At 65.5% G+C, this 56,899-nt stretch carries 51 protein-coding genes and 1 pseudogene (1 of these 52 running past the window's edge); 19 read left to right on the top strand and 33 right to left on the bottom strand.

All coding sequences use genetic code 11. The annotated features are described in order from the left end of the window. The 7 genes from GGR45_RS01315 to ubiA all read right to left on the bottom strand — a co-directional run. Positions 1 to 710 carry the 5' portion of an alpha-D-glucose phosphate-specific phosphoglucomutase gene (locus GGR45_RS01315; protein ID WP_175313604.1) on the bottom strand. 916 nt of this gene lie to the left of the window's left edge, so the window shows 710 of its 1,626 coding nt (coding positions 1-710); the start codon lies at positions 708 to 710; the stop codon falls past the left edge of the window. Beyond that, on the bottom strand, positions 707 to 2,161 hold the full coding sequence (glgA, locus tag GGR45_RS01320; RefSeq protein WP_175313606.1) for a glycogen synthase GlgA: 1,455 nt from the start codon (positions 2,159 to 2,161) through the stop codon (positions 707 to 709). The genes GGR45_RS01315 and glgA overlap by 4 nt, the downstream gene beginning before the upstream one ends. Before the next feature lie 8 nt (positions 2,162 to 2,169). Next, the gene (gene glgC, locus GGR45_RS01325; protein WP_175313608.1) at positions 2,170 to 3,432 is read right to left on the bottom strand and encodes a glucose-1-phosphate adenylyltransferase; all 1,263 of its coding nucleotides are present in this window, start codon (positions 3,430 to 3,432) and stop codon (positions 2,170 to 2,172) included. 77 nt (positions 3,433 to 3,509) lie between these two features. Further along, entirely contained in the window at positions 3,510 to 5,663 is a 2,154-nt protein-coding gene (glgB, locus tag GGR45_RS01330; RefSeq protein ID WP_175313610.1) for a 1,4-alpha-glucan branching protein GlgB, read from the bottom strand. After that, entirely contained in the window at positions 5,660 to 8,092 is a 2,433-nt protein-coding gene (locus GGR45_RS01335; protein WP_175313612.1) for a glycogen/starch/alpha-glucan phosphorylase, read from the bottom strand. The genes glgB and GGR45_RS01335 overlap by 4 nt, the downstream gene beginning before the upstream one ends. A gap of 91 nt (positions 8,093 to 8,183) precedes the next feature. Beyond that, the gene (locus GGR45_RS01340; RefSeq protein ID WP_175313614.1) at positions 8,184 to 9,494 is read right to left on the bottom strand and encodes an Nramp family divalent metal transporter; all 1,311 of its coding nucleotides are present in this window, start codon (positions 9,492 to 9,494) and stop codon (positions 8,184 to 8,186) included. 104 nt (positions 9,495 to 9,598) lie between these two features. Next, positions 9,599 to 10,507 (bottom strand): 4-hydroxybenzoate octaprenyltransferase, encoded by a 909-nt coding sequence (gene ubiA, locus GGR45_RS01345; RefSeq protein WP_175313615.1) that lies wholly within the window; start codon positions 10,505 to 10,507, stop codon positions 9,599 to 9,601. Between the two features lie 87 nt (positions 10,508 to 10,594). Here ubiA and GGR45_RS01350 point away from each other — a divergent pair, with 87 nt between their 5' ends. Then, entirely contained in the window at positions 10,595 to 10,741 is a 147-nt protein-coding gene (locus GGR45_RS01350) for a hypothetical protein (RefSeq protein ID WP_175313622.1), read from the top strand. A gap of 215 nt (positions 10,742 to 10,956) precedes the next feature. On the opposite strand, the gene ppk2 is transcribed toward GGR45_RS01350, so the two are convergent. Further along, positions 10,957 to 11,712 carry a polyphosphate kinase 2 gene (gene ppk2 / locus GGR45_RS01355; protein ID WP_175313624.1) on the bottom strand — a complete coding sequence of 252 codons (756 nt, stop codon included), beginning with the start codon at positions 11,710 to 11,712 and terminating at the stop codon, positions 10,957 to 10,959. A gap of 75 nt (positions 11,713 to 11,787) precedes the next feature. Here ppk2 and GGR45_RS01360 point away from each other — a divergent pair, with 75 nt between their 5' ends. Further along, positions 11,788 to 12,531 carry a 16S rRNA (uracil(1498)-N(3))-methyltransferase gene (locus tag GGR45_RS01360; protein ID WP_175313626.1) on the top strand — a complete coding sequence of 248 codons (744 nt, stop codon included), beginning with the start codon at positions 11,788 to 11,790 and terminating at the stop codon, positions 12,529 to 12,531. Between the two features lie 45 nt (positions 12,532 to 12,576). Continuing rightward, on the top strand, positions 12,577 to 13,950 hold the full coding sequence (locus tag GGR45_RS01365; protein ID WP_175313628.1) for a glutamate--cysteine ligase: 1,374 nt from the start codon (positions 12,577 to 12,579) through the stop codon (positions 13,948 to 13,950). Between the two features lie 56 nt (positions 13,951 to 14,006). Here GGR45_RS01365 and GGR45_RS01370 read toward each other — a convergent pair whose 3' ends face one another. Together GGR45_RS01370 and GGR45_RS01375 are read right to left on the bottom strand one after the other, a co-directional pair. Continuing rightward, positions 14,007 to 15,278: a methyltransferase family protein gene (locus tag GGR45_RS01370; protein ID WP_175313630.1), complete on the bottom strand. Its 1,272-nt coding sequence runs from the start codon at positions 15,276 to 15,278 to the stop codon at positions 14,007 to 14,009. An 82-nt stretch (positions 15,279 to 15,360) separates the two neighbouring features. Beyond that, on the bottom strand, positions 15,361 to 15,813 hold the full coding sequence (locus GGR45_RS01375) for a hypothetical protein (RefSeq protein ID WP_175313631.1): 453 nt from the start codon (positions 15,811 to 15,813) through the stop codon (positions 15,361 to 15,363). 144 nt (positions 15,814 to 15,957) lie between these two features. Between GGR45_RS01375 and GGR45_RS01380 the strand changes: the two genes are divergently transcribed. Further along, complete coding sequence (locus GGR45_RS01380; RefSeq protein ID WP_175313633.1) at positions 15,958 to 16,170, top strand: hypothetical protein; 213 nt, start codon at positions 15,958 to 15,960, stop codon at positions 16,168 to 16,170. A 295-nt stretch (positions 16,171 to 16,465) separates the two neighbouring features. Beyond that, positions 16,466 to 16,867 carry a GNAT family N-acetyltransferase gene (locus GGR45_RS01385; RefSeq protein ID WP_175313635.1) on the top strand — a complete coding sequence of 134 codons (402 nt, stop codon included), beginning with the start codon at positions 16,466 to 16,468 and terminating at the stop codon, positions 16,865 to 16,867. A gap of 62 nt (positions 16,868 to 16,929) precedes the next feature. Here GGR45_RS01385 and GGR45_RS01390 read toward each other — a convergent pair whose 3' ends face one another. Then, a complete protein-coding gene (locus GGR45_RS01390) occupies positions 16,930 to 17,148 on the bottom strand; it encodes a hypothetical protein (protein WP_175313637.1) in 219 nt (72 codons plus the stop codon). A 244-nt stretch (positions 17,149 to 17,392) separates the two neighbouring features. On the opposite strand from GGR45_RS01390, the gene GGR45_RS01395 reads away from it, so the two are divergent. The 4 genes from GGR45_RS01395 (at position 17,393) to GGR45_RS01410 (ending at position 20,399) form a co-directional block, all read left to right on the top strand. Continuing rightward, positions 17,393 to 18,475, top strand: coding sequence for an extracellular catalytic domain type 1 short-chain-length polyhydroxyalkanoate depolymerase (locus GGR45_RS01395; protein ID WP_175313639.1), 1,083 nt, complete (start codon positions 17,393 to 17,395; stop codon positions 18,473 to 18,475). 353 nt (positions 18,476 to 18,828) lie between these two features. Beyond that, complete coding sequence (locus tag GGR45_RS19965) at positions 18,829 to 19,296, top strand: phosphatase PAP2 family protein (protein ID WP_367890212.1); 468 nt, start codon at positions 18,829 to 18,831, stop codon at positions 19,294 to 19,296. Between the two features lie 84 nt (positions 19,297 to 19,380). Continuing rightward, positions 19,381 to 19,917 (top strand): hypothetical protein, encoded by a 537-nt coding sequence (locus GGR45_RS01405; RefSeq protein WP_175313642.1) that lies wholly within the window; start codon positions 19,381 to 19,383, stop codon positions 19,915 to 19,917. After that, entirely contained in the window at positions 19,917 to 20,399 is a 483-nt protein-coding gene (locus GGR45_RS01410; RefSeq protein WP_175313644.1) for a DUF421 domain-containing protein, read from the top strand. The genes GGR45_RS01405 and GGR45_RS01410 overlap by 1 nt, the downstream gene beginning before the upstream one ends. Positions 20,400 to 20,997: 598 nt before the next feature. Here GGR45_RS01410 and GGR45_RS01415 read toward each other — a convergent pair. Then, positions 20,998 to 21,237: pseudogene (locus tag GGR45_RS01415) on the bottom strand (transposase); the annotation flags it as partial. A gap of 138 nt (positions 21,238 to 21,375) precedes the next feature. Further along, positions 21,376 to 22,056, bottom strand: a complete 681-nt coding sequence (gene trmB, locus GGR45_RS01420) for a tRNA (guanosine(46)-N7)-methyltransferase TrmB (protein ID WP_175313646.1) — start codon at positions 22,054 to 22,056, stop codon at positions 21,376 to 21,378. Positions 22,057 to 22,120: 64 nt separating this feature from the next. Here trmB and GGR45_RS01425 point away from each other — a divergent pair, with 64 nt between their 5' ends. Then, the gene (locus GGR45_RS01425; protein WP_175313648.1) at positions 22,121 to 22,939 is read left to right on the top strand and encodes a formate/nitrite transporter family protein; all 819 of its coding nucleotides are present in this window, start codon (positions 22,121 to 22,123) and stop codon (positions 22,937 to 22,939) included. A gap of 49 nt (positions 22,940 to 22,988) precedes the next feature. Here GGR45_RS01425 and metK read toward each other — a convergent pair whose 3' ends face one another. Both metK and lnt read right to left on the bottom strand, forming a co-directional pair. Continuing rightward, a complete protein-coding gene (gene metK / locus GGR45_RS01430; protein WP_175313650.1) occupies positions 22,989 to 24,188 on the bottom strand; it encodes a methionine adenosyltransferase in 1,200 nt (399 codons plus the stop codon). A 41-nt stretch (positions 24,189 to 24,229) separates the two neighbouring features. Then, positions 24,230 to 25,768, bottom strand: a complete 1,539-nt coding sequence (gene lnt / locus GGR45_RS01435) for an apolipoprotein N-acyltransferase (protein ID WP_175313651.1) — start codon at positions 25,766 to 25,768, stop codon at positions 24,230 to 24,232. Positions 25,769 to 25,884: 116 nt separating this feature from the next. Here lnt and GGR45_RS01440 point away from each other — a divergent pair, with 116 nt between their 5' ends. The 3 genes from GGR45_RS01440 to GGR45_RS01450 are packed head-to-tail and all read left to right on the top strand — an operon-like array spanning position 25,885 to position 27,154. Then, positions 25,885 to 26,316, top strand: a complete 432-nt coding sequence (locus tag GGR45_RS01440) for a VOC family protein (RefSeq protein WP_175313653.1) — start codon at positions 25,885 to 25,887, stop codon at positions 26,314 to 26,316. Beyond that, positions 26,313 to 26,615 carry a polyhydroxyalkanoic acid system family protein gene (locus GGR45_RS01445; RefSeq protein ID WP_175313655.1) on the top strand — a complete coding sequence of 101 codons (303 nt, stop codon included), beginning with the start codon at positions 26,313 to 26,315 and terminating at the stop codon, positions 26,613 to 26,615. The genes GGR45_RS01440 and GGR45_RS01445 overlap by 4 nt, the downstream gene beginning before the upstream one ends. A gap of 2 nt (positions 26,616 to 26,617) precedes the next feature. Next, complete coding sequence (locus GGR45_RS01450) at positions 26,618 to 27,154, top strand: GNAT family N-acetyltransferase (RefSeq protein ID WP_285138712.1); 537 nt, start codon at positions 26,618 to 26,620, stop codon at positions 27,152 to 27,154. 43 nt (positions 27,155 to 27,197) lie between these two features. On the opposite strand, the gene GGR45_RS01455 is transcribed toward GGR45_RS01450, so the two are convergent. The 17 genes from GGR45_RS01455 to GGR45_RS01535 all read right to left on the bottom strand — a co-directional run bounded on the left by GGR45_RS01455 (position 27,198) and on the right by GGR45_RS01535 (position 40,600). Further along, positions 27,198 to 27,581, bottom strand: coding sequence for a hypothetical protein (locus GGR45_RS01455; RefSeq protein WP_175313657.1), 384 nt, complete (start codon positions 27,579 to 27,581; stop codon positions 27,198 to 27,200). Between the two features lie 28 nt (positions 27,582 to 27,609). Beyond that, complete coding sequence (locus GGR45_RS01460; protein WP_175313659.1) at positions 27,610 to 28,935, bottom strand: PQQ-dependent sugar dehydrogenase; 1,326 nt, start codon at positions 28,933 to 28,935, stop codon at positions 27,610 to 27,612. 123 nt (positions 28,936 to 29,058) lie between these two features. Beyond that, a complete protein-coding gene (locus GGR45_RS01465; RefSeq protein WP_175313661.1) occupies positions 29,059 to 30,615 on the bottom strand; it encodes a catalase in 1,557 nt (518 codons plus the stop codon). A 229-nt stretch (positions 30,616 to 30,844) separates the two neighbouring features. Further along, positions 30,845 to 31,750 carry a hemolysin family protein gene (locus tag GGR45_RS01470; protein ID WP_175313663.1) on the bottom strand — a complete coding sequence of 302 codons (906 nt, stop codon included), beginning with the start codon at positions 31,748 to 31,750 and terminating at the stop codon, positions 30,845 to 30,847. A 9-nt stretch (positions 31,751 to 31,759) separates the two neighbouring features. Next, positions 31,760 to 32,275: an rRNA maturation RNase YbeY gene (gene ybeY, locus GGR45_RS01475; RefSeq protein WP_175313671.1), complete on the bottom strand. Its 516-nt coding sequence runs from the start codon at positions 32,273 to 32,275 to the stop codon at positions 31,760 to 31,762. Beyond that, positions 32,272 to 32,685 carry a type II toxin-antitoxin system VapC family toxin gene (locus GGR45_RS01480; RefSeq protein ID WP_285138714.1) on the bottom strand — a complete coding sequence of 138 codons (414 nt, stop codon included), beginning with the start codon at positions 32,683 to 32,685 and terminating at the stop codon, positions 32,272 to 32,274. Before GGR45_RS01480 ends, ybeY begins: the two co-directional genes overlap by 4 nt. Further along, positions 32,685 to 32,951: a ribbon-helix-helix protein, CopG family gene (locus tag GGR45_RS01485; protein ID WP_175313672.1), complete on the bottom strand. Its 267-nt coding sequence runs from the start codon at positions 32,949 to 32,951 to the stop codon at positions 32,685 to 32,687. The genes GGR45_RS01480 and GGR45_RS01485 overlap by 1 nt, the downstream gene beginning before the upstream one ends. Positions 32,952 to 32,965: 14 nt before the next feature. Then, positions 32,966 to 33,964, bottom strand: a complete 999-nt coding sequence (locus GGR45_RS01490; protein ID WP_175313674.1) for a PhoH family protein — start codon at positions 33,962 to 33,964, stop codon at positions 32,966 to 32,968. A gap of 440 nt (positions 33,965 to 34,404) precedes the next feature. Beyond that, positions 34,405 to 35,727: a tRNA (N6-isopentenyl adenosine(37)-C2)-methylthiotransferase MiaB gene (miaB, locus tag GGR45_RS01495; protein ID WP_175313676.1), complete on the bottom strand. Its 1,323-nt coding sequence runs from the start codon at positions 35,725 to 35,727 to the stop codon at positions 34,405 to 34,407. A gap of 76 nt (positions 35,728 to 35,803) precedes the next feature. Further along, positions 35,804 to 36,196: a hypothetical protein gene (locus GGR45_RS01500; RefSeq protein WP_175313678.1), complete on the bottom strand. Its 393-nt coding sequence runs from the start codon at positions 36,194 to 36,196 to the stop codon at positions 35,804 to 35,806. 63 nt (positions 36,197 to 36,259) lie between these two features. Next, entirely contained in the window at positions 36,260 to 37,009 is a 750-nt protein-coding gene (locus GGR45_RS01505; protein ID WP_175313680.1) for a lysophospholipid acyltransferase family protein, read from the bottom strand. Beyond that, positions 37,006 to 37,428, bottom strand: coding sequence for a Fur family transcriptional regulator (locus tag GGR45_RS01510; RefSeq protein ID WP_007406973.1), 423 nt, complete (start codon positions 37,426 to 37,428; stop codon positions 37,006 to 37,008). Before GGR45_RS01510 ends, GGR45_RS01505 begins: the two co-directional genes overlap by 4 nt. A 98-nt stretch (positions 37,429 to 37,526) precedes the next feature. Further along, positions 37,527 to 37,997: a GNAT family N-acetyltransferase gene (locus GGR45_RS01515; protein ID WP_175313682.1), complete on the bottom strand. Its 471-nt coding sequence runs from the start codon at positions 37,995 to 37,997 to the stop codon at positions 37,527 to 37,529. Further along, positions 37,997 to 38,635 carry a tRNA (adenosine(37)-N6)-threonylcarbamoyltransferase complex dimerization subunit type 1 TsaB gene (gene tsaB / locus GGR45_RS01520; protein ID WP_246357986.1) on the bottom strand — a complete coding sequence of 213 codons (639 nt, stop codon included), beginning with the start codon at positions 38,633 to 38,635 and terminating at the stop codon, positions 37,997 to 37,999. Before tsaB ends, GGR45_RS01515 begins: the two co-directional genes overlap by 1 nt. A 7-nt stretch (positions 38,636 to 38,642) precedes the next feature. Beyond that, complete coding sequence (locus tag GGR45_RS01525; RefSeq protein WP_175313686.1) at positions 38,643 to 39,233, bottom strand: malonic semialdehyde reductase; 591 nt, start codon at positions 39,231 to 39,233, stop codon at positions 38,643 to 38,645. Beyond that, positions 39,233 to 39,805, bottom strand: a complete 573-nt coding sequence (locus tag GGR45_RS01530; protein WP_175313688.1) for a NifU family protein — start codon at positions 39,803 to 39,805, stop codon at positions 39,233 to 39,235. Before GGR45_RS01530 ends, GGR45_RS01525 begins: the two co-directional genes overlap by 1 nt. Positions 39,806 to 39,880: 75 nt before the next feature. Further along, positions 39,881 to 40,600, bottom strand: coding sequence for an aspartyl/asparaginyl beta-hydroxylase domain-containing protein (locus GGR45_RS01535; RefSeq protein ID WP_175313690.1), 720 nt, complete (start codon positions 40,598 to 40,600; stop codon positions 39,881 to 39,883). 189 nt (positions 40,601 to 40,789) lie between these two features. On the opposite strand from GGR45_RS01535, the gene GGR45_RS01540 reads away from it, so the two are divergent. Together GGR45_RS01540 and typA are read left to right on the top strand one after the other, a co-directional pair. Continuing rightward, entirely contained in the window at positions 40,790 to 43,744 is a 2,955-nt protein-coding gene (locus GGR45_RS01540) for a M16 family metallopeptidase (protein WP_246357987.1), read from the top strand. Positions 43,745 to 44,003: 259 nt separating this feature from the next. Then, positions 44,004 to 45,845 carry a translational GTPase TypA gene (gene typA, locus GGR45_RS01545; RefSeq protein ID WP_175313692.1) on the top strand — a complete coding sequence of 614 codons (1,842 nt, stop codon included), beginning with the start codon at positions 44,004 to 44,006 and terminating at the stop codon, positions 45,843 to 45,845. A gap of 133 nt (positions 45,846 to 45,978) precedes the next feature. Here typA and GGR45_RS01550 read toward each other — a convergent pair whose 3' ends face one another. Then, positions 45,979 to 47,202 carry a hypothetical protein gene (locus GGR45_RS01550; RefSeq protein WP_175313694.1) on the bottom strand — a complete coding sequence of 408 codons (1,224 nt, stop codon included), beginning with the start codon at positions 47,200 to 47,202 and terminating at the stop codon, positions 45,979 to 45,981. Between the two features lie 399 nt (positions 47,203 to 47,601). On the opposite strand from GGR45_RS01550, the gene rpoB reads away from it, so the two are divergent. The 4 genes from rpoB to GGR45_RS01570 all read left to right on the top strand — a co-directional run bounded on the left by rpoB (position 47,602) and on the right by GGR45_RS01570 (position 56,883). Beyond that, positions 47,602 to 51,780, top strand: a complete 4,179-nt coding sequence (gene rpoB / locus GGR45_RS01555; RefSeq protein ID WP_175313696.1) for a DNA-directed RNA polymerase subunit beta — start codon at positions 47,602 to 47,604, stop codon at positions 51,778 to 51,780. Between the two features lie 21 nt (positions 51,781 to 51,801). Further along, positions 51,802 to 52,116: a hypothetical protein gene (locus GGR45_RS01560; protein WP_175313698.1), complete on the top strand. Its 315-nt coding sequence runs from the start codon at positions 51,802 to 51,804 to the stop codon at positions 52,114 to 52,116. A 31-nt stretch (positions 52,117 to 52,147) separates the two neighbouring features. Then, a complete protein-coding gene (gene rpoC, locus GGR45_RS01565; protein ID WP_175313699.1) occupies positions 52,148 to 56,434 on the top strand; it encodes a DNA-directed RNA polymerase subunit beta' in 4,287 nt (1,428 codons plus the stop codon). A 269-nt stretch (positions 56,435 to 56,703) separates the two neighbouring features. Then, positions 56,704 to 56,883: a hypothetical protein gene (locus GGR45_RS01570; RefSeq protein ID WP_175313706.1), complete on the top strand. Its 180-nt coding sequence runs from the start codon at positions 56,704 to 56,706 to the stop codon at positions 56,881 to 56,883. Positions 56,884 to 56,899: the final 16 nt, after the last annotated feature.

The following is a 56,899-nucleotide window of genomic DNA, read 5'->3' on the forward strand; positions in this document are numbered from 1 at the left end:
TTCACGGTGCCGGGCGCGAAGCCGAGGCGCTTTTCCAGGATTTCGGTGGCATAAGGGCCGGTGACGGCGCTCATCGCGTCGAACGACATGGTGAAGCCGCCCTCGACCGCGCGCTTGATCGCGGCGAAGTCGAACAGGCTCTCCATCAGCGCGGCATAGTCGGCGACCGAATCGATGACCTCGACCGTCATGCCGCCCACCGTCACCTCGCCCAGCGTATCGAGGTTGATGTCATCGGCCTCGACGGTCAGCCAGCGGCTGATCGACTTGGTGTTGGCGTGGATCGCATCGGTCACCTTTTCCGGCGCGGGGCCGCCGTTCGAGATGTTGTACTTGATGCCGAAGTCTTCGTCCGGGCCGCCCGGGTTGTGACTGGCCGACAGGACCAGGCCGCCCAGCGCCCCCCGCTGGCGGATCACGTTGCTGGCCGCCGGGGTGGACAGGATGCCGCCCTGACCGACCACCACACGGGCAAAGCCGTTCGCCGCCGCCATGCGGATCGCGACCTGGATCACCTCACGGTTCAGGAAGCGACCGTCCCCCCCGATCACCAGCGTCTGGCCGGTCTTTTCGTCACCCAGCGCATCGAACACCGACTGGACGAAGTTCTCGGCATAATGGGGCTGCTGAAAGACGCGGACCTTCTTGCGAAGGCCCGAGGTGCCGGGCTTCTGGTCGAGATAGGGCTCGGTCGCGACGGTCTTGATCATGGGTTCCCCAGCACGGATCGATAGAGTTCGGCATAGTGGCGGCCGCTATGGTGCCAGCTATAATCGGCGTTCATGCCATTGACCTGCATGGTCCGCCATTGGTCTTGGTCGGCATAGAGTCTCATTGTGCGACGCAACACCGCGACGATATTGTTGGTGGTGACATTGTCGAACTGAAGGCCCGTGGGCACGCCCATGGCCAGCGCGGCCTCGTTGGCGTCGATGATCGTATCGGCCAGCCCCCCGGTGCGTGCGACCACGGGCACGCAACCATAGGCCAGCGCATAGAGCTGGGTCAGCCCGCACGGCTCGAACCGCGAGGGGATTACGATCGCGTCACAGCCGCCCTGAAGCAGATGCGAGACCGGCTCGTCATAACCGATCCGTACCGCGACCCGCCCCGGATGGCGCAGCGCGGCGGTGGCGAAGGCGATTTCCAGCGCCGGGTCGCCGGTGCCCAGCACGACCAGCTGTCCGCCCAGCGCGACCAGATCGTCGATCACCTCGACCAGCACGTCCATGCCCTTTTGCCAGGTCAGGCGGCTGATGACGGTAAAGATCGGGCTGTCATCCTGCTCCAGCCCGAACGCCTGTTCGACCGCGCGCTTGTTGGCGATGCGATCGTCCAGCGTGTCGACGGTGAAGGGTGCGGGAAGGGCGGCGTCGGCCGTGGGGCTCCAGATGGCGGGGTCGATGCCGTTGACGATGCCGCTGACACATTCGGCACGCGCGGCGATCAGCCCTTCCAGCCCCATGCCGTACTGCGCGCGGTGGATTTCCTCGGCATAGGTCGGGCTGACCGTGGTGATCGCGTCGGCGGTGCGCAGGCCCGCCTTGAGATAGCCGATCTGGCCATAATATTCGACGCCCTCGACGCTCCACGCCTCGGGCGGCAGGCCCAGATCGGGGAAGTGATGCGCCGCGAACGAGCCCTGAAAGGCGATGTTGTGGATGGTGACGATGCTCTTCGCCACAGGCCCAGGGCCGGGCGCATAGTGGAGAAAGGCCGGCGCCAGCGCCGCCTGCCAGTCATGCGCGTGGAGCAGGTCGAAATCATAACCCGGCACCGCGCCCGAGGCGAGGTCGGCGCCCGCCCGCGCCAGCACCGCGAACCGCCGCCAATTGTCGTGCCAGTCGTTGCCGGCGGTATCGACGTAAGGCAGCCCCTCGCGCTCCCAAAGCTGCGGCGCCTCGATCACCAGCAGCCGGTGGGTGCCGATCATCGCCTCGCGCAACCAGGCTTCGGTGCCGATGATATGGGTCCAGTGATGGACGCGCGGCGCGTCCTCCCCGATCGCGCGCATCACCTTGGGGAAACCGGGGATCAGCGTGGTGACGGCGATGTCATGGGGCGCAAGCGCCTCGGGCAGCGCGCCCACGACATCGGCGAGACCGCCGGTCTTGATGAGCGGGAACGCCTCCGAGGCGACCGACAGGACGGAGAGGGTCATGGGGACTTTCAGTTGGCCAGACGATCGATCATCGGCTGGGTGATGAGGCATATGCCCTTGTCGGTGCGGCGGAAACGCTGTCCGTCGAGCACGGGGTCGTCGCCGACCACCAGCCCGTCGGGAATCTTGACGCCGCGGTCGAGGATCACGCGCCGCAACCGTGCGCCGCGCCCGATATGGCAGAAGGGCAGGACCACCGCTTCGTCGAGCATCGCGAAGCTGTGGGTGCGCACGCCCGTGGACAGCAGCGAACGATGGATCGACGAGCCCGACACGATGCAGTCGCCCGCGACCAGGCTGGCCACCGCCGATCCACGCCGTCCATCGATGTCATGGACGAATTTGGCGGGGGGCGTGATCTCGGCATAGGTCCAGAGCGGCCAGCTCCGGTCGTACAGGTCCAACTGCGGCACCACATCGGTCAGGTCGAGACTGGCCTCCCAATAGGCATCCACCGTGCCGACATCGCGCCAATAGGCGCCGGGCTCATCATGCGAGCGGACGCAGGAAGCGGAGAAGCGGTGCGCCTGGGCTTTGCCGTGCTGGACCAGATAGGGGATGATGTCCTTGCCGAAATCGCGCGAGGAACCCGGCGTGGCGGCATCGCGGCGGAGCTGCTCGAACAGGAAGGCGGTGCGAAAGACATAGATGCCCAGCGACGCCAGCGCGATATCAGGATTGCCAGGGATGGAGGGCGGATCAGCGGGCTTTTCGACGAAATCGACGATGCGGTCGGTCTCGTCGACATGCATCACGCCGAACGCGCTGGCTTCCGGGCGGGACACTTCCAGACAGGCGACGGTGACGTCGGCGCCACTGTCGCAATGCTGCTGGAGCATCAGTTCATAATCCATCTTGTAGACATGATCGCCCGCCAGGATGACCATGAATTCGGGCGCATAGCTCTCGATGATGTCGATATTCTGAAACACCGCGTCGGCGGTGCCTTCATACCATTGGAATTCGCTGATCCGCTGGCTGGCGGGGAGGATGTCGAAGCTTTCGTTGCGTTCGTCGCGCAGGAAGTTCCAGCCGCGCTGGAGGTGGCGGATCAGCGAGTGCGCCTTGTACTGGGTCGCCACGCCGATGCGACGGATGCCCGAGTTGATCGCGTTGGACAGGGCGAAGTCGATGATCCGGGCTTTGCCGCCGAAATAGACGGCGGGCTTGGCGCGGGTGTCGGTCATCTCCATCAGGCGGCTGCCACGGCCGCCCGCCAGCACATAGGCCATGGCATCGCGCGCCAGCGGTTGTCCGCGCCTCAGGTCCATCGTCCGTCTCCTGTCCGTGTGTTAGTGTCGCAACGCTTGATCTGCGCGTTGGTATTCCAGGCAAAATCGGTTGCGCGTCAGCCGTCGAAGCGCAGGATGACGGTCGCGAGTGGCGGCAAGGTGACCCAGGCCGCGCCGTCACTCGCATCCACGCCGCCCATATTGCCGAGGCCGGAACCCCAATATTGCGTCGCGTCGGAGTTCAGCACCTCGGTCCAGCGGCCGTCATGCGGCAGCGGCAGGCGATAGGGCGCGCGGGCGACCGGCGTCATGTTGGCGATCACCGCGACCGGTTTCTCGCCCGGCGCCTTGCGCAGCCAGGCGAAGACCGAATGCGCGCTGTCATCGGCCACCAGCCACTCGAACCCCTCGCGCTCGCAGTCGCGGGCGTGGAGCGCGGGCGTGTCGCGGTAGAGATGGTTCAGATCGCGGACCAGCGAGCGGACGCCTTCGTGCGAATGGCTGCACCGCAAATGCCAGTCGAGCGGGCGGCTCTCCGACCATTCCTCGCGCTGGGCGAATTCCTGCCCCATGAACAGCAGCTTCTTGCCCGGATAGGCCCACATGAAGGCGTAATAGGCGCGTAAGTTGGCGAATTTCTGCCAGTCGTCGCCCGCCATCTTGGTCAGCAGGCTGCCCTTGCCATGCACCACCTCGTCATGGCTGAGCGGCAGGACGAAATTCTCATCGAAGGCGTAATGGAGGCCGAACAGGATCTCGCCATGATGGTGGCGGCGATGCACCGGCTCACGCCCCATATATTCGAGCGTGTCGTGCATGAAGCCCATGTTCCACTTGAACCCGAAGCCCAGGCCGCCGTCATGCGCGGGGGCGGAGACGCCCGGCCAGGCGGTGGACTCTTCGGCGACGGTGAAGACGCCGGGATGCTGGCCGTACACCTGCCGGTTGACCTGGCGGAGGAACTCAACCGCCTCCCAATTCTCGCGGCCGCCCTGTTCGTTGGGCACCCACTCGCCGTCCTTGCGGCTGTAATCGCGGTACAGCATCGAGGCGACGGCATCCACGCGAAGCCCGTCGATATGATAACGCTCGGGCCAGAACAACGCGTTGTTGACCAGGAAGCTCGCCACCTCGCGCCGCCCGAAATTATAGATGGCGGTGTTCCAGTCGGGGTGGAAACCCTGGCGCGGGTCCTCATGCTCGTAGAGCGCGGTGCCGTCGAAATGCGACAGGCCATGCGCGTCGGTGGGGAAGTGCGCGGGCACCCAGTCGAGGATCACGCCCACCCCGGCGCGGTGGGCGCCGTCGACGAAGCGTGAGAAGCCCTCGACATCGCCGAACCGTGCCGACGGGGCATAGAGTCCCGTCGTCTGATAGCCCCAGCTGGGGTCATAGGGGTGTTCGGAGATGGGCAGGAATTCGATATGGGTGAACCCCATCTCGACCACATAGGGGATCAGCCGGTCCGCCAGCGCATCCCAGCTGAGGTACCAGCCATTCTCGTCGCGGTCCCACGACCCGGCATGAACCTCGTAAATGCTGATCGGCACGCGGCGCGGGTCGATCTTTGACCAATGTTCCCGATGGGCCACGTCCTGCCAGACATGGGCGGGCGGGGCGGTCGTGACCGAAGCGGTCTTGGGGCGAAGCTCGGCGGCGAAGGCGAAGGGGTCCGCCTTCATCGGCTGGTCCGCGCCGTGCGGGCCGGTGATGGCGAACTTGTACGCGCGGCCCTCGCCGATATCGGGAATGAAGATTTCCCACACGCCGACATCCAGGCGGCGGCGCATGACATGGCGACCGGGATTCCAGTCGTTGAAGTCGCCGACCACCGCCACCCGTTCGGCATTGGGAGCCCAGACGGCGAAGTGCACGCCCGCCACGCCCTGATGCTCGATCAGGTGCGCGCCCATCTTGTCATAGAGGCGGAAGTGATTGCCCTCGCCCATCAGGAAATCGTCGAGCGGACCGAGCACCGGGCCGAAGCTGTAGGGATCGGTGATCCACCATTCCGCGCCATGCCCTTTCGCGCAATATTTGACCGGCTGCGGCTCGCCCGACACCGCGCCTTCGAACAGGCCGCGCCCGTCGACCTGTTTCAATTCACCCAGCGTGACGCCCGACAGGTCGAAGACGGTGACCGCCTCCGCTCCGGGCACCAAGGCGCGCAGGAACGTGCCGCCCGGCCCCTGATGAGGTCCCAGCAACGCGAAGGGATCGGCGTTGCGGCCCTCGATCAGGGCTTCCAGAGCGGCACGGGGTGGCTTCACATCACGTTCCAGATTTCCTCGGCATATTGCCGAATGGTGCGATCGGAGGAGAACCATCCGACTTTCGCGACATTGTGGATGGCCGATGTCGCCCAGCCCGCCTGGTCCTGCCATCGGGCGTCGACGCTGCGCTGTGCGGCGGCATAGGCATCGAAATCGGCGGCGACCATGAACCAGTCGCCATCATACAGCCCGCCCATCAGCCCGGCATAACGGCCGGGATCATCGGGGGAGAACACACCGGAGGCGATGGCGGAGACCGCCTGGCGCAGCTCCGGGCTGCCCTCGATTACCGCACGCGGATTGTACCCGTCGCGGCGCTGGGCGGCGACCTCGTCGGCGGTCAGGCCGAAGATGACGATATGATCGTCGCCGACATGCTCCTTGATCTCGACATTGGCGCCGTCGAGCGTGCCGATGGTCAGCGCACCGTTCAGAGCGAACTTCATATTGCCGGTGCCCGACGCCTCCATCCCTGCGGTCGAGATCTGTTCGGACAGATCGGCGGCGGGGATGATCTTCTCGGCCAGGCTGACATTATAATTGGGGATGAACCCGACCTTCAGCAAATGGCCGACACTTGGGTCCGAATTGACCCGGCGGGCGACGTCATTGGCGAGTTTGATGACGAGCTTGGCGTTATGATAGCTCGATGCCGCTTTGCCCGCGAACAGTTTGACGCGCGGCGTCCAGTCGCGCTCGGGATGGCTGCGGATCTGGTCGTACAGCGCCACCGTCTCGATGATATTCAACAGCTGGCGCTTATATTCGTGGATGCGTTTGATCTGCACGTCGAACAGCGCATCGGGGTCCACGCGCAACCCGGTCGACTCTCTAAGATAATTTGCCAGCCCCACCTTGTTGGAACGTTTGATCGTCAGAAAGCGTTCCCGGAAATTCGCATCATTTGCGTAATCCGTGAGCGCTATCAGCTTTTCCGCATCATCCTGAAAACCGGTCCCGATCGCTTCGCGGATCAGGGAGGTGAGCTGCGGATTGCATTGCTGCAACCAGCGGCGCGGGGTGATGCCGTTGGTCTTGTTGTTGATCCGCGTCGGATAGAGGCGGTGCAAATCGGCAAAGACGGTCTGCTTCATCAGTTCGGTGTGGAGCGCGGCGACACCGTTGACGCTGTGGCTGCCTGCAAAGGCCAGGTTCGCCATGCGGACCCGCCGCTCGCCGCCCTCGTCGATCAGGCTGATCGCGGCGATGGCCCGGTCGTCCATGCCCTCCACGGCCCGCGCCTCGCGCAGCAGCTTGGCGTTGATCGCATAGATCAGCTGCATGTGGCGCGGCAGCAGCCGCTCGAACAGATGCAGCGGCCAGCTTTCCAAAGCCTCGGGCAATAGCGTGTGGTTGGTATAGCCGAAGGTGCGACGGGTGATGTCCCACGCCTCGTCAAAGCCCAGATCGTGATGATCGACCAGCAGGCGCATCAGCTCGGCGACCGACACCGCCGGATGGGTGTCGTTCAGCTGGATCGCCGCCTTGTCGGGGAGGGTGCGGATGTCATGGAAATACTGGATATGCCGCCGGACGATGTCCTGGAGCGAAGCGGACGAGAAGAAATATTCCTGCCGCAGCCGCAATTCCTGCCCGGCCGGCGAGCTGTCGGAAGGATAGAGGACGCGCACCAGCGTCTCCGCCGCCATTTGCCCGGCGAGCGCGCCGGTATAGTCGCCCGCGTTGAAGCGATCGAGCCGGATGGGATCGATCGCCTGCGCGGTCCACAGCCGCAGCGTGTTGACCCGTTTCCCGCGCCAGCCGACGACCGGGGTGTCGACCGCGATCGCCTCGATCGCCTCCGCTGGTTTCCAATGGACCGCGCCGGTTTCGGTCCCGATCACCTCCCCGCCGAAACCGACGAAATAGGCGCTCTCGCGCCGTTCGAACTCCCAGGGGTTGCCGTGGCTCAACCAGGTTTCGGGCAGTTCCACCTGCCAGCCATCGTCGATCCGCTGGCGGAACATGCCGTTCACATAGCGGATGCCATAGCCATAGGCGGGCAGGTCGAGGCTCGCGAGGCTTTCCATGAAACATGCCGCCAGCCGCCCCAGGCCGCCATTGCCGAGTGCGGCGTCGGGCTCGATCTCTTCCAACTCGGCCAGGTCGACGCCCAGCGATTGCAGCGCGCCCGCCACCTGCGCCATCACGCCGAGATTGGACAGCGCATCGCGCAGCAGCCGTCCGATCAGGAATTCCAGGCTGAGATAATAGACCCGTTTGGCGCCTGCGGCGTGCGCTTCGCGCGTGGAGGCCATCCAGCGTTCGATGATGTCGTTGCGAACGGTCAGGATCGTCGCGGCCAGCCAGTCATGCGGGCGGGCATTGGCGGCATCCTTGCCGATCCGGTGCACCAGTGTGTCGACAATGGCGTCGGCCAGTGGGCCGGTATCGTCGACATGCAGGGTGGTGATGGTGGTCGTCATTGATTCGGGCGTCCCTATGGGTCCAGTCCCGAACAGCTTAACCGCGCGAGGGGTGAAGTCACGCGGCATTCCTGGGCATGTGCGAAGCGGATCAGCCCGTTGCCAGCCCCCAAAGCAGGGTCAGGTTCAGGCCGATGATGATGGCCGCGATGATCCATGCCAGGATGCGCAGCCAGACCGGGCTGGCAAAGGGACCCATCATGCCCTTGTTCGCGGTGAAGCGGACCAGCGGCACCACCGCAAAGGGGAGTTGCAGGCTGAGGATGACCTGACTCAGCACCAGCAGCTTCGTCGCCCCCGCCTGTCCGCTCGCCCCGACGACCAGCACGGCGGGAATGATGGCCAGCCCACGCGTGATGAGCCGCCGAAGCCAGGGGGCGAGCCGCAGGTCGAGGAACCCCTCCATCACGATCTGCCCGGCGAGTGTCCCGGTGACGGTCGAATTCTGCCCTGAGGCGAGCAGTGCGATGCCGAACACCATGCTCGCCGCGCCCACGCCCAGCATCGGGGCGAGCAGGCGGTAAGCCTGATCGATCTCCGCCACGTCGGTGCGGCCTGCGACATGGAAGGTCGCCGCCGCGACGATCAGGATGGCGGCGTTGATGAAAAAGGCGAAGAACAGCGCCACCGTGCTGTCGATCGTCGCCATCTTGATCGCGTCGCGCTTGTCCTCGGTCGACAGGCCATAGGCCCGGGTCTGCACCACCGAGGAATGGAGATACAGATTATGCGGCATCACCGTCGCGCCGAGGATACCGATCGCGATGTAGAGCATGGCAGGGTCGGTGACGATCCGCGTCGTCGGCACGAAGCCCGCCAGCACCGCGCCGGGATCGGGGCGCGAGGCGATCAGTTCATAGAGGAAACAGCCGCCGATGATGAGGAGGAGCGCGATGATGAACGCCTCGACCTTGCGGAACCCGTAACGCTGCAGCGCGAGGATCACGAACACGTCCAGTCCGGTGATGATGACACCCCAGACAAGCGGCAGGTCGAACAGCAGTTGCAGCGCGATGGCGGTACCCAGCACCTCCGCCAGATCGCAGGCGATGATCGCGATCTCGCAGAGCACCCACAGGATGCGCGAGACGGGTTTGGAATAGGCCGCCCGGCACGCCTGCGCCAGGTCCATCCCCGCCGCGATGCCCAGCCGCGCCGACAAGGCTTGCAGGATCATCGCCATGATGTTGGACAGGAGGATGACCGACAGCAGCGCATAGCCATAGGCGGAGCCGCCCGCGATATCGGTCGCCCAGTTGCCCGGGTCCATATAGCCGACCGCGACCAGATAGCCCGGCCCCGCAAAGGCGAATAACCGCCGCAGGAAGGACGCGCCCTCCGGAATGGCGATCGAGCGATGGCTTTCGGCAAGCGAGCGGGTGGCGGGCGTAGCTACGGTCATCGACCTTGAGATGTGACGGAAATGCGCCAACGCGACAACCCGCCAAAGCGTTGCGGCAGGTCAGTTGTGGGAGGGTTTTCAATTCCTCCCTCCGAGGGGAGGAATTATAGGGACGACCCCACAACCGCACAGGCCAGCGCCATCAGCAAACCGGCGAAACGGTTCGACCGGAACCGGTACAGCGCGCCTGCGCCGTCATCGGGCTTCAGCGTTGCCACCTGCCAACCCAGATGCAGCGCCACCGGCACCAGCGCCGCGACCGCCAGCATATCCGGCCGCACCAGCCAGATCGCCCCCGCCCAGCACAGCACGGCCCCGAGATAGAAGGCACCCACCCCCGGCCTCACATACGCGCCCATGCGCAGCGCCGAGGATCGCACCCCGATCAGCGCATCGTCCTCCCGGTCCTGCAGCGCATAGATGGTGTCGTACCCAATCACCCAGGCGATCGACCCCGCGTAAAGCAGCCAGAGCGGCGCGGAGAGTTCGCCCGCCACCTCGGCCCAGCCCACCAGCGCGGCCCAGCTGAACACCATGCCCAGCCATGCCTGCGGCCACCAGGTAATCCGCTTCATGAAGGGGTAGGCGGCGACCGGGGCCAGGCTGGCCACCGCGACGATCGCGGCGAGCGGGCGAAGCTGCACCAGGACGATCAGACCGATCAGGGACAGCGCGCCCAGCCAGATCGCGGCCAGCTTCACGGACACCAACCCCGAGGGGATGGGCCGCGCCCGCGTCCGGGCCACCTGGGCGTCCAGATCCCGGTCGACGATGTCGTTGAACACGCACCCTGCGCCGCGCATCGCGATCGAGCCGAGCAGGAACCACAGAATCAACGGCCAGCGGGCCGGCAATCCGCCCGCCAGCGCGATGGCCCAGGCGCCTGGCCAGAACAGCAGCCACCAGCCTATCGGCCGGTCGAACCGCGCCAGCAGCGCCAGTCCGCGTGCACGGGGGGGCAGGCGTCCGGCCAGGCCCTTGTGTTCGCTATCGGGTACGATCTCGATCGTCATGCCGCTTCGGGTATGGGCGCGAGCGGTGGCGCGCAAGCCCGTTCGCGGTTATCGTCTCCTCGTGACTTCCCCAGCATATCCTGTTCGATGATCGGCCTGTCGGTCGCGGTCGGCCGTTTCGTCGAGGCATTGTTCTGGGCCATTTTGCGCGTGGCGGGGATGGTCGGGGGCGTGGTGCTGCTCGTTGGCCTCGTGCTCGGCGTGACGTGGTGGGTGATCCGGCGCCGACGATAAGGGGGCAACGGTGATGATCGTGCGAGTGCGATCGGTGCCGATGCACAGGGCAAGGCGCTGTGGGCGATCGAGGCGCGCCCGCTCGCGCATGGCCTGCACGCTCTGGGCCTGATGGAGGTCAGCGAGGGCCTGGGGCCGTCGGCATCCGACAATCGGCAGGTCTATGTCGCGATCTGGAAGCGCCCACCGCCGGGCTGACCCCCGTCGCCGCATCGCTATCTTTGCAGTCGCCCATCCTCCAGCGCCGCCATCTCGAACGGAAACAGGATGTCGGAGTCTGGCGCCTTCACGCCGTCCGCGATGTCGGCAGGGGCGATGTCGTGAAGGATGTGGCGGATGATCGCGATCCGCGCATCCCGCTTGTCGTCGGCACGCACGATATGCCACGGCGCGAAGGGGGTGTGGGTGCGGGTGAGCATCGTGTCGCGCGCCGCCGAATAATCGGTCCATTTGGCCTGCGCGACCTTGTCCATGTCGGAGACTTTCAGCGCCTTCAGCGGATCGGTGCGTCGCGCCTCCAGTCGTTTTTCCTGTTCCGCCATCGAGATGTCGAGCCAGATCTTGACCAGCCGGATGCCGCTTTCGACCAGCATCCGTTCAAAATCGGGGGCGTCGCGCAGGAACGCCTCCTGCTCGGCGGCGGTGGAGAAGCCCATGACGACTTCCACCCCCGCGCGGTTATACCAGCTGCGGTTGAAGATCACGATCTCGCCCGCGGCGGGCAGATGGGCGACGTAGCGCTGGAAATACCATTGCGTGCGTTCGCGGTCAGATGGCTTGGGCAGCGCCACGACACGGGTAGCGCGGACCGAGAGATGTTCGGTGATTCGCTTGATCGTCCCGTCCTTGCCCGCCCCGTCGCGGCCCTCCAGCACGATGACGACCCGCTCGTCGGAGCCCGCCATCGCCATCTGGGTGCGGACCAGCGCCAGCTGCAGCGCCTCCAACTCCTCATGATAATGTTTCGCCATTGTCACCTCCTGCGCCCGAAAACGCACGGCTCGGCAAAAGTGGCATGGGCGACCCTAGCCGTGTAAGCGAAGGCCATGCCCGCTACCCCCGCCTGGCCGCCACAATCCACGCCCCGCCTGTTCGTCGACCGGATGCTGGGCGAAGGACCGATCCGCATCGACGGCCCGGCCGCGCATTATCTGGTGTCGGTGATGCGCACCAGGATCGGCGATCCGGTCAAGTTGTTCGACGACCGCAGCGGGGAGTGGCTCGCCGTCGCCGCGTCTGTGGGCAAGCGCGACCTGACCCTCGACGTGACGGAACGGCTGCGTGAGCGTGAGGCGGTGCCGGACCTGTGGCTTTGCGCCGCGCCGCTGAAGAAGGGCCGGGTCGACTGGCTGGCGGAGAAGGCGTGCGAGCTGGGCGTCGCGCGGCTGGTGCCGGTCGTCACCCGCCGCACCGTCGTCGACAAGCCCAATACCGAGCGATTGCGCGCGCACATGATCGAGGCGGCCGAGCAATGCGGCCGCACCGCGCTTCCGCAAGTCGCCGAGCCGGTGAAGCTGACCGCGCTGCTCCGCGACTGGTCGCCCGAGCGCGCGCTGTTCTTCGCTGACGAGACGGGCGGTGCGCCCGCGCTAACGGCGATGGCCGCGCATCGCGGCCCGGCGGCGATCCTGATCGGGCCGGAGGGCGGCTTCGATGCAGAGGAGCGCGAGGCGATCCGCGCGCACCCCGCCGCCATCGGCATCGGGCTCGGCCCCCGTATCCTGCGTGCCGACACGGCGGCGGCGGCGGCGGTCTCGCTGTGGATGGCGGCGGCGGGCGACTGGGGTTGATTCACCCTATGGCGTACAGCCTCGCGCCCGCGTAAGGCGCGGTTCATGAGCACCAAGACCGCGAGCACCGCCAAGGGCGCCATCATCGAGTCCCGCGACCAGTTGATCGCCAGCTTCGCGCGCGGCGAAAAATCCAGCGATCACTGGCGGATAGGCACCGAGCACGAGAAATTCGTCTATGCGCTGGGCGACCATCACGCGCCCTCCTACGACGAAGCCTCGGGCATTCGCGCGCTGCTGGGCGAGTTGACCCAATATGGCTGGGAACCGGTCATGGAGAGCGGCAATGTCATCGCGCTGACCGGCGCGGATGGTTCGATCAGCCTGGAGCCCGCCGGACAGTTCGAGCTGTCGGGCGCGCCGCTCGACAATCTGCACCAGACCTGCGCCGAGACGGGACGCCATCTGCAACAGGTGAAGGCGGCGGGCGACAAGCTGGGCGTCGGCTTCCTGGGTCTGGGCATGTGGCCCGACAAGACCCGCGCCGAGCTGCCGATCATGCCCAAGGGGCGCTATGCGATCATGCTGCGCCACATGCCGCGCGTCGGAACGCTTGGCCTCGACATGATGCTGCGGACATCGACGATCCAGGTGAATCTGGATTATGCCTCCGAAGCCGACATGGTGAAGAAATTCCGGGTCGGCCTGGCGCTGCAACCGCTGGCGACCGCTTTGTTCGCCAACTCGCCCTTCACCGAGGGCAAGCCCAACGGCATGTTGTCCTTCCGCAGCCATATCTGGTCGGACACCGATCCCGCGCGCACCGGCATGTTGCCCTTCGTGTTCGAGGACGGGTTCGGATATGAACGCTATGCCGACTATGCGCTCGATGTGCCGATGTATTTCGTCTACCGCGACGGCAAATATATCGACGCGGCGGGGCTGTCGTTCCGCGACTTCCTGAAGGGCGAGCTGTCGGTCCTGCCGGGCGAGCTGCCGACGATCGACGATTGGAACGATCACCTGTCGACTGCCTTCCCCGAGGTGCGGCTCAAGACCTTCCTAGAAATGCGCGGTGCCGATGGCGGGCCGTGGAGCCGCATCTGTGCGCTGCCTGCGCTCTGGGTCGGGTTGCTGTACGACAATGGCGCGCTCGATGCGGCGTGGGATCTGGTCAAGGGCTGGTCGCTGACCGAGCGACAGGCACTGCGCGACTCGGTGCCGGAGCTGGCGCTGGATGCGCCGTTGCCCGGCGGCGGGCGGCTGCGCGACATTGCGGGCGAGGTGCTCGACATCGCCCATGCGGGACTTGCGGCGCGGGCGCGGCTGAACGGGGCGGGGGATAACGAAACCGGCTTTCTCGACCCGCTGCGCGAGATCGTGCGGTCGGGCAAGGTGCCCGCGCAGGTGCTGCTCGACCGCTATCATGGCGAATGGGGTGGCGACATCTCACGGGTGTATGGCGAGGCGAGTTTCTGAGCGTGGGGCGTAAGCTTCGACGATGCTCGGCCTGAGCGACGTCGAAGGCCAGGGGCTCACCTTCGCCCCATCACCCACCGAAAGAACCGCGGCACCAACCCGTGCCGCGTCATCCAGTCGGAATAGTCCCGATACGCCGGATCGGCCGACAGATGCCGCTCCTCCGTCTTCGCCCGCCAGTAATAGATTCCGCTGACCACCCCCAGCAGCAACGTGCTCCGCGCCGCGTCCACCCAGGTCCCCGTCGACAGGAGCGGGATCGTCGCGATCCACCAGAAGATGTTCTTCGACAGATAGGCCGGGTGCCGCGACACCGCATAAGGCCCGTGGGTCAGGATGCCTCGGTGGGTCAGGTTGGAAAAGCGGATGCCGAACGCCACGGTCGACCAGGCATAGATGGCGGTCAGCCCGACCAGGACCGCCCCGATCCCGGCCAGCACCACCGGATGCCCGGCAAACCAATAGCTCCACTCGGCGGTCCCCGGCCGATAGTTGAGCGGGCCATTATCGCCCATCAGGATGGTCGGCGGGTAACAGATCAGCGCCGCCGCCCAGGCTGCCGCATAGGGATTGGCCGAACGGATATGCGCATCCAGCGGCCGCATGGTCAGCATGTAACCGATCGTCGCAAAGGCGACGTCGATCAGGAACATCAGCGTAATCAGCCAGTTGGCCAGCGCCACCGGATCGTGCAGCGCGGCGTTCAGGTCGGTCCGCACGAACATCCCGAACCCGCCCGGCACCACGCCCAGCATGAAGGGCAGGAAGAACGCCTTGACCGCCCAAGATCGCAGATGCGCGTAGATCGCCTCCCGATCGACCCCCGGCTGTCCGGTCAGCCATGCGCCCAGCATCCAGGCCCCGTCCTTCGGCTCGACCAGCCGCCGGTCGAGCCAGATCACATAAGGAATGGACAGCAGGAACAGTAACGGCGCGATCCAGCCCAGGCACCACATGGCAAAGGCGAAAATCCCCTGCCAGTAAAAGCGCCCCGTCGCGAAGATCAGCGCGATCCCGCCGAACGTCGCCCATAGCCCGGCGAGCTTGGTCAGGCTGATGTCCAGCGTCTCGCGTGCGGGGCGCGGGTTGGCCCAGTCGATCCCGGTCGAGGCATGGCGATGCACCTTGTCGACCAGCACCGACCAGAGCAGCATCGGCACCCCGGCGCAGACCAGATGCAGCAGCGCCGCATAAGGCCCGTCGAGATGATGCCACCGCGCATAGCCGATCCAGCTCAGCGAACCCGCAAGCCCGGCCAGCCCGACGCCCTGGCTGACGGCGGAGCGAGGACGCGGCGGGCGCGGGACGTGCGGGGCGGAATCGGCCATCAGGTGCGGGCTTTAGCGCAATTCGGTAAGCAAGGCGTTAGGGCGGAGGCATTCAACGATCCCCCTCCGTTTCGGGGAGGGGCTATTCGCTCTTCACCGCCAGAATCAGCTCGACCTCCTCGGCGGTGATGCCGAACGCTGCGGCCAGTCCGGAGAGCGACGCGCCCCGCTTGGACAATTCGCGAATCCGCCCTTCATCGACCACCGTGGCATAACCGCGCGTGTCGCGCTGTTCGCGAACCACATCCTTGCGGCCAGAGCTACGGTGCCGTTTGGCGGCGGCGGCATGGGGGTCCCTGGCGGCGGCGGCCTCCTCGGCCTCGCGACGGGCATTGCGCTCGGCTTCGCGGGCGGTCGTCTCGCGCTCGCGCAGTGCGGCACGCGCCTCCATCCGCCCGGCCATCAACGTGGCCCGCTCGCCCGCCCGCGCCTCGCGCGCCTTGGCCCGCGCGGCGGCACGTTCCTCCAAACTGTCATTCGTCCGGACGCGCAGTCCGCCGCGCGGCGGCGTCACGCCCCAGCTGTCATCGACCATGTCTTGCCCCAAATTCGGAGGCCGCCGTCTATAACGCGTCGCCGGCCGCCGCCAGGGGGCGGGGGCTCTTTCGAAACCGACGGCGATTGGCAACCAGCGGGCGATCTGCTTGTTATTGATCCAGAATAGAAAGGGAGGATAGCGATGAACCCGATGCTCGACCCCGAACTCATGGAGTTCATGGATGACGAGTCGCTCTTACTGGCCTTCGCGATGGCGAGCGCCGAACCCGACGGCGGTGACGCCGAAGTGATCCGGGCCGAGATGACCCAGCGCGGCCTGCGGCCGATCGCGGCCATGCCGGGGCTGCTCGACGCGGCGCGCGGGGATGGGCGGAACGCCTCGCTGCGCCTTTAACCCGAAGCCACATGACTAGACAGCCATCGCCACGGAGGCCGAATCATAGGCAAATTACAGCGTTATCAGAAGGTTGATCTGACGAAATTGAACGCGGAAACGCTTTGGGCCTTGAGCCTCCTATGTTTCGTCACAACCCAGCGTTCACGCTTGATGCGCTGACGAGCAAGGTCAACGAAGTGATGGCAACGAACGTCTAAAACTTCACCGCCATCGCATCAATTAATCGATTGCCACGCTTGCAACGCTTCAATCGTTATGCCGTAATTAGCCCGGCAATTTGAGGGGCTTGCACATGGTCGCTATCCGGCGCGGGGAGCCGCACGACCTGCCGCGATTGATGGAATTCGACTGTTTTTCTGGCGACCGCATCAATGAGATTGTCGAAGGGCGGATGCTGGTGGCGGAGGTGGGCGCTACCGTCGTCGGCTACCTTGCCTGGCAACATGGTGGATGTATCGGCAAGGACTATGTCAACAAACTGGTTGTTGACGGTCGTTATAGGCGAAGGGGGATCGCCCAGGCGTTGACCCAGGCCCTCAGCACGACGCTAAGCGGGCGAGTCTATATATCTGCAGGGGCCGCCAACACGGCGGCGCTGTCACTCATCCATGGGACCGGCTGGACCCCCGCCGGGCGGATTGACGGGCTACTGCCACGGGATGAGCCGGAGCTGTTTTTCCGTCGAGACCTTTAGCCTAGCGCCATCGCCTAGGAGCGACGGCGCTGCTTGTATCGATCGGAGGCCAAGATCAGCATCTAGCGTGCCCAGCTGCGCAGTGGTGTGCGCCGCACGGCACCCTTCAGCAGCTTGCGACCAAAGGCCGCCCGCATCGTCTCCGTGGCAATCATGTTCATCAAAACGACGCGTGTTCCGCCGGATGCCAAAGTCTCGATGGCGCTGACCGTGGCACCGTGACGGGCGCACAGCTTGACGACTTCGGCTTCGGTTGCGTTGACATTGATCGCGCGGGACATGGCAGCTCCTCGTTAAAGCGGGAGCGCAAAGCCGTCTCTCAGCCGGGCCGATGCTCAGTGTGGCAGCCCGATACTGTCAAAATGGGGATGAGGTCACATTCCCGCAAGTGGCATGGCGGGAGTCCGCATGACCGTCTTGCGCGGCGAACTACGACACACCAACTATGCTGCAATGCACAATAGGATGTGTGCGGCAGGCATACCCTATCCGTTGTCCCGCCTCTGCCGAAAAAGGGGCACCCCTATGCGCTCGATTTCCGACACGATCGCCCATCTTCGCGGCCTTGCAGGCTCCGTAGACCGGACGGCTCAGCAAGCCGCCCCTCTCACGCCGATAGATGATTTTGGCGATAACCCCGGCGCTTTGCGGGGGTATTTGCATATTCCGCACGATCTGCCCGCCCATGCCCCGCTCGTCGTTGTGCTGCACGGGTGTACGCAGACCGCAGCCTCCTATGATCATGGCGCGGGTTGGTCGACCCTGGCGGACAGGTTCGGTTTCGCGCTCCTGTTCCCTGAACAGCAGCGTGCCAATAACCCCAATCTTTGTTTCAACTGGTTTTTGTCCGAGGATACGCGGCGGGGCGGCGGCGAGGTCGAATCGATCCGCGAGATGATTGTCGCTGTGGTCGAGCGCCATGAACTCGATCCGGCGCGGGTGTTCGTTACCGGCCTGTCGGCGGGTGGCGCGATGACATCCGCAATGTTGGCCTGTCATCCCGAGCTTTTCGCCGGGGGCGCTATCATAGCGGGGCTGCCGTTCGGCACCGCTCACAGCGTGCCGGAAGCGCTGGAGCGAATGCGCGGTCACGGCCACGATCGCGCCAGCCTGAGCGATCGGGTGCGAGCAGCGGCCGTGCATGGTGGGCCTTGGCCAACGGTCTCGATCTGGCATGGCACAGCAGATACCACGGTGAACCCGGTCAATGCCGGGCTGATCGTCGACCAGTGGCGCGGACTCCACCGCCTAGGCGAGCCGGACATAACGGAACGGATCGATGGTCACACCCGTCGCGCCTGGCGTGACCGGGCCGGACGCGCGGTGATCGAGGAGTATATGATCACGGGCATGGGACATGGGACGCCACTGGCTACCGATGGCGATGAAGCCTGCGGCGTGCCAGGGCCTCATATGCTCGGTGCCGGTATCTCCTCCACATATCGGATTGCCGCCGCATGGGGGATCGCACCTGCAGTGGCGCCGTCCCGACCCGTCGACACCGCTGCAACCGTACCGCAGCGACCCGCGCCGGCGCGGTCGTTGCGCTTCGATCCGACGACGACGATCAATGACGCACTGAGGGCGGCCGGGCTCATGAAGCCATGACGCGGTGCCTCCGGTAAAGCACACGTCGATCGCTATATCAGGGTGGTTCGCTTTCGTGACCGTCGCCTGCTGGTGGAGCAGGCAGATGAAACCTGCTTCCACGACTGGCGGAGCCAAAGGATTGATCCATCTGTTGAACGGCGATGGATGGGGAACGAAAAACCACTGCCGTCGAACGGGCTGACCATAAAATAAGCTCCGAGGTGAATAACGAGCGCGACAGCTGGCCAGTGCGGCTGATTGGCGCGGCCAGCGAGATCGGTGATCAGCCACAGATGCGGACGATTTGCGGCGCTACGGTCGTGGTCGGTATCGCCCGACGGGATATGCATCTCGCTGGCGCGGGCTTGAGGATGCTGGCCGCTCACACCCTGGCGACATGGGCCAAGAGCGGGATCAAAGCCGTGATCAACCGCAGGCGCCCGAAAGACGGTGATGATCCGCGGGTGCGCCAAGGTGATAGCGACCGGCACGAGGATAATTCGTTCCCATCCGGCCACAGCGCCGGTGCGGTCGCGGTCGGAGAAGCGATTGCGCGGGCATATCCAGATCATGCGGTCGCTGCTCGTAGTGTGGCGCTGTCGGTCTCCGCCGTACAGGTGCCGCGCGGAACGCATTATGCTGGCGATGTCCTAGCCGGGATAGCCATAGGCCTGATTGCAGAACGTGTCAGCGACGCGGCGATCGATTTGGCGGTACGATGGGCTAGGCGTGGGCTCGCAGCTCCGCAGCGTATCACTGGTGGTAACGAGGCGACGCCGGCCATCCGTCATACATCGGCACCTTCTTCACCTGTGTTTATTGCATCAACGCATCCATGAGGCCTTTATGTCTCATGGTGGCATGGACCCAAGGATCGAGCCATATGACGTCGTGCCTGCACGTCTGCGAGACAAAATGGCTCGATGACGCTGATGGCTAACACCGACCTGCCTGATGGCATCGACGAACGCCATGTCGCACCCATTCGAGGGATTCGGGCACATGCCAGCCCACTCGCGTTCATCGTGCTAGGCGCGACGCTGGCTATTGCGGCGACTGGTCTTCTTGGCGGCGCGCCTGCGCCCGTAACGTCTGTCTCTGCTCCTGCCGCTTCGTTGGAGCTGAAGGTCGCCCGGCCGCTACGCAGCGGCTTATTCTTCGAGACCCACATCCGGGTCACCGCCCGACAAGCCATTGCCAAGCCCGTCATCGGCGTGGACGCATCTCTGTGGCGCGATCTGACGATCAACAGTCAGGTACCAGCCCCCGCAAACGAGAGGTTCAAGGACGGCCAGTATCGCTTCGAGTATGGCCCCTTGAAGGCGGGGGAGACGTTGGAAGTCAAAATCGACGGCCAGACAAATCCGCCGTTGATCGGGCGTGTATCGGGAAGCGTCACGCTTCTGGATGACGACACCCCCCTGACTGAGGCTCATGTGACTATTCCGGTCCTACCATAATGGACATCGTCCTACGGGCCTCCGTCACATTCGCGGCGCTCTACCTTTTGCTGCGGCTGCTGGGGAAGCGCGAGATCGGCCAGCTGACGCCATTCGAATTGGTGGTCATCGTGGTGATGGGCGACCTGGTCCAGCAGGGCGTCACGCATAACGACTTCAGCCTCACTGGGTCGATCCTGGCCATCGCCACGTTCGCCTTCTGGGCGCTGGTGATGAGCTGGGCGACCTATCTTTCACCCAGGCTCGAGACGCTGCTGGACGGCCGACCACAGGTTATCATCCGGGATGGCGAACTGATCGAGGCGAATCTCCGCCGCGATCGCATCACGCGTGCAGAGGTCGAAGCCGAGATGCGGTTGGCGGGTATCGCCCACATGGATCAGGTCGCCTGGGCTATCCTGGAGACGCAGGGCAAGATCAGCTTCATCCGAAAAGACGGTGGCGAGGTGCAGCCCGACAACGATGACGCTGGTACTGCGTAACGTCATGCACTCCGTCACGATGGCGGCAACCCCGTCTCGGATAAATCGTTCGGTGGGGGTGTAGGAGAAGACCGATCGCCCATGCCAGCAACGTCGTCTATTGCGACGGACCGAACAGCCCCCACGCTTTCGACATCATCCCGCTTCAGCCGCGAAACGGGACCCTGGATGCGAAATGCCCGATCTGTCGGGGATACGGGCAATGGAACACCGAGATCGATCTCGTCAGCTTCCGGTGCAAGCGAGCAATCTGCGATTATTGCCATGGAGCGGGCTGGATCGAAACGGGCAATGACCCGGTCGGGCATGCCGACATCGCCATGTCGCCGGAAGGCTATCCGCAATGGGTAATTGCGTATGAGCCGCATCAGGATCCAGATCGGCCTATCTCGGATCCGGCCGCCCCGCTGTCGCCCAACCAGATCGATCGCTAGCCGTCTTTCTATCGCTCTGGTTCAAGGCCTCAGCAAATTCCGCTTGAGCCGGAGATAGCACCGGTAGACAGGGGCGCAGGGACCGCATTCGCTACCAGGCTTAGCGAATGGGACGCGTTGATCGCCGCCAGAAGATGACAGTGACAGCTGGGGCGACGGCGGAGAAGACCTTTCATCATTCGCGTGAACACACCGGTCTCATCCCAACGCTTCCACCGATGGTACAGCGTCTTGCGCGGGCCGTACTCGCTGGGTGCATCTCGCCAGCGCAGCCCATTGCGGTTGACGAATACGATGCCATTCAGGACCCGCCGGTCGTCCACCCTCGGCTGGCCGTGGCTCTTGGCAAAGAATGGCCGCAGCCGCTCGATCTGCTCATCCGACAGCCAGAACAAGTCGCTCATCGTCCCTTTATTGACCGTTCCAGCCGGCATTTCGTCCCCCGCCAGCAATCACCTTCGCGGGAATTGGGGGAACATCAAGGAAACGCCGGGATGAGCGTACCAGAGGGAAGGGGGTGAACGAAGCTGGAACAGGAGGGCCTAGCGGCGGATATACCGGAAATACCATACCTCATGTCCCTGGCGGCGTGCCTTGCGTTCATAACGCGTCTCGGGCCAGTCGGCGGGGCGGGTGAGGAAGTCGGCGGGCGTGCGGGCTTGCCATTCGAAATCGTCCCGCGCGTTCATGATCATCATCGACCAGTGGCAATAGGTCGGGTCATCGGTCCCTAAGCGAAATTCGCCGCCGGACTTCAACTTGCGCGCGATGGTGTCGAGCGGGCCGTGGTTCATCATCCGCCGCTTGGCATGGCGCGCCTTGGGCCAAGGATCGGGATGGAGCAGATAGACGCGGTCCAGGCTGGCATCGGGCAGCCGCTCGATCACCTCCAGCGCGTCGCCCATGTGCAGGCGGACATTGGAAAGGTCGCGGTCGCGGATATGGCCGAGCGCGCCGACCACGCCGTTGAGGAACGGCTCGCATCCGATGAAGCCGGTACCCGGTGTCGCCTCGGCCTGTCCGGCCAGATGCTCGCCCGCGCCGAAGCCGATCTCGACCTGGAGCGGCCGATCCTCGCCGAACAGGCGCACGGCGTCGAGCGGCCCTTCCTCGGGCACGCTCAGCGTCGGCAGCATCTCCTCGACCAAAGCCGCCTGGCCCTGGCGCAGCTTATGGCCCTGACGCCGACCATAAAGGCGGCGGATCGTCGTCGGATCGTTCATCGCCGGGCCTTTAGCGCGGGTCGCACAGGGAGCCAAGGGTGGGGCCGCTCGTTGCCCATGCACCATGGATGACCACGCTTCCAAACCCGATGGCCCCCAAGAACAGGGGAAGGCGCAGAAAGCGGCCGATGCCAAGGACCTTCACCGTGCGGTGCGCGAGGCGGGGGAGAGCGAACTCGATCGGCCCGCAGGCGCGCTGTTCTGGTCAGGGCTGGCGGCGGGCATCGCGATCCACAGTTCGCTGATCGCCGAGGGAGCGCTCCATGCGGGGCTTCCCGAGGCGCCCTGGCGCGGGCTGGTCGCCTCGTTCGGCTATCCGGTGGGGTTTCTGGTCGTCATTCTCGGCCGGATGCAACTGTTCACCGAAAGCACCATCACCGCGATGTTGCCGCTGGTGACGAAGCCGTCGGGCTGGGCGCTCCGGCGGACGCTGCGGCTCTGGGCCATCGTGCTGGCCGCCAATCTGATCGGCACCGCGCTCGCCGCCGGAATGGTCGCGGCCGGAGCGCTGGGCAGTGCCGAAATCCGCGACGCGATGGTTGCGGTCTCGGCGCGCATCCTGGAGCTGGACGGGTGGCGGACCTTCGTCAACGCCATCCCAGCCGGGTTCCTGATCGCGGTGGTCGCCTGGATATTGCCCAATGGTCGGACCCAGGCCTTCTGGATCATCCTGGCGATCACCTATGTCATAGCCATTGCCGGGTTCAGCCACTCGATCGTTGGCGCGGACGAGGCGTTCCTGTTGTTGTTCACCGGCCATGTCAGTGTGGGCAAGACCGTGTTCGGCCTGCTGATGCCGGCGATCCTCGGCAATCTGGTCGGCGGGGCGGGGCTGTTCACGCTGCTGGCGCATGGTCAGGTGCAGGGCGAGACGCGGGAATAAAAAAAGGGGAGCCGAAGCCCCCCTTTTTCTTTTGCCGATCGCGACAGGATCAGGCGACGGCGGCCTTGATCTGGTCGACCAGATCGGTCTTTTCCCAGGTGAACAGCGCGCCTTCGGCTTCACGGCCGAAGTGACCGTACGCGGCGGTCTTGGAATAGATCGGCGCGTTCAGCTTCAGATGCTCACGAATGCCCTTGGGCGTCAGGCGAACGAGCTTGGGCAGCGCGGTTTCCAGCTTGGCTTCGTCGACGGTGCCGGTGCCGTGCAGGTCGACATAGACCGACAGCGGCTCGGCGACGCCGATCGCGTAGGACAGCTGGATGGTGCAGCGCTTGGCCAGACCGGCTGCCACGACGTTCTTGGCGAGGTAGCGCGCGACATAGGCGGCCGAGCGGTCGACCTTGGTCGGGTCCTTGCCGCTGAACGCACCGCCGCCATGCGGGGCCGCGCCGCCATAGGTGTCGACGATGATCTTGCGGCCCGTGAGCCCTGCGTCACCGTCCGGGCCGCCGATTTCGAACAGGCCGGTCGGGTTGACGTAGATCTGCTTCTCGTCCGGCAACCAGCCTTCGGGCAGCACGTCTGCGAGGACCGACTTCACATAGTCGCGAAGCTTGGCCTGGCCGGCCTCGTTGGACAGCTCGGCCGAATGCTGGGTCGACACGACGATCGCGGTCGCGCGGACGGGAACACCATTCTCATACTGCAACGTCACCTGGCTCTTGGCGTCCGGCTCCAGGAAGGAGGCCGTGCCGGAATGGCGGTCGGCCGCCATCTTTTCCAGGATCTTATGGCTGTAATAGAGGGTGGCGGGCATCAGGCCGGGGGTCTCATCGGTCGCGTAACCGAACATGATGCCCTGGTCGCCGGCGCCTTCGTCCTTGTTGCCGCTCTCGTCCACGCCCATCGCGATGTGCGCCGACTGGGCGTGCAGGTTGTTCGAGAAGTCGAACGTCTGCCAGTGGAAGCCCGACTGCTCGTAACCGATGCGCTTGACGGTATCGCGCACGGTCTGCTCGATCTCTTCCAGCGCGCCTTCGGCCCACTGGTCGTTCTCGAACACGCCCTTGCAGCGGATTTCACCCGCCAGCACGACCTTGTTGGTGGTGGTCAGGGTTTCGCAGGCGATGCGCGCTTCCGAATCCTTGGACAGGAACAGGTCGACGATGGCGTCGCTGATCTGGTCTGCGACCTTGTCGGGGTGACCTTCGGAAACCGATTCCGAGGTGAAGATGTACGAGTTCCGCATTCCCGTCCTCATAAGGATATAAAGATAGCTTTATATGTCCTCTAGCGGCGACGGCGGCGTATGGCAACGCCGATCGCGGCCAGCGCCATGGCGATCAAGAGGGCAAGCATATTGCCGACCCGTGAAAAAACCGTTGGCGGCAGCGCGGCGGGCAGGGGGGCCTGGGCTGCGCCCGCCGTCTCGTGCGGGACGGTGGCGATCAGGCGGCCGTCGGCGGCGATGATCGCCGAGATGCCGGTGGGCGTCGCGCGGATGATCGGCAACCCCTCCTCGATCGCGCGCATCCGCGCCTGGGCCAGATGCTGGGGCGGACCCCAACGGCCGAACCAGGCGTCGTTGGACGGGTTGAAGAGCAGGCGCGGCCGATGCGCCTCGTCGACCACCTGGCCGGAGAAGATGATCTCATAGCAGAGCTGCACCCCGACCGGCCCGAAGCCGGGCACGCGCAGATTGCGGGGGCCGGGGCCGGGGGTGAAGTCCATGTCGCCGGGAACCAATCGCGCCAGGCCCAACGGCTTGAGCAGCCACGGCATCGGCAGATATTCGCCATAGGGGACCAGATGCGCCTTGTCATAGCGGCCGGTGATCTCTGTGCCGGGACTGATCGCGAACACGCTGTTGGTGGCGCTGCTCACCCGCGCGCGATCGGATGAGAAAAGCAGCGCGGTCCCCCCGACCAGCGCGGTGTCGCGCGGGCCGAGCACGCGGGCAATCTGGCGGCGCGTCCATGCGGGCGGCGCATAGTTGAACCCGAAATAGGCCCAGTCCGGATAGCCCTCCTCGATCATGTCGCGCACGACGCCTTCGGGCCAGACGACCAGGCGAGGGCGGGGGCCGGGCCGCCCCGACAGCTGGGTCAGCCGTTCGAGCAGCAGCGGCCCGTCGCTCTGCCCGCGCTGGTCCTGGCTGACATTGGGCTGGACCACGCGGACCAGCGGCGCGTCGGCGGCGGGCTCGGGCGCACGCGTGAGGGGGGCGGACAGCGCGGCCAGTCCGGTTGCGGGCACCATCACCGCCGCCAGATGCCAGCGCCGCCGAAGCGCCAGCCAGATCGCGCCCGCCAGTACTACCGTCAGCCCCGACAGCGCATAGGTGCCGACAAAGGCGCTCATCCGCGCCACGCCGATCACCGGCAGCCATGCGACCGACAGCGGGTCCCAGGCATAGCCGGTGAACAGCCGTGCGCGCAGATACTCGGTCGCGATCCACGCGGCCCCGAAGATCAGCACATATGCCGCATCAGGCCGCCGCCCGCGCAACCGCCACGCGACACCCGCCGCCGCCATCGGAAAGATCGCCAGATAGAGCGCCAGCCCCACCGCCGCAAAATACCCCAGGACGGGGGGCATCTTGTCCTGAAAGTCGAAGGCGTGCTGGAACCAGTTGTTGTTGACGGTGAAATGCCCGACCCCGAATGCCCATCCCCGCCACAACGCAGCCCGGATGGAGGGGGCGTCATGGACCAGCGCCAACAGGACGATGAGGCCGACGAGCAGCAACGGCCAGAGATCGAGCGGCGCGAAACCGCAGGCGGCGACGGCCCCGGCGATCAGGGCGATAAGAGCGGGATATCGGGTCACGGCGGCAGGATATGGCGCGCCCCTGTGACAGGAGCAATGCGGGATGTGGGCGGCGGAGGGGTAATTCCATGCCGCAAAAGGTGGAAAAGCGCGCCCCGCTACCCTAGCTTCCCATCATGACCCTGCGCCCCTTTCACCTCGCCTTCCCGGTCCACGACCTGGCCGCCGCCCGTCATTTCTACGGTGAGATATTGGGCTGCCCCGAAGGCCGCTCGAGCGATCACTGGATCGACTTCGACCTGTTCGGGCATCAGATCGTCGCGCATCTCGATCCCGCCGCCAAGCCGATCGCCGTCGAGAATGCGGTCGACGGGCATCAGGTGCCGGTGCCGCATTTCGGCGTCGTCCTGACCATGGCCGACTGGGAGGCGCTGGCCGCGCGCGTCGAGGCGGCGGGCGTGCCCTTCGGCATTGCGCCTTATGTTCGCTTCAAGGGCCAGCCCGGCGAGCAGGCGACGATGTTCTTCCGCGACCCCAGCGGCAATGCGCTGGAGTTCAAGGCCTTTGCCGATGATGCCATGCTCTTTGCCACGGCGATGACCCGATGAGCGCCCCGATTTCCCTCGATATCCCGCACCAGCTCGGCAAGGAGGGCGTGCGCCAGCGGCTGGACGGCGGCATCGGCAAGATAGGCCGCATGATCCCCGGCGGTGCCACCGTCGAGCATCGCTGGGACGGCGACACGATGCACTTCACCGTCGGCGCGATGGGCCAGTCGATCGGCGCACAGGCGACGGTCTATGCGGACAAGGTTCATGCGGTGGTGAACCTGCCCGCCTTCCTCTCGCTCTTCTCCAGCCAGCTGGAGGCGGTGATCCGGTCCGAAGCGCCGAAGCTGTTGAAATAGTCGTGATCGCACTGGGCGCGGAGCCTGTCGAGCTGACCGAGGTCGATGCCCCCGCCGTGGCGGACCTGTTTGCCCGTTGTGCTGACTATTTCCTGATGCAGGATGGCGTGATGCCGGGGCTTGCTGATGCCCTTGCGCTGTTTTCGGACGTGCCACCCGAGAAAGCGGTCGGCGATCAGGTGATTATGGGCTGGCGCGATGATGATGGCCTGTACGCTGTCGCGGCAATTCTTCGCGATTATCCTTGCGATGGCACATGGTATCTCGGCCTATTGCTCGTGGAAGCTACGCGTCGCGGGCGGGGTCTCGGCCGGACGCTCTATAGCGCCATCGCAGCGTGGGCCGAAGCGCGCGGCGCGTTGGACATGCGGCTAGCCGTACTGGAGGTCAATGCGGCCGGTGAGCGTTTCTGGCGCGCTCTGGGGTTCGAGGAGATTCGTCGTGTCGGCCCTGATCGGTTCCAGGAGAGGTGGCACCGCCGGGTCGAACTGAGCCGCTCTATGGCAGGGCGCTTTCCGGAACGCGATGCGCTCACCTGACCTTCATCGAAGCGATCAGAAAGCTATCCCCGGGGCGACATGGTCATGGGCGGAATTTATCATAGACACGGGCCTTGATGACGCACGTTCTGCCCCAGGTCTGGCAATTCAGCAGCAGCGCATCGTTTGCCACTCTGTACCAAACCTCGCCCTTACCTATGGATAGGCCGAGTGCGGAATGGTTGATAAGCCTATACCGGCGTCGATAAGTACAGTTTTTGGAAAGGCGGTCCTGCTTGCGATAGTTCAGTCTGGGGCAGTTGGGCGGCCATTCGTAGGCGGCCGCCTGAACTGGCTGATCCATAGCATAGGTCTTCCCCCTTTTCACGCCATGGACATGAGTGACGCCAGCCGCGATGCCGATCGCAATCAGAACAAGCACCGTCGAGACGGCGACTTTTGTCGGGATTCCTGTGACGATCGCCATGGCAAAGGGGCGCTTCCTAGAGCGGTGGCTATCGTGCCGCGCTGACCTTCCACACGACATTCCCGACATCGTCCGCGACCAGCAGACCGCCGGTCTTGTCGACGATCACGCCCACGGGCCGCCCCTGGGCCTCGCCCTTGGCGTTGAGGAATCCGCCGACCACCTCGATGGGCTTGGCGTTCGGCACGGGGAAGGCGCCCGCGAAGGGTACGAAGACGACCTTGTAGCCTGAAGGCGGCTTGCGGTTCCACGAGCCATGTTCGCCGATGAACACTCCTTGCGCGAACCGGTCGCCCAGCTTGGCGCCTTGCGCGAACGTCAGGCCGAGCGCGGCGACGTGCGGCCCCAGCGCATAATCGGGACGCTTCACATATTGCTGGAGCGGCGGATTGGTCGGCTGGACCCGGTTGTCGGGATAGCCGCCCCAATAATACCAGGGCCAGCCGAAATGATCGCCGAACTCGACCTGGGTCAGATAATCGGGCGCCAGGTCGGAGCCGAGCATGTCGCGCTCGTTGACGACGGTCCACAGCCGCCCGTTGACCGGGTTCAGCGCCATGCCGTTCGGGTTGCGCAGACCCGCCGCATAGATCCGCCAGTTCTTGTCCTGCGGCCAGACCTGCAGGATCGCGGCGCGGTTCTTCTCGGCGTCGAGGCCGTTTTCGGCGATGTTGCTCGCCGATCCGACCGAGACGAACAGCGTCCGCCCGTCGCCCGAGGCGATGACGTTGCGCGCCCAGTGATTGCCCGCCGGGCGCAGGGGCACGACCTTTTCGGGCGTGGCGGTGATCTTCGTCTCCCCCTCGCGATAGGGGACGCGGACCAGCGCATCGGTGTCGGCGATGTAAAGTTGTCCATCGAACAGCACCATGCCGAAGGGCGAGTTGAGTCCGGCCATGAACGGCGTCTTCACGTCCGCTACGCCGTCGCCATTGGTATCCCGAAGCAGGGTGATCCGGTTGGCTGACGGCACCGCCGCGCCCGCCTGGCCCAGGAAGAAGTTCATCACCCGGTCGACGAGTCCAGCGCTGGGCCGCGGCGGCGAGTTGGTCTCGGCCACCAGCACATCGCCATTGGGCAACTGATACAGCCAGCGCGGATGATCGAGGCCGCTCGCAAAGGGCTGGATGGTCAGCCCCGGAGCAACGCTGGGCTTGGCGCCGTTCGTCCAGCCGACCGGCTTGGCGATGTCGACCGTCGGGATCGTCTGCTCGCGCGGCACCTCGATCTTCGGTCGTGCGCCCGCCACCTGATCGACGCTCAACCGCGCCGTGTCGGGCCAGGCGAGCCACGTGACGACCCCGATGCCGATCAGGACGATGATACCAAGGACGATCAGGACATGTTTGCGCATGACCGGAAACTAGGCGGCGGAGTGCGCGGGGGGAAGCATCTATGCCGCCCGCCTCATAAAAATTTGGCCGCCGGTGCCACGGGGAGCGCACCGGCGGCCGTCAAGGGCGCGAAGGTCAGGGAGTTATTTCGCGTCCTCGAACTTGGGAGCTTCGGCTTCGGTATTCTTGTGCGGCTCGTTCACCGCCATGCGATCCACGTCCTTGTGGGTCTCACGGTCCTCCTCGCTCTTGTCGAGCGTGGCGAGCGCGTCGCGGACGCCTTGCGCATAGGCCGGGTCGACCTTGGCGAAATGGCCGAGCTGACGCTCGATGATGAAGTCGGGAATGCCGTGCATCGCCGCCGCCAGATTGTGGTACAGGCGGCCCTTCTGCTCGTCCGAGAACATCGCCCACAGCGCGCGCGGCTGAACGAAATCGTCGTCGCCGACCGGCTGTTCCCAACGCTTGGCGATGCCTTCGACTTCCATCGGCGGCTCGTTATAGCTCGGGTCCTGCGCGGGGCCGTCAAAGCTGTTGGGCTCGTAATAGGCATCCGGGTTGCCATTGTCCGCGAAGAAGCGGAGCAGGCCGTCCTTGTGATAATGCGCGACCGGCGCCTTGGGCTGGTTGACCGGCAGCGCCTCATAATGCGCGCCCAGGCGATAGCGATGCGCGTCGGCATAGGAGAAGATGCGGCCCTGCAGCATCTTGTCGGGCGAGAAGCCGATGCCCTTCACCACGTTCGACGGCGAGAAGGCGGCCTGCTCGACCTGTGCGAAGTAATTTTCCGGGTTCTTGTTCAGCTCGATCTCGCCGACCTCGATCAGCGGGAATTCGCTGTGCGGCCAGACCTTGGTCAGGTCGAACGGGTTGTAGCTTGTGTGCTTGGCCTGTTCCTGGGTCATCACCTGGACGTACATCGTCCATTTGGGGAAACGGCCCTCATGGATCGCGCCGTACAGCTCCTCCTGATAGGATTCGCGGCTCTTGGCGATGACTTCGCCCGCTTCCTCATTGGTATAGTGCTTGTGGCCCTGCTGGGTCTTGAAATGGAACTTGCACCAGTAGCGCTCACCCGCATCGTTCCAGAACGAAAAGGTGTGGCTGCCATAGCCGTTCATATATTGCGGGCCAACGGGCAGGCCGCGGTCGGAGAACAGGATGGTGATCTGGTGCACCGATTCGGGCGACAGCGACCAGAAGTCCCACATCGCGGTCGGCGAGCGCAGGTTGGTGCGGGGGTGGCGCTTCTGGGTGCGGATGAAGTCCGGGAACTTGTACGGATCACGCACGAAGAAGACCGGCGTATTGTTACCGACCAGATCCCAGTTGCCGTCCTCGGTATAGAATTTGAACGAGAAGCCGCGCACGTCGCGCTCGGCATCGGCCGCGCCCTGCTCGCCCGCGACGGTCGAGAAGCGGAGCAGCAGATCGGTCTTCTTGCCGACCTCGTTGAACAGCTTGGCGTTGGTGTACTTCGTCACTTCGGTCGAGGTGACGGTCAGCGTACCGAACGCGCCCCAGCCCTTGGCATGGACGACGCGCTCGGGAATGCGCTCGCGATTCTGGTGCGCCAGCTTTTCGATCAGCTGGTAATCCTGGAGCAGCAGCGGCCCGCGCGGACCGATGGTGATCGCATTCTGGTTGTCGCCAACCGGCGCGCCGGCGGTCGTCGTCAGACGGTTCTTGGTATCTGCCATCGGAACTCTCCCTTGCAGCGTTCTGGGCTCTGCAACGGACGATAAGGAAGTCGGTTCGATCGGGATAACGTATTAAAATGCGATCTGTGATCGATTGCGTGATTTTCGCGACGGGTGGGGAAAATGCCTGGCCTTCGACCTCGCTCAAGCCGAACGGAGCGCGAGGGACAAGGCCATCGCCACAAACTCAGTTCAGCCTGAGCGCCGTCGAAAGTTACGAGCCGACGCCCTATTCCTCTTTCGCCGCCACTGCCGGATGGAGACGCAGGCGGTGAATGCGACGCTCATCGGCTTCGGTCACTTCGATCCGCCAGCCGCTGGGGTGGTCGATGCAGGTGCCGACCGGGGGCACCTGTCCCGCCAGCACCGCGGTCAGGCCGCCCAGCGTATCGACATCATCCTCCGCCTCTTCGAGCAGCGGGTCGACAGCGCGGCCGACCTCCTCCAGCCCGACGCGTGCATCGGCGTCCCAGGCCCCGCCGCCGAGCGGCACGAGCAGCGCCTGAGGCGCGTCGTCATGCTCGTCCTCGATCTCGCCGACAATTTCTTCGATCAGGTCCTCGATGGTGACGAGGCCCTCGGTCCCCGAATATTCGTCGAGCACGATCGCCAGATGCACCCGCTTCTGCCGCATGTCGGCCAGCAGATCGAGCGCGCCGCGCGACATGGGCACATAAAGCGGATCGCGGATCAGCCCGGCGATGGTCGCGGGATGCTCCGCGCCGGTCGCCAGGATGTTGAACACGTCCTTGATATGGACCATGCCAATGATCTGATCGAGCGTCTCGCGATAGACGGGCAGGCGGCTATGCCCGGCTTCGGCGAAAATCTGGATCAGATGGTCGAAGGTCGTCCGCTCCTCGACCGCGATGATATCGGCGCGGGGCACGCCCACATCGCCCGCATCGCGCTCGCCGAAATGCAGCAGGTTGCGGACCATCTGCCGCTCCAGCGGGGTCAGGTCGCCCTTGGCATCGGGGCCGGGATCGCCCTCATGCCGGTCGATCGCCTCTTCCAGCTGGTCGCGCAGCGATTCTTCCTGCTCGCCGCCGAAGATCAGGCTCTTCAGCCCGTGCCAGATACTGGAGTCGTGGGATTCACCGTTGCCGGTGCTGCTACTCGGGCCGTCGGCCATCGGGGGGTGTCAGTCCTCGCGTATCAGATAGGGGTCGGCGATGCCGAGACTGGCGAGCGCGTCGCGTTCGATCGCCTCCATCGCCTCTGCCTCGTCATCGTTCATATGGTCATAGCCTAGCAGATGAAGCACGCCATGCACCAGAAGATGCGTGGCATGGGTTTCGGCCGAAATTCCGCGCTCGGCCGCCTCGGCAACGCACACGCCGTGGGCCAGAACGATGTCGCCCAGCAGCACTTCGCCATCGTCGGAGTTCTGCGTCACCGTCTCGATCAGGTCGGGCTGGACCATCGGGAAGGACAGGACGTTGGTCGGCTTGTCCTTCTGCCGATACTGGCGGTTCAGCGCCTGGACCTCGTCATCGCTGGTCAGCCGTACCGAAATCTCGATCAGCGCGGACGTGGTCAGCAAGGGACCATAAGGCGTCCGCTCGATCGCGGCGCGGGCGGCGCGGGTGGCGAGCGCCTCCCAGCTCTGCTCGTCGCCGGACCAGGGCTCTTCATGGATCAGCGCAATCTCGATCATCGGGGCCTTTCCGGGGCAGCCAGGTCAGTAAGGGCGAAATCGTCGCCCTTGTACAAGAGTTCCGCGTGGTGGCTATGGGCACAAGCATAGGCGAAACAATCGCCCATGTTGAGGTGGGCGGGGTGGTGGCCCTTGCCGTAGCGGGCATGGGCGTTGAGCGCGGCGTGACTTTCGGCGTCGCCGATCGCGACCATTCGAAAACGAAAGGCGGCGGCTAAGGCATCAACATCGCGTTGCGCATCGGCCAGCGATATATTGCGCGAGCGCCGCAAACCTAGGATGGCTTCATAACGCGACATGGCGGACCAGAGCAGGTTATCCGCTTGGGCAATGCGTCGCTCGAACGCCTCCCATCCCTGTTCTTCAGCCAATATCGCGACCAGCGCCGATGCGTCGACGAACAGCGCCACTATAGGCCACCGGACAGATCGTCATAAAACGCCTTGTCAGCCAACAGACCGGTCGGGGGGGGCAGAGGATGCTGCCGTCGATATTCGGCCAGCCACTCGCGGAGGTTGGGCCGAGGCGGAACGGGTTCCGGCTTGCCTAGAAGCTCCGCCAACGCCCGTCGAATCGCCTCTTCCTCGCTGACGCCCAGCCGCTTGGCGGCGCGGGCGACCTGCTCGCTCGTCTCGGAGCCCAGCGTCAGCGGGGGATAGGGATCGCGTTCGGCCATGACGGCACCTTACCTCACGCGTTGGGTCCTTCATAGGCGTCGACGATGCGCCCGACGATCGGGTGGCGAACGACGTCGGCGGCGGTGAAGCGGCTCATCGCGATGCCCTCCACGCCTTCCAGGCGACGCACTGCATCGGCCAGGCCCGAGGCCGCAACGCCGCCGGGAAGGTCGACCTGATTGGGGTCGCCGCAGATCACCATCCGGCTGTTCTGACCAAAGCGGGTCAGGAACATCTTCATCTGCGCGGGCGTGGTGTTCTGCGCTTCATCGAGGATGACGAAGGCATCGGCCAGCGTCCGACCGCGCATGAAGGCGATGGGTGCGATCTCGATCTCGCCGCTCGCGATCCGCCGCTCCACCTGCTCGGCGGGGAGGCAATCATAGAGCGCATCGTAAAGCGGACGAAGATAGGGATCGACCTTCTCCTTCATGTCGCCGGGCAGGAAGCCCAGCCGCTCGCCCGCCTCGACCGCCGGGCGCGACAGGATGAGGCGCTGGACCGATCCGGTGATGAGCTGTGCTACCGCCTGCGCAACGGCGACATAGGTCTTGCCGGTACCTGCCGGCCCCAGCGCGAAGATCATGTCGTGCGACACGAGCTGCTTCATATAATGCGCCTGGGCGGGGGTGCGCGGTACGATCGTCTTCTTGCGCGTCCGGATCATGATCGGCGGGGCCGAGGTCCGCTCCGCGCTGAGGATGCCGTCGAGCGTGGGTTCGGACGCCATCGCGATTGCGGCATCGACCAGACCGGTGTCGCAATCCTCGCCGCGCTGAATACGGGCGTAGAGATCGTTCAGCACGTCACGGGCCAGCGCCACCTGCTCGGCGGTACCCTCCAGACCGACCCGGTTGCCACGCGCGGTGATGTACACGCCCAATCGATTTTCCAACGCGACCAGATTGCGGTCATATTGGCCGAACAGCTGCGCCAGCACTTGCGGCTTGTCGAAGCTGAGTTCCGCCCGGCTGCGTTCACCGGCCTGGGCGGGGAGGGGCTTGCGGCTCATGCGGTCCTTTCACCGTCAGTGGGTTTCGCCAAGATGGGGTGGAGACGGTCGGAACGCCAGCGAAATTGCGTGACATAAGTATGACGTTTGCAAGGTTTTTGGCGCGCAGAGGCGCAGAGGGCGCGGAGAAGAGCCCGGCTTGGCGATCGGGAGACATTCTTCTTACTCTGCGTCCTCTGCGTCCTCTGCGCCTCTGCGCGACTAAGAAGATTGGTTCGCGCGGAGACGCGGAGGCGCGGAGAGGGTGTGTCCAGCCGCGATCTCGGCCCGTCTGCTTCTGGCGTATCAATAGAGGTCTGCCGGTCGCAAGGACCGGATGAAGCATCGACAGGCGAGACATCTCCGCGGCTCCGCGTCTCCGCGCGAACAAAATCGCGAGAAAGCATGGGCTTCGACTTCGCTCAGCCTGAACGGAGATTGGGGATAGGAACCGGGCGGGGTTACGCCGCCGCCTTCACCTTCGCCTGACCGGTCAGCGAGTTCGGTCCCGCCGCGACCAGTTCGACCTCGACCAAATCGCCGATCTGGTGGTCGCCGATGAGGTGCACGGACTGCAGCCAGGGCGACTTGCCGAGCATCTGGCCGGGCAGCTTGCCGCGCCGCTCCAGCAGGATGGTGCAGGTGCGGCCGACACTGGCGAGATTGAACGCGTGCTGGTCGCGGTTGAGCGCGGCCTGCAAACGCTGGAGCCGGTCGTCCATCACCTCAGGCGGAACCTGATCCGCCATCGTCGCGGCCGGGGTGCCGGGGCGGGGCGAGTATTTGAAGCTGAACGCCTGCGCATGGCCCATTGCGTCGACCAGGCTCAGCGTGTCGGCAAAGTCCTGTTCGGTTTCTCCGGGGAAACCGACGATGAAGTCGCCCGACAGCGCGATGTCGGGGCGCGCGGCGCGTACCCGGTCCATGACGCGCATATAGCTGTCGCGGCTATGCTGGCGGTTCATCGCCTTCAGGATGCGGTCACTGCCCGACTGGACCGGCAGATGGAGGAACGGCATCAGGCTCTCGACATCGCGGTGCGCGTCGATCAGCCCCTGGGTCATGTCGTTGGGGTGGCTGGTCGTGTAGCGGATGCGGTGCAGCCCCGGAATCCGGTCCAGCTCGCGGATCAGGCCGTGCAGGCCGCGATCATCGGCATCGTTCCACGCATTGACGTTCTGGCCGAGCAGCGTGATCTCTCGCGCGCCCGCATCGACCAGCGCCTTGGCCTCGTCGACGATCGCCGAGAAGGATCGGCTGACCTCCGCCCCGCGCGTATAGGGCACGACGCAATAGGTGCAGAATTTGTCGCATCCCTCCTGCACGGTCAGGAAGGCGGACGGGTTCACCTTGCGGCGGCCGGGCAGATGGGCGAACTTCGACTCGATCGGCATGTCGGTGTCGAGCGCGGCTTCGCCCGCCGCCGCCTTGGCGACCAGATCGGGGAGGTTGTGATAGGCCTGCGGGCCGACGACCACATCGACCTTGGCGCGGCGGACGATCTCCGCCCCCTCGGCCTGGGCGACGCAGCCCGCGACGGCGATCATCGGCTTGCGGCCCTGTTCGCCCGCTTCCTTGCGCAGGCGGCCGATCTCCGAATAGACCCGCTCGGTCGCGCGTTCGCGGATGTGGCAGGTGTTGAGCACCACCAGATCGGCAGCGGCGGCATCCTCGGTCGTCGACAGGCCTTGCGCGGCCATCAACTCGGCCATGCGCTCGCCGTCATAGACGTTCATCTGACAGCCGAAGGACTTGACGTGAAAGGTCTTGGGGGATGCGGGCATGACGCGGCCCTTATCGCAAATCGACCGCGCTCGCCAGCGTTCCCCTATTTTGCCCCTCGCACGGGAGGAGTGTTCTTCAGCCCTTGGGCAAACAGACCCGCATTTCGTCCGCCATCTCGCTGCTCTGGCGGTAGAGGTCGGTGAAGGCGGAATAGGCCGCGTCGCGGGCCGCCTGCGGCTTGGTCGCGCCATAGCGGGTGATCGTCACCGCTTCGGTATCGGTGACGACGGGGCCGTCAGTTCCTTTGGTCATCACGCGGACCAGGGTGGTGCGGGTCGCGTCTTTATGGCTGACATACCAGGCATTGTGCGCGGCCACCGCCTTGGCGAAAGTTGCCCACTGGCCCGGCTTGATCTTGCTATGGCGGATCGTCGCGGGTGTGGTGCCGCCGGGACAGGGATTGGCCATCTGCGCGGTGGCGGCGGTCGTGGTCAGCAGGCTGGCGGCAACGAGAATCGTCTTGAGCATGGCGTCCCCCCCGAATGTCGCGCCGATCCTATCCCGAAAGTTCGCCGCTGGCGATGGAGGATCTCAGACGTCGGCGATCCGCCTGCGCGCCTCCGCGGCGATGGCCTTGCGGTCCGGGAACCCGGCGGGATCGAAGGGGTCGAGATAGTGCAGGGACACGATGAACCGCCCCGGCCGCCGCAGCACCCGCTTGGCATGGGCGTCGCCCGGATCGGTGCCGAGCCACGCCAGGTCGTGCGCGGCTGTGCCATAGTCGATCCGCACCGGCTGCACCCGGATGCCCGGCAGGGGCGGTACCAGCGCCGCAAATAGCGCAGGCTTGAAGGGCAAAAGCGAGAGGTCATCGCCCGTCGTCCCTTCGGGAAATACCGCCATCGGCTGGCCGTCGGACAGCGCGGCGCGGATCGCGGCGACCTGGTCGCCGACACCCAGCCGGTCGGCCCGCTCGACGAACAGGGTGCGGTTGAGTCCCGCCAGCCAGCCGACCAGCGGCAGGTCCGCCACCTCGGCCTTGGCGACGAAGCGCGTGCCTGCCGTTCCCGCCAGCAGCAAGATGTCGAACCAGCTCAGATGATTGGCCGCGATCATGACGTTACGGCGCAGCGGCTGTCCAACCACCCGAATATCCGCGCCCAGAATCTCTGCGACCCATCGCAGGAACCGGCCGGGCCAGGGCGAGGCCCGGCCGACCAGCCGCCAGCCGCCATGCAGGGCCAGCGCAAGCAACAGCACGCCCGCGATACACAAAAGGCGACCCGCTGCACGCAGGCCGCCCTTGCTGTCGATGTCCGCTTGGGCCGCGAGCGCCCTCATCCCTTGCGGTCGAGGCTGACGCCGTAGAGCTCCATCCGGTGATCGACCAGGCGGAAGCCCAGCTTTTCGGCGATCGCCTTTTGCAGCTGTTCCAATTCGGGGTCGACGAACTCGATCACGCGGCCGGTTTCGACATCGATCAGATGGTCGTGATGCGCTTCGGGCGAGGGCTCGTAGCGGGCGCGGCCGTCGCCGAAATCGTGACGGTCCAGGATGCCCGCCTCCTCGAACAGGCGGACGGTGCGGTACACGGTCGCGATCGAGATGCCCGGATCGATCTTGGCGGCGCGTTCATAGACCTTTTCCACATCCGGGTGGTCCTCCGCCTCCGACAGGACGCGGGCGATCACGCGACGCTGTTCGGTGATGCGCAGTCCCTTTTGTGCGCACAGCGCTTCGAGATCGATTTTGCGGGCCATGGTAAATTTCAACTCCTCGGGCAGGCCCCTCTCTACCCCCAAAGCCTAATTGCGAAAAGGGGATAGCGACTCGCAACAACCCGGAGACAGTGATCGGATCAGCCGATGGACCGTCGATAGGTATGCGCGTCGTAATGCCGCCCGTCCGCGCCCTTATAGTAATTGCGCCGTTCGCCGCATTTGGCGAAGCCGTGGCGGGCGTAGAACAGCGTGGCGGGATTGTTGGAGCGCACTTCCAGATGCAGCGTCTCGACGCCGTGCGCGGCACAGTCCGCGATCACCGCCTCCACCAGCAGGCTGCCGATGCCATGACGGCGATGCCCCGCCACAACCCCCAGCAGCAGCAATTCCGCCTCGTCCAGCACCGAGCGGGTCAGCGCAAAGCCCGCCGGTTCCTCGCCCGCCTCGGCGATTAGCAGCTTGATGCCGGGTAGGGCCATCACGCCAAGCAACTGGGAGCGGGTCCAGGCCTCGCCCCATTGCGGGTCGAAAGTGGCGGTCATGACCTGTTCGACCACGCCGGCGTCGCGCGCGTCACCGGGGCGAAGCGAGATGCCGACGCTCGCCATCAGGCGACCAGCCCCGAGGGCGTGATCCCGCCGGGCAGCTTGGCATCGGGGGCACGGCCATAGACGGGGCGCGGGGGCAGGGCGATCAGCGCGGGGGGCAGCCGCCACGCCTCGGCGGCGTCGGGCAGCGCCTCGACCACCGGCAGATCGGGCGACAGCGCGGTCAGCCATCGCACGCCGTTGCCGATCGCGGCCCGCCCCTCCAGCGCGGCGAGCGCGGCGTCGGGCTTCATCGAGGCGAAGGGGGCCAGGGGCGTCAGATCGCGGGCAAAGGGCTGGACGAAGACCTCGCCATGCCCACCCTCCAACACCACCGACAGGGCTTCGTCATCGCGCATCGCGAATCCGGCGGCGGCGACCAACGCCAGCGAACTGTAACCCGAAGCGGCGATGCCCCAGCCCAACGCCAGCCCCCGCGCGGCGGCGATGCCGACGCGGATGCCGGTGAAGCTTCCCGGTCCGCAATCGACCAGGATGCGCTCGGCGCGGCCGCCATCGGGCAGGGCGGCGATCATGGGCAGCAGCTTTTCGGCATGGCCGCGCCCGACCACGTCATGCGCGCGCGCGACGGCCCGGTCGCCGTCGAAAAGAGCGACCGAGCAGGCGGCGGTGGCGGTATCGATGACGAGCGTGCGCAAGTTCGGCTCAGACGATCCGGTTGGCCTGCTCGAATGCCAGGCGCGGGTTGCGCGGGTGCAGCTTGGTCGGGTCGCCATAGCCGATGGTCGCGATGAAGTTGGACCGTACCCCCGGCTGATCGGCGAAGAACGCCTTGTCCACCGCGCCCTGGTCGAAGCCCGACATCGCGCCCGTATCCAGCCCCAGCGCGCGTGCGGCGAGGATCAGATAGGCGCCCTGGAGCGAGCTGTTGCGGAAGGCCGACGCCTCGCGCAGTTCGGTATTGCCGTCGAACCAGCTTTTCGCATCCACATGCGGGAAGAGCTGGGGCAGATATTCGTGGAAATTCACGTCCATGCCGATGATGACGGCGGCGGGGGCGGCGCGGATCTTGTCCGGATTGCTCCCCGTTGCGCAGTCGGCCAGCTTGTCCTTTGCCTCCTGGCTCAGACACCAGACCATCCGGGCGGGACTCTGGTTCGTCGAGGTCGGCGGCATCTTCATCAGATCCCACAGCGCGCGAATCTCGTCCTCGCCGACGGGCTTGTCCAGATAATGGTTGAAGGTCCGCCCCTCGCGGAACAGCCGGTCCAGGCTGACATCGTCGATCGGGTTCATCAGACCGCCCTGACTTCGGTCACTTCGGGGACATAGTGGCGCAGCAACTGCTCGATACCGTTCTTCAACGTCGCGGTGGACGAGGGGCATCCGGCGCAGGCACCCTGCATCTTGAGATAGACCTTGCCCTTGTCGAAGCCGCGATAGACGATATCGCCGCCGTCATTGGCGACGGCCGGTCGCACGCGCGTGTCGATCAGTTCGCGAATCTGCGCGACGATGTCGGCATCCTCGGGATCGTCGGTGAACGATGCTTCCTCGGACGGCACGGCAAAATCGGCCGCGCCCTGCTTGAACAGCGGCATCTGCGCCGAGAAATGATCGAGCAATATGCCCAGCAAGTCGGGCTTCACATCGGCCCAGTCCGTACCGGGGGCTACCGTGACCGAGACGAAGTCGCGGCCGAAGAACACGCCGGTGACATCGCCCAGATCGAAGATGGCCTCGGCCAGCGGACTGGCGGCGGCTTCCTCGGGCGAGGCGAAGTCGCGGGTACCGCTGTCCATCACCTTGCGGCCGGGCAGGAATTTCAGCGTCGCCGGGTTGGGCGTCGGTTCGGTCTCGATCAGCATGGGCTCCATGTGGCCCGGCCGGGGGCGCGGATCAAGCAGGTGGCGGGAAAGGATGCGTTTCCCGGCTGCAATCTATCAGGCTATTCCGCCCAGCAGGCGAAGCATGCCGTCGGCGAGCGCGCGGCCCGGCTGGCGCAGAGGACGGGCGAAGCGCAGGCGCAGGACGATCCGCGCGGCTGCCGCCTCGTTCCACAATTCGTGCGGATAGGTGTCGTCGAAGATCAGCGTCTCGCCCTCCGCCCAGCGGACGATCCTGTCGCGCACCCGCATCCGCGCGTCGCCGTCACGCGGCACGGCCAGCCCCAAATGACAGGTCAGCAATGCCTTGGTCGTCCCGCGCCGCATCGCGACATGCGCACCGGGACCCAGCAGCGCGAAGGCCGCGTCGTGAAGCCCGGGCACCTCAGCCAGCGCGGCGGTCGCGATGGGGCAGCGATTCGCCGTCTCGCCCCCGGACGGCAGGGGCACGATCAGGCTTGTCGCCATCGGACCCGTCATCGCCAGCGCCTCGTCCCGGATGGCGCGCCATTGCCGACGCAGGCCGGCGGTCCAGCCGAAATCGCGGACATCCAGCACCGGTGCGTTCGGCACCAGCGACGAGCCGGCGATCGCGCCATCGAACATGCGACACAGACCGGCCAGCGCGGGATGGGGCAGGGCGGGGGGCGAGGGCAGGCTGGGCGTGGCGGCGACCAGGGTCGGGACAGGGCGCGCGGGCCGCTCGGCCCCGCCCGAATTGTGCCATATTGTGGCCGGTCCCTGACGCTGGGCACTGGCCTTGATCGACTTGGTCATCACGTTCCGAACATCCCCGGCCCGACCCTTGGCGCCCTAGGCATCGACGGCCCTTGTGACGCAGGATCAGCGTTCCCCGGCTACCCCGCCACTGGGTCGAAATGATGGCGTTCGGCCGCCCAAGAGCGCCGCATTGGGGCAATTTAGGGGCGGCTGGCGATCCGGTGTCCGGCGGGTTAAGAGGGGGGCATGGCGTTTCCGTCCCGCGCGATGCGCAACCTTGCTCTGCCGGTCCTTCTCGGGCTGGCGATTCCCGTCATCGGCCAGGTGCCCGGCCCCAGCCAGACCGACAATCGGTCGGTGCCCCAGGGGATGCCGGTGCCCGCCAGCGTGGCGCCCCCCCCTGGCGCGACCGCCGATCCGCTGGCTCCGCTGCCGCCGATCCCCGGCGTCGACCAGACTCCCTGGCTCTACAAGGGATCGGACCTGCCGCAGGACAAGATGTGGAAGTTCGGGCGACTGGCCAACGGCCTGCGTTTCGCGGTCCGCCGCAACGGCGTGCCGCCGGGGCAGGTGGCGGTGCGGGTGCGGATCGATGCGGGCTCGCTCAACGAACAGGCGCCCGAGCGGGGCTTTGCCCATCTGATCGAGCATCTGTCCTTCCGCGGATCGCAGCACGTGCCCGACGGCGAGGCCAAGCGCATCTGGCAGCGGCTGGGCGCGACCTTCGGCTCGGACTCCAACGCGTCGACGACGCCGACCCAGACGGTCTATCAACTCGACCTGCCCGGCGCGACCGAGGCGGGGCTGGACGAGAGCCTGAAGATTCTCAGCGGCATGATGGCCGCACCCTCGTTGACCGCCCAATCGCTGAATGCCGAGCGCCCGGTGGTGCTGGCCGAGCGGCGCGAGCAGCCGGGGCCGCAGGTCCGCTATTCGGACAAGCTGCGCGAGACCTTCTTTGCGGGACAGCCGCTGGCCGAACGCTCGCCGATCGGCCAGCTCGCCACGCTGGAGGCTGCGACGCCCGAGACGGTGCGCGCCTTCCACGACCGCTGGTATCGTCCCGAACGCGCGACTGTCATCATCTCGGGCGATATGGACCCGCTGCTGCTGGCCAAGCTGGTCACCAAGAATTTCGGCAGCTGGCAGGGCGTCGGCCCCAATCCGCCCGACCCGGACTTCGGCAAGCCCAAGGCCGATGCGCCGGTCGCGGGTGCGCTGGTCGAGCCGTCGATGCCGCCGGTCGTCGCCATGGCGGTGCTGCGCCCCTGGCAGTATCAGGACGACACCGCGATCTTCAACCAGAAGCGGATGGTCGACATGGTCGCCGCCCGCCTCATCAGCCGCCGTCTAGAGAATCGGGCGCGGGCCGGGGGCAGCTTCCTGCAGGCCGCCGTCGCGCTCGACGACGTGTCGCGCTCGGCCAATATGACGACGGTCAATGTCGTGCCGCTGGGCGACAATTGGGAAGCCGCGCTGAAGGACGTGCGCGCGGTCATCGCCGACGCGATGGCGACCCCGCCGACCCAAGGGGAAATCGACCGCGAACTGGCCGATTACGACGCGATCCTGCGCAACCAGGTCGAGACATCACGGGTCGAGGCGGGGTCGAAACAGGCGGACGACATGGTCGGCGCGCTCGACATCCGCGAAACGGTGACCGCGCCCGAAACCAGCTACCAGATCTTCAAACAGGCGGTGGCGGCCAAGATGTTCACCCCCGACACGGTGCTGGCCTCGACCCGCAAGATCTTCCAGGGCACCGCGACCCGGGGGCTGGTCAACACCCGCACCGTGCAGCCCGATGCGGTCGCCAGGCTGACCGCCGCCCTGAAGGCCGATGTCCGACCGCTCGCCGAGCAGCGCCGCCGACAGGGTGCGGTCAGTTTCGCCCAACTTCCCAAGCTCGGCACGCCGGGTAAGGTCATGTCGCGCGAGACGGTGTCCGATCTGGGGCTGGAGCGGGTGACCTTCGCCAATGGCGTGCGCCTGCTGCTGCTCGCCAATGACGGCGAGACGGGGCGCGTGTACCTGCGCGTTCGGTTCGGGCGTGGTTACGACGCTTTGCCCGCCACCCATGAGAGCCCGGCCTGGGCCGCCGACCTGGCGCTGGTCGCGGGCGGGATCGGCAAGTTCGACCAGGGCGATCTCGACCGGCTGACCGCCGGGCGGACCATGGGGCTCGACTTCGACATCGACGACGATGCCTTCGCGTTCAACGCGCTGTCCTCGCCCGGGGATTATGCCGACAACCTGAAACTGATGGCGGCCAAGCTGGTCGCGCCGCGCTGGGACGCGGCGCCGGTCAACCGGGCCAAGGCGGCGATGCTGGCGGGCTATGACGGGTTCGACTCCTCGCCCGACGGGGTGTTGGGCCATGATCTCGAGCGGTTGCTGCGCGACGGCGATCCGCGCTGGGGCACGCCGCCACGCGATGTGGTGGCGGCGACCACGCCCCAGGCGTTCAAGGCGCTCTGGGCACCGCTGCTCGCCTCCGGCCCGATCGAGGTGTCGGTGTTCGGCGATGTGAAGGCCGACGACGCGATCAAGGCGGTGGCGGCCAGCTTCGGCGCGATCCCGGCGCGCAGAGCGGATACCGGCCCGGTGCCTCCGATCCGCTTCCCCGCGCATGTCACGACGCCGGTCGTCCGCTATCATACCGGCCCGGCCGACCAGGCGGCGGCGGTGATCGCCTGGCCGACCGGCGGCGGTTCCGCGGGCGATCAGGTCCGTAACCGGCTGGACGTGCTGGCGCAGGTCTTTGCCGACCGGCTGTTCGATCGGCTGCGCTCGCAGGCGGGGGCGAGCTACAGCCCGCAGGTCGCCAGCCAATGGCCGATCGGCCTTCCCAGCGGCGGGCGGATGATCGCGATCGGCATGGTCGCGCCCGACAAGGTCGACTTCTTCCTGACGACCGCGCGCTCGATCGCGGCCGATCTGGCGTCCAAGCCGATCGATGCCGACGAACTGCAACGGATCAAGCGTCCCATGGCGCAGCGCTTGGCGCGCATGGCCTCGGGCAACATGTTCTGGATGCAGCGGCTGGGCGGCGCGGCCTATGATCCGAAGCGGATCGAGGCGACCCACCGGCTGGCGAAGGATTTCGTGTCGATCGGCCCGGCGGACCTGCAAGCGGTCGCGGCGAAATATCTGCGGCCCGATACGGATTGGACGCTGAAGGTGGTTCCGAAGGCGAAGTAATCCTCCCCTGCAAGGGGAGGGGAACCGTCGCGAAGCGGCGGTGGAGGGGGGCTTCCTCACAGGACCAACTTTGCGGCACGCCCCCTCCACCAGCCTGCGTCTGGTCCCCCTCCCCGTGCCGGGGAGGAACCACTGGCTTGCCCGCACGTTTTATCCGCCAACGACATTTGTGCGGCGCAATAACCGCGCCGCCCTTTCGCTTTGCTTGGCTTTCGGCTATGGCGCGCGGCGACATACCCTCCGAACAAGAGAAATTTGCATGAGCCTCCGCAACGTGGCGATCATCGCGCACGTCGACCATGGCAAGACGACCCTGGTCGATCAGCTGTTCCGCCAGTCGGGCACCTTCCGCGACAACCAGCGCGTCGAAGAGCGCGCGATGGACTCCAACGACCTGGAAAAGGAGCGCGGGATCACCATTCTCGCCAAGCCGACCTCGGTCGACTGGACTCCGCCGGGCAGCGACGAATCCATCCGCATCAACATCGTCGACACCCCCGGCCACGCCGACTTCGGCGGCGAGGTGGAGCGCATCCTGTCGATGGTCGACGGCGTCGTCCTCTTGGTCGACTCGTCGGAAGGCGCGATGCCGCAGACGAAGTTCGTGACCGGCAAGGCGCTGGCGCTGGGCCTGAAGCCCATCGTCGTCGTCAACAAGGTCGACCGCGCCGACGCGCGTATCCAGGAAGTTCTGGACGAAGTGTTCGACCTGTTCGTCTCGCTCGACGCGAATGACGAACAGCTGGACTTCCCCGTCCTCTACGCCTCGGGCCGCAACGGCTATGCCTCGACCGACATGGACGCGCGCGAAGGCACGCTGATCCCGATGTTCGAGACGATCGTGAACCACGTTCCCGCCCCGAAGGTGGAAGTCGAGGACGTGCCCTTCACCTTCCTGGTGACGCTGCTCGACCGCGACAACTTCCTGGGTCGCATCCTGACCGGTCGCGTCAACTCGGGCACGGTCAAGCTGAACCAGGCGATCCACGCGCTCGACGCCAATGGCAATGTCATCGAGACCGGCCGTGCGTCGAAGATCCTGTCGTTCCGCGGCCTGGACCGCGTTCCGGTCGAGGAAGCCAAGGCGGGCGACATCATCTCGCTGGCGGGCCTCGCCGTCGCGACCGTGGCGAACACCATCGCCGACACGAGCGTTACCGTGCCGCTCCAGGCGCAGCCGATCGATCCGCCGACGCTGTCGATGCGTTTCGCGGTCAACGACTCGCCGATGGCAGGTCGTGAGGGCACCAAGGTGACCAGCCGCATGATCCGCGACCGCCTGATGCGCGAAGCGGAATCGAACGTCGCGGTGAAGGTCACCGAGAGCGACGACCGCGACAGCTTCGAGGTCGCCGGTCGCGGCGAACTCCAGCTGGGCGTTCTGATCGAGACGATGCGCCGCGAAGGCTTCGAGCTGGGCATCAGCCGCCCGCGCGTGCTGTTCGGCGAGGACGAGGACGGCAAGAAGACCGAGCCGTACGAAACCGTCATCATCGATGTGGACGAGGAATATTCGGGCACGGTCGTCGAGAAGATGAACCTGCGCAAGGCCGAGATGACCGACATGCGTCCGAGCGGAGGCGGCAAGACCCGCATCACCTTCTCGGCACCGTCGCGCGGCATGATCGGTTACCACGGCGAGTTCCTGTCGGACACGCGCGGCACCGGCATCATGAACCGCCTGTTCGAGCGTTACGGCCCGCACAAGGGCAAGATCGAGGGCCGCAAGAACGGCGTCCTGATCTCGAACGGCGCGGGCGAAGCGCAGGGCTACGCCCTGGGTCCGCTCGAGGAGCGTGGCATCCTGTTCGTCGGTCACGGCGAGGCGCTCTATGAGGGCATGATCATCGGCGAGAACGCCAAGACGGATGACCTCGAGGTCAACCCGATGAAGGCGAAGCAGCTGACCAACTTCCGCGCGTCGGGCGGCAAGGACGACGCCATCCGCCTGACCCCGCCGAAGAAGATGACGCTGGAACAGGCCATTGCCTATATCGACGACGATGAAATGGTCGAAGTGACCCCGAAGTCGATCCGTCTGCGCAAGCGCTATCTCGACCCGAACGAGCGCAAGCGCGCGGCTCGCGCGAAGGCAGCTTAATTAGGGAACGGGCCGGGCGGAAACGTCCGGCCCCTTTTCTTTGGGCCACGGGCCGGTGCTGCTCGGGACGCGCAATTCCGACCTCGGTTCAGCTTGAGCGAAGTCGAAGCCCACGCCCCGACCTCGCCCAAAATCACCCCCGCATCACGTGCGGCCTTGCGGCGACCTGATCGTACATCCGCCCGGGCTGATCGAGCCAGATCGGTGACAGCTTGGACGAATCGGTGCGCTCCAGGCCGACCGCATAGGCGCAGCGCGCCACGCCCCAGTCGGTGTGTGCGGCGGCAGCCAGAATCGGCACGAACATCGGGCGGCCCGCCGCGTCGATCACATGGATCGCCTCACGCGGGAGGGCGGTGACACCGCGGACGGTCCGGCTCTCGCCCGGCGCCAGTGCGAAAGGCGGGACGATCGGCCGGCCTTGCGGCTGATGGGCGAGTTCGACCAGTTGCGCATCCAGCCCGGCATGCGCGCTGAGCAATCGCAGGTCGACCACGACCCGGCCGATCGGCGTCGCGCCGCTATTGTGCACCGTCACCTCGGCCTCGATCGTCGCGGATAGCATGTTCAGACCGACGCGCAGCGGCCGGGCCTGAATCGACAAAAAGCTGGGTTCGGGCGGTAGCGACGGGACGGCAGGCTGGGGCGGCACGGGTTGTGCGCGCGGAGTTGCGTCGGGAGCCGGCGCAGGCGGGGATCGCGGCTCGACAGGATCGGCGGCGGCGCGCGGGGTAGGTGCCGGAAGCGCCGGAACCTTGCGGCTGCGACGGCCCAGCCAGATGCCGATGGCCAGCGCGGCGAGGCCCGTGCCGATCAGCATCGGCCAGAAAGGCAGGCCGCGATCCGCCTCGCTCCGTTCGGGGGCGACCGTGCCCGGCGCGGCGATGGCGGGGGCCTGTTCGTTGGAGATCATCACGCCGTCCACGCCTGGCACGGTCCCGCTGGCCGGCTGCGCGTCGCGGTCGGGCAGGCGCGTGGCAGGCGGCTCGGGCGAGGGCGCTGGCGTCTCGACCGGAGTCGGGTTGGGCGCCGGTGTGGGCGTGGCGCGCGGGGTTGGCCGGGCGGCCGGGGTGGCGCGCGGCGTCGGGGTCGCGGCTGGGGTCGCCTGGGGCGCGGTCTGGCCGGGCAGGACCAGGCGCGGCGGCGGCGGGGTCGGTACCGGGGTCGGATTGAGCTGCGGATTCGAAATGCGCGGGGTCAGGCTGAACCCGTCCAACCCCCCGGTCGACGGGCGCGCGGCGTCGCTATCTTGCGACGTGGTCTGAAACGGGGCGGCAGCGGCAGGCAGCGGGGCGAGCACCGGCACCAGCGTCAGGGCAAGAAGGCGCGCGGCGCGACGCGGCCCGGACGATGTCATGAAATGCATTCCTCGTGGTAACTACAATCTTCACCGGCCGTCCGGGTTCCAGACCCGGCCGCACCAGCCGTGCCCGGTAGGCCCGGCGGATGCAACCCCATACTGTAACGCCATATGCGGCCAATATGTGGCAAGCGCCACGCCAACGGGAACTTTGATCGCGGCGGCGCGTGCGTCGGTTTGACACAAGGGGGCCGCGTGCCTATATCGCGATCACTCACCAGCATCTTCGGGAAATGACGCGCCTTCGCGCAGCGTGTCGGTCGAATGGAAGATGGCTGGTTCAACGGACGCCGGATGCCGCCGCAGAGACTTGCGCGCGGCCTTTCGGCGTCTGTCGTTGCGTCTGGCCCGGAGGCATCCGGGCAGTGATTTATGGCTGACGAGGCAGACAGACCCATGGCAACCAAGGCGATCGACAGCGGCTCCGCCCCCCGCAAGGGCGATGGCGGCACCGCCAAGCGGCGTATCCGCAAGGTATTCGGCGACATCCACGAAGTCGTGCAGATGCCGAACCTGATCGAGGTTCAGCGCGAAAGCTACGAACAGTTCCTGCGTTCGGACAAGTCCACGGGCCATGTCTCGGGGCTGGAAAAGACGCTGCGCAGCGTCTTCCCGATCCAGGATTTCGCCGGCACCGCCTATCTCGACTTCGACGATTACGTCCTCGAAGACCCCAAATTCGACGTCGAGGAATGCCGCCAGCGGGGCATCACCTATGCCGCGCCGATGCGCGTCACCCTGCGCCTGACCGCGTTCGAGGTCGATCCCGACACGGAAGCCAAGTCGGTCATCGATATCAAGGAGCAGGACGTCTACATGGGCGACATGCCCCTGATGACGGAGAACGGCACCTTCTTCATCAACGGCACCGAGCGCGTCATCGTCAGCCAGATGCACCGTTCGCCGGGCGTGCTGTTCGACCATGACCGCGGCAAGACCCATGCCTCGGGCAAGTACCTCTTCGCGGCGCGCGTGATCCCGTATCGCGGCTCGTGGCTGGACTTTGAGTTCGACGCCAAGGACATCGTCAACGTCCGTATCGACCGCAAGCGCAAGCTGCCGGTGACGGCGCTGCTCTATGCGCTGGGCATGAACTCGGAAGAGATCCTCAACTATTTCTACAACCGCCTGACCTTCGTGCGCGGCGACGGCGGCTGGAAGATCCCGTTCCAGGCCGAGAACTGGCGCGGCGCCAAGCCGATGTTCGACATCGTCGACGCCAATTCGGGCGAGGTGGTGTTCCCGGCCGGCCAGAAGATCAGCCCCCGTGCCGCCAACAAGGCGGCCAAGGACGGCCTCAGCCAACTGCTGATCCCGACCGAGGAAATCTTCGGTCGATACTCGGCCTATGACCTCATCAACGAGCAGACCGGCGAGATCTACGTCGAAGCCGGTGACGAGATCAGCGCAGAGAATCTCGAGGCGCTGGACAAGGCGGGCGTCGACACGATCGAACTGCTCGACATCGACCATGTCGCGACCGGCCCGTGGATCCGCAACACGCTGAAGGCCGACAAGGCTGAGGAGCGTGAGCAGGCGCTGTCGGATATCTACCGCGTCATGCGCCCCGGCGAGCCGCCGACGCTGGAGACGGCCGAAGCGCTGTTTGCCGGCCTGTTCTTCGATCCCGATCGCTACGACCTGTCGGCCGTGGGTCGCGTCAAGCTGAACATGCGTCTCGACCTCGACTGCCCGGACACGGTGACGACGCTGCGCACCGAGGACATTCTGGCGGTCGTCAAGACGCTGGTCGACCTGAAGGACGGCAAGGGCGAGATCGACGACATCGACAATCTCGGCAACCGCCGCGTGCGTTCGGTGGGCGAGCTGCTGGAGAACCAGTATCGCGTCGGCCTGCTGCGCATGGAGCGTGCGGTCAAGGAGCGCATGTCGTCGGTCGACGTGTCGACCGTGATGCCGAACGACCTGATCAACGCCAAGCCGGCCGTCGCCGCGGTGCGCGAGTTCTTCGGTTCGTCGCAGCTGTCGCAGTTCATGGACCAGACCAACCCGCTGTCCGAAGTGACGCACAAGCGTCGCGTTTCGGCGCTCGGGCCGGGCGGTCTGACGCGTGAGCGTGCGGGCTTCGAAGTCCGCGACGTTCACCCGACGCACTATGGCCGCATCTGCCCGATTGAGACGCCGGAAGGCCCGAACATCGGTCTGATCAACTCGCTGTCGACCTTCGCCCGCGTCAACAAGTACGGCTTCATCGAGACGCCGTATCGCAAGGTGATCGACGGCAAGGTAACCGACGAGGTCGTGTACCTGTCGGCGATGGAAGAGCAGAAGCACACCGTCGCCCAGGCTTCGGCCGCGACGGATGCGGAAGGCCGCTTCGTCGAGGAGCTGGTTTCGGCGCGCCAGGCGGGCGAATTCCTGATGGCGCTGCCCGATCAGATCACCCTGATGGACGTCAGCCCCAAGCAGCTCGTCTCGGTCGCCGCCTCGCTCATTCCGTTCCTGGAAAACGACGACGCCAACCGCGCGCTCATGGGCTCGAACATGCAGCGTCAGGCCGTGCCGCTGGTGAAGGCGGAAGCGCCCTTCGTCGGCACCGGCATGGAAGAGACCGTGGCGCGTGACTCGGGGGCGGCGATCGCGGCAAAGCGGGCCGGTATCGTCGACCAGGTCGATGCGGCGCGTATCGTGGTTCGCGCGACCGGCGAGGTCGATGCGGGCAAGTCGGGCGTCGACATCTACACGCTGATGAAGTTCCAGCGCTCGAACCAGTCGACCTGCATCAACCAGCGTCCGCTGGTGAAGGTGGGTGACGTGGTCAACGCCGGTGACGTGATCGCCGACGGTCCCTCGACCGAGTTCGGCGAGCTGGCGCTGGGCCGCAACGCGCTCGTCGCGTTCATGCCCTGGAACGGCTATAACTACGAAGACTCGATCCTCATCTCCGAGCGGATCGTGAAGGACGACGTGTTCACGTCGATCCATATCGACGAGTTCGAAGTCATGGCGCGCGATACCAAGCTCGGGCCGGAAGACATCACTCGCGACATCCCCAACGTCGGCGAGGAAGCCCTGCGCAACCTCGACGAGGCGGGCATCGTCTATGTCGGGGCCGAGGTGGAGCCGGGCGACATCCTGGTCGGCAAGATCACGCCGAAGGGCGAATCGCCGATGACGCCGGAGGAAAAGCTCCTCCGCGCGATCTTCGGTGAAAAGGCCAGCGACGTGCGCGACACTTCGCTCCGCCTGCCGCCGGGTGTGGCCGGTACGATCGTCGACGTGCGCGTCTTCAATCGCCACGGCATCGACAAGGACGAGCGCGCGATGGCGATCGAGCGCGAGGAGATCGAGCGTCTGAAGAAGGACGCCGACGACGAGCGCACGATCCTCAACCGGGCGACCTGGAGCCGCCTGCGCGAGATGCTGCTCGACCAGACCGCCACCGCCGCGCCCAAGGGCGTCAAGAAGGGCATTGTGATCGATGCCGAGGTGCTGGAATCGGTCGATCGTCACGAATGGTGGAAGTTCGCCGTCGCCGACGACGCGCGCCAGAGCGATCTGGAAGCGGTCAAGGCGCAGTATGACGAAGCCGCCAAGCGGATCACGGACAAGTTCCATGACCGTCGCGACAAGCTGGAGCGCGGTGACGAGTTGCCGCCGGGCGTGCTGAAGATGGTCAAGGTCTTCGTCGCGGTGAAGCGCAAGCTGCAGCCGGGCGACAAGATGGCCGGCCGTCACGGCAACAAGGGCGTCATCAGCCGCATCCTGCCGCAGGAGGATATGCCCTTCCTCGCAGACGGTACGCCGGTCGATCTCGTGCTGAACCCGCTGGGCGTGCCGTCGCGCATGAACGTCGGTCAGATCTTCGAGACGCATCTGGGCTGGGCGGCGCGCAACCTGGGTATGCAGGTCGCGGCGCAGCTCGAGGATTGGCGTGAAGCCAATCCCGACGCCAAGCCGGGCGCGGTGCCGGAAGCGGTCAAGGCGCGGCTCGTGGAGATCTACGGCGATCACTATGCCGCAGACATCCAGGCGCGTGACGACGAGGAAGTGGCCGAGCTGGTCCAGAACATCCGCACCGGTGTGCCGATGGGGACCCCGGTGTTCGACGGCGCGCGCGAGAGCGACGTGTCGGAGATGCTGGAGCTGGCCGGTCTGCACACCTCGGGCCAGTCGGACCTGTTCGACGGGCGCACCGGCGATCAGTTCGACCGCAAGGTGACCGTGGGCATCATCTACATGCTGAAGCTCCACCACCTGGTCGACGACAAGATCCACGCGCGTTCGATCGGGCCGTACTCGCTCGTTACCCAGCAGCCGCTGGGTGGTAAGGCGCAGTTCGGTGGCCAGCGCTTCGGTGAGATGGAAGTGTGGGCGCTGCAGGCTTATGGCGCGGCGTACACGCTCCAGGAAATGCTGACGGTGAAGTCGGACGACGTGGTCGGCCGCACCAAGGTCTACGAAGCGATCGTCAAGGGCGACGACACCTTCGAGGCGGGCATCCCGGAGAGCTTCAACGTGCTGGTCAAGGAAATGCGCTCGCTGGGTCTCAACGTCGATTTGAAGTCGATGGAAGACGCCCAGGACGACGGTCTGGCCGAGGCGGCGGAGTAACCTGTGAGACGCGCTTTTGCGTTGACTGTGATGCTGTGCTGTTGCGGCTGTTCTCAGCCGCAACAGCAGGGCGATTATCAGATGGCACTATCATGCGCGCAAGCGATGACAGCGTTATCCGTGCAGCGCATTAGTGAGCACAATCCGTCTTACCCCGCTGTGATCGAAGCGGCGAAAACCTTCGTCGATCGAGCGCTGTACGAGGGTAAGAAGATCGGTAAAGCGGAAGCTCAAGTCGCTGCTGAGTTGAAGTCCGATACGGACCGTTATCTCGACGATCGTAAGCAAGTCCGGGTTCCCGATCAAAAGGTTAGAGATTGTCGCGACCAACTTTGAGTCGCCAATCTTCAGCGGTTAGGATTACATCATGAACGAACTGACCAACTTCGCCAATCCGGTGGCCAAGCCGGAAACCTTCGACCAGATTCAGATCGGCATCGCGTCGCCCGACAAGATCCGTTCCTGGTCGTTCGGCGAGATCAAGAAGCCCGAGACGATCAACTACCGCACGTTCAAGCCGGAACGTGACGGCCTGTTCTGCGCGCGCATCTTCGGTCCGATCAAGGATTACGAATGCTTGTGCGGCAAGTACAAGCGCATGAAGTACAAGGGCATCGTCTGCGAAAAGTGCGGTGTTGAGGTTACGGTGTCGAAGGTCCGCCGCGAGCGGATGGGCCATATCGAACTGGCCGCGCCGGTCGCGCACATCTGGTTCCTGAAGTCGCTGCCCAGCCGCATCGGCCTGCTGCTCGACATGCAGTTGAAGCAGCTCGAGCGCGTGCTGTACTTCGAAGCCTATATCGTCATCGAGCCGGGCCTGACCCCGCTGGAGAAGTATCAGCTTCTCACCGAGGACGAGCTGCTCGACGCGCAGGATGAATATGGCGAGGACGCCTTCTCGGCCGGGATCGGCGCGGAAGCGGTCCGCATCATGCTCGAAAATCTCGACCTGGAAGGCGAGAAGGTCGCGCTGCTCGAAGAGCTGGCGACGACCAAGTCGGAGCTGAAGCCCAAGAAGATCATCAAGCGCCTGAAGGTTGTCGAGAGCTTCCTGGAATCGGGCAACCGTCCCGAATGGATGATCCTGGAAGTCATTCCGGTCATCCCGCCCGAGCTGCGCCCGCTGGTGCCGCTGGACGGCGGTCGTTTCGCGACCTCGGACCTGAACGACCTGTATCGCCGCGTCATCAACCGCAACAACCGCCTGAAGCGGCTGATGGAGCTGCGTGCGCCGGACATCATCGTCCGCAACGAAAAGCGCATGTTGCAGGAAGCGGTCGACGCGCTGTTCGATAACGGCCGTCGCGGCCGCACGATCACGGGTGCCAACAAGCGTCCGCTGAAGTCGCTGTCCGACATGCTCAAGGGCAAGCAGGGCCGCTTCCGTCAGAACCTTCTGGGTAAGCGCGTCGACTATTCGGGCCGTTCGGTCATCGTGACCGGTCCGGAGCTGAAGCTGCACCAGTGCGGGCTCCCGAAGAAGATGGCGCTCGAGCTGTTCAAGCCGTTCATCTACGCGCGTCTGGACGCCAAGGGTCTGTCGATGACCCTGAAGCAGGCCAAGAAGTGGGTCGAGAAGGAGCGCAAGGAAGTCTGGGACATCCTGGACGAGGTGATCCGCGAGCACCCGGTCATGCTGAACCGCGCGCCGACGCTCCACCGCCTGGGCATCCAGGCGTTCGAGCCGGTGCTGATCGAGGGCAAGGCGATCCAGCTTCACCCGCTGGTCTGCTCGGCGTTCAACGCCGACTTCGACGGCGACCAGATGGCCGTGCACGTGCCCCTGAGCCTCGAGGCGCAGCTGGAAGCCCGCGTCCTGATGATGTCGACCAACAACATCCTGTCGCCCGCGAACGGCAAGCCGATCATCGTGCCTTCGCAGGACATGGTGCTGGGTCTCTATTATCTCTCGCTCGAAAAGCAGAACGAGCCGGGCCAAGGCATGATGCTGGCGGACATGGAGGAGGTCCATCAGGCCCTCTTCGCCGGTGCCGTCACCTTGCACACCAAGATCATCAGCCGCGTCCCGCAGACCGATGAGCAGGGCAACCAGTATCTCAAGCGCTTCGAGACGACGCCGGGCCGTATGCTGCTGGGCGAGACGCTGCCGAAGAGCCACAAGGTGCCCTTCGACATCGTCAACCGCGTCCTGACCAAAAAGGACGTCGGCGAGGTGATCGACGAGGTCTATCGTCACACCGGCCAGAAGGAGACCGTGCTGTTCGCCGACGCGATCATGTCGCTGGGCTTCCGTCACGCGTTCCGCGCCGGCATCTCGTTCGGCAAGGACGACATGATCATCGCACCGGACAAGGATCGTCTGGTCGATGAGACGCGCGATCAGGTGAAGGACTTCGAGCAGCAGTATCAGGACGGCCTGATCACGCAGCAGGAGAAGTACAACAAGGTGATCGACGCCTGGAGCCGTTGCGGCGACCAGGTCGCGAACTCGATGATGAACGAGATCAAGGCGGTCCGGCATTACGAGGACGGCCCGATGGCCGGCCGCGAAAAGCCGATCAACTCGATCTACATGATGGCCCACTCGGGTGCGCGTGGTAGCCCCGCCCAGATCAAGCAGCTGGCGGGTATGCGCGGCCTGATGGCCAAGCCGTCGGGCGAGATCATCGAGACGCCGATCATCTCGAACTTCAAGGAAGGTCTGACCGTCCTTGAATATTTCAACTCGACCCACGGCGCGCGTAAGGGCCTGGCCGACACGGCACTGAAGACGGCGAACTCGGGCTATCTGACCCGCCGTCTGGTCGACGTCAGCCAGGACTGCGTCATCATCGAAGAGGATTGCGGCACGACCCGCGCCCTGGAGATGAAGGCGATCGTGCAGGGCGGTTCGACCATCGCGTCGCTTGGCGAGCGTATCCTGGGCCGCACCACGGCCGAGGACATCGTCAACGCGAAGACCGGCGAAGTCATCATCCCGTCGGGCGTCCTGCTCGACGAGCCGATGGTCGCGCGGATCGAGGCGGCGAACACCCAGTCGGTCAAGATCCGCAGCCCGCTGGTCTGCGAATCGAAGATCGGTGTCTGCGGCAAATGCTATGGCCGTGACCTGGCTCGCGGTACGCCGGTGAACATCGGCGAAGCGGTCGGCGTCATCGCGGCGCAGTCGATCGGTGAGCCGGGCACGCAGCTGACCATGCGTACCTTCCACATCGGTGGCGCGGCGCAGCTGAACGAACAGTCGAACCTGGAAGCGGCGGTGGACGGTGTCGTCCAGTTCCGCGACCTGCGTCTGATCGTCGACCAGCGTGGCCGTCGCGTGGTGCTGAGCCGTTCGGGTGAGATCGCGATCGTTGACATGGACGGCCGCGAGCTGTCGGTCGATCGCATCCCTTACGGTGCGTATGTGCTGTTCGACGATGGTCATATCGTCTCGAAGGGCGACCGCATGGCGGAGTGGGATCCGTTCACCATGCCGGTGATCACGGAAAACCCCGGCACGGTGAAGTTCCAGGACCTCATCGAGGGCAAGACCCTGACCGAGCAGGTCGACGAAGCGACGGGCATCGCCCAGCGCGTCGTCACCGAATATCGCGCCTCGACCAAGTCAAAGGAGGATCTGCGTCCGCGCATGACCCTGCTCGACGACAATTCGGGCGAGGCCGGTCGCTACATGCTGGCGCCGGGTGCGACGCTCTCTGTCGAGGACGGTGCGCAGGTGCAGGGCGGTGACGTTCTGGCCCGTGTCGCTCGCGAGTCGGCCAAGACCCGCGACATCACCGGCGGTCTGCCGCGCGTCGCCGAGCTGTTCGAAGCACGCGTTCCCAAGGACTCGGCGATCATCGCCAAGGTCTCGGGCCGTGTCGTGTTCGGCAAGGACTATAAGGCGAAGCGTAAGATCGGCATCCAGCCCGAGGATGGCGGCGAGGTCGTCGAGTATCTGGTGCCCAAGTCGAAGGTGATCGACGTTCAGGAAGGCGACTACGTCAAGCGTGGCGACAACCTGATCGGCGGCTCGCCCGATCCGCACGACATTCTGGAAACGATGGGCGTGGAGCCGCTGGCCGAATATCTGGTCAGCGAAATCCAGGAAGTCTATCGTCTCCAGGGCGTGAAGATCAACGACAAGCACATCGAGACGATCGTTCGTCAGATGCTGCAGAAGGTCGAGATCACCGACGGCGGCGACACCACGCTGCTGAAGGGCGAGCAGGTCGATCGCGAGGAAATGGACGCGATCAACGACAAGCTCGAGCCGAACCAGGCGCGTGCGCAGGGCAAGCCCGTCCTGCTCGGCATCACCAAGGCGTCGCTGCAGACCCGCAGCTTCATCTCGGCGGCGTCGTTCCAGGAGACCACCCGCGTCCTCACCGAGGCGGCGGTCCAGGGCAAGCAGGACACGCTGATGGGCCTGAAGGAGAATGTCATCGTCGGCCGCCTGATCCCGGCCGGTACCGGTGCGGGCATGAACCGTCTGCGCGTGGCGGCGTCCAGCCGTGACGCGGCACTGCGCGCACAGCAGCGCAAGCTGGCCGAGGCGATCATCGCGCCGGTGAGCGCGGCCGAGCAGCGGGCGGCGGAAAACGCACGTTCGCCGCGCGAGGATGCGGGCACGGGCAGCGATCCGCTGGCCGAGGTCGCACCCTCGGGCCACGGCACGGATGCCGATGCCGGTGAGTATCTGAACGACTGATCCAGCTGACGGATCGAAATGAAAGGGCCGCCGTCCGGGCAACCGGGCGGCGGCTTTTTATGGATGGCGTCTTATCGATTGAGGTGGCCGAAACCGGCTCCCATAGGCAGCCCGGCGTTGCGACGAAAATGACGGAATTGCGCCGAATGGAGGGTGCGCAAGGCCGTTGGAATGGAACTGAAACGCCCTCCCAACCATATACGAACATTGGAGAAGATCCCGGAAATGCGCGGGTTATTGGCGCATCGATGGGACCCCGGAGACCTGAAATGACGTCCCCCGAGATTGATGAAGACTATTTCTACCAGCGTGCCGAAACCGAACTCGAACTGGCCCAGAAGGCGACCCACCCGGCGGCGGTTCGAGCGCATTACATCATCGCCAACCACTATCTCGACCGGGTCTACAGCCAGCCCGCAGAGGGCAGCGTGATCGAACCGGCGGAGTGACAGGGAAGGGGGCCAT

This window comes from Sphingomonas zeae (assembly GCF_014197135.1).
Classification (GTDB): domain Bacteria; phylum Pseudomonadota; class Alphaproteobacteria; order Sphingomonadales; family Sphingomonadaceae; genus Sphingomonas; species Sphingomonas zeae.

Bases quoted from the DNA above. Each gene is read 5' to 3' on its own strand.
- glgA (WP_175313606.1), bottom strand. From the start codon at position 2,161: ATGACCCTCTCCGTCCTGTCGGTCGCCTCGGAGGCGTTCCCGCTCATC.
- glgC (WP_175313608.1), bottom strand. From the start codon at position 3,432: ATGGACCTGAGGCGCGGACAACCGCTGGCGCGCGATGCCATGGCCTAT.
- GGR45_RS01335 (WP_175313612.1), bottom strand. From the start codon at position 8,092: ATGACGACCACCATCACCACCCTGCATGTCGACGATACCGGCCCACTG.
- GGR45_RS01340 (WP_175313614.1), bottom strand. From the start codon at position 9,494: ATGACCGTAGCTACGCCCGCCACCCGCTCGCTTGCCGAAAGCCATCGC.
- ubiA (WP_175313615.1), bottom strand. From the start codon at position 10,507: ATGACGATCGAGATCGTACCCGATAGCGAACACAAGGGCCTGGCCGGA.
- GGR45_RS01350 (WP_175313622.1), top strand. From the start codon at position 10,595: ATGATCGGCCTGTCGGTCGCGGTCGGCCGTTTCGTCGAGGCATTGTTC.
- ppk2 (WP_175313624.1), bottom strand. From the start codon at position 11,712: ATGGCGAAACATTATCATGAGGAGTTGGAGGCGCTGCAGCTGGCGCTG.
- GGR45_RS01360 (WP_175313626.1), top strand. From the start codon at position 11,788: ATGCCCGCTACCCCCGCCTGGCCGCCACAATCCACGCCCCGCCTGTTC.
- GGR45_RS01365 (WP_175313628.1), top strand. From the start codon at position 12,577: ATGAGCACCAAGACCGCGAGCACCGCCAAGGGCGCCATCATCGAGTCC.
- GGR45_RS01370 (WP_175313630.1), bottom strand. From the start codon at position 15,278: ATGGCCGATTCCGCCCCGCACGTCCCGCGCCCGCCGCGTCCTCGCTCC.
- GGR45_RS01375 (WP_175313631.1), bottom strand. From the start codon at position 15,813: ATGGTCGATGACAGCTGGGGCGTGACGCCGCCGCGCGGCGGACTGCGC.
- GGR45_RS01380 (WP_175313633.1), top strand. From the start codon at position 15,958: ATGAACCCGATGCTCGACCCCGAACTCATGGAGTTCATGGATGACGAG.
- GGR45_RS01385 (WP_175313635.1), top strand. From the start codon at position 16,466: ATGGTCGCTATCCGGCGCGGGGAGCCGCACGACCTGCCGCGATTGATG.
- GGR45_RS01390 (WP_175313637.1), bottom strand. From the start codon at position 17,148: ATGTCCCGCGCGATCAATGTCAACGCAACCGAAGCCGAAGTCGTCAAG.
- GGR45_RS01395 (WP_175313639.1), top strand. From the start codon at position 17,393: ATGCGCTCGATTTCCGACACGATCGCCCATCTTCGCGGCCTTGCAGGC.
- GGR45_RS19965 (WP_367890212.1), top strand. From the start codon at position 18,829: ATGCTGGCCGCTCACACCCTGGCGACATGGGCCAAGAGCGGGATCAAA.
- GGR45_RS01405 (WP_175313642.1), top strand. From the start codon at position 19,381: ATGACGCTGATGGCTAACACCGACCTGCCTGATGGCATCGACGAACGC.
- GGR45_RS01410 (WP_175313644.1), top strand. From the start codon at position 19,917: ATGGACATCGTCCTACGGGCCTCCGTCACATTCGCGGCGCTCTACCTT.
- trmB (WP_175313646.1), bottom strand. From the start codon at position 22,056: ATGAACGATCCGACGACGATCCGCCGCCTTTATGGTCGGCGTCAGGGC.
- GGR45_RS01425 (WP_175313648.1), top strand. From the start codon at position 22,121: ATGGATGACCACGCTTCCAAACCCGATGGCCCCCAAGAACAGGGGAAG.
- metK (WP_175313650.1), bottom strand. From the start codon at position 24,188: ATGCGGAACTCGTACATCTTCACCTCGGAATCGGTTTCCGAAGGTCAC.
- GGR45_RS01440 (WP_175313653.1), top strand. From the start codon at position 25,885: ATGACCCTGCGCCCCTTTCACCTCGCCTTCCCGGTCCACGACCTGGCC.
- GGR45_RS01445 (WP_175313655.1), top strand. From the start codon at position 26,313: ATGAGCGCCCCGATTTCCCTCGATATCCCGCACCAGCTCGGCAAGGAG.
- GGR45_RS01455 (WP_175313657.1), bottom strand. From the start codon at position 27,581: ATGGCGATCGTCACAGGAATCCCGACAAAAGTCGCCGTCTCGACGGTG.
- GGR45_RS01460 (WP_175313659.1), bottom strand. From the start codon at position 28,935: ATGCGCAAACATGTCCTGATCGTCCTTGGTATCATCGTCCTGATCGGC.
- GGR45_RS01465 (WP_175313661.1), bottom strand. From the start codon at position 30,615: ATGGCAGATACCAAGAACCGTCTGACGACGACCGCCGGCGCGCCGGTT.
- GGR45_RS01470 (WP_175313663.1), bottom strand. From the start codon at position 31,750: ATGGCCGACGGCCCGAGTAGCAGCACCGGCAACGGTGAATCCCACGAC.
- ybeY (WP_175313671.1), bottom strand. From the start codon at position 32,275: ATGATCGAGATTGCGCTGATCCATGAAGAGCCCTGGTCCGGCGACGAG.
- GGR45_RS01485 (WP_175313672.1), bottom strand. From the start codon at position 32,951: ATGGCCGAACGCGATCCCTATCCCCCGCTGACGCTGGGCTCCGAGACG.
- GGR45_RS01490 (WP_175313674.1), bottom strand. From the start codon at position 33,964: ATGAGCCGCAAGCCCCTCCCCGCCCAGGCCGGTGAACGCAGCCGGGCG.
- miaB (WP_175313676.1), bottom strand. From the start codon at position 35,727: ATGCCCGCATCCCCCAAGACCTTTCACGTCAAGTCCTTCGGCTGTCAG.
- GGR45_RS01500 (WP_175313678.1), bottom strand. From the start codon at position 36,196: ATGCTCAAGACGATTCTCGTTGCCGCCAGCCTGCTGACCACGACCGCC.
- GGR45_RS01505 (WP_175313680.1), bottom strand. From the start codon at position 37,009: ATGAGGGCGCTCGCGGCCCAAGCGGACATCGACAGCAAGGGCGGCCTG.
- GGR45_RS01510 (WP_007406973.1), bottom strand. From the start codon at position 37,428: ATGGCCCGCAAAATCGATCTCGAAGCGCTGTGCGCACAAAAGGGACTG.
- GGR45_RS01515 (WP_175313682.1), bottom strand. From the start codon at position 37,997: ATGGCGAGCGTCGGCATCTCGCTTCGCCCCGGTGACGCGCGCGACGCC.
- GGR45_RS01525 (WP_175313686.1), bottom strand. From the start codon at position 39,233: ATGAACCCGATCGACGATGTCAGCCTGGACCGGCTGTTCCGCGAGGGG.
- GGR45_RS01530 (WP_175313688.1), bottom strand. From the start codon at position 39,805: ATGCTGATCGAGACCGAACCGACGCCCAACCCGGCGACGCTGAAATTC.
- GGR45_RS01535 (WP_175313690.1), bottom strand. From the start codon at position 40,600: ATGACCAAGTCGATCAAGGCCAGTGCCCAGCGTCAGGGACCGGCCACA.
- GGR45_RS01540 (WP_246357987.1), top strand. From the start codon at position 40,790: ATGGCGTTTCCGTCCCGCGCGATGCGCAACCTTGCTCTGCCGGTCCTT.
- typA (WP_175313692.1), top strand. From the start codon at position 44,004: ATGAGCCTCCGCAACGTGGCGATCATCGCGCACGTCGACCATGGCAAG.
- GGR45_RS01550 (WP_175313694.1), bottom strand. From the start codon at position 47,202: ATGACATCGTCCGGGCCGCGTCGCGCCGCGCGCCTTCTTGCCCTGACG.
- rpoB (WP_175313696.1), top strand. From the start codon at position 47,602: ATGGCAACCAAGGCGATCGACAGCGGCTCCGCCCCCCGCAAGGGCGAT.
- rpoC (WP_175313699.1), top strand. From the start codon at position 52,148: ATGAACGAACTGACCAACTTCGCCAATCCGGTGGCCAAGCCGGAAACC.
- GGR45_RS01570 (WP_175313706.1), top strand. From the start codon at position 56,704: ATGACGTCCCCCGAGATTGATGAAGACTATTTCTACCAGCGTGCCGAA.